The organism is Bradyrhizobium hereditatis, from assembly GCF_020329435.1.
GTDB classification, from domain to species: Bacteria; Pseudomonadota; Alphaproteobacteria; order Rhizobiales; family Xanthobacteraceae; genus Bradyrhizobium; species Bradyrhizobium hereditatis.
On the sequence record NZ_JAGKJK010000005.1, the window covers coordinates 1 to 56,578 of the forward strand.

The following is a 56,578-nucleotide window of genomic DNA, read 5'->3' on the forward strand; positions in this document are numbered from 1 at the left end:
TAAGATAGCCGTAGATGTAGAGCTTGAGCATAGTGCGGGGGTGATAGCTGGGGCGGCCAGTGTCGAGTGGCTGAACACCGATGAACCCCAGCTTGTCGAGATCAAGACTGTCGACGAACACGTCGACCGCTCGCACCGGATTATCCTTGGTCACATAGTCATCGAGCGACGCCGGAAACAGGGTGCTCTGCCCGCGATCTAACCCTTCAACAAAGCGTTTCATCGGATGCCCCGCAAATCGCAGGGAATCTTATCGCGCGAATCACAGCAAACAGAGCGTTTTCACACAGCCTGGGCCACAAGCGGACTCAGGCACTGCAGCAAGACGCTCTTGTTTCGGCTTCGCTTTAGAGGCGATGGCCGCAGGCAGCGTGCAATGATCGGTACTTCAAGCCCTGCCAAGCGAAGGACGAGCGGGAGGAACTGTTGCCAATCTGCTCACCAATCTGGCGCTCGATCCATTTGGAAAGATCCCCGAATTCGAGTTCTGCGCCGTGCGCGCGAAGCCAGTGGGAATTAGGACGGCGGCGGAGCAGGCGACGGCCGGGATCAATTTCCTCGGACCGCTGTCAGTTGGCGGAAGGCGTCTGCGGCGCGATCTTGTTCTGCGCGATGATGGCTTCGGCCCGCGCGAGATTTTCCAGCAGGCGCTGGCTGGTCAAGACAAGGAAGTAATAGCCGAACTGCGGGTTTTGGAAGTAGATCTCGAGCAGCTTTTCATAGCTGATAGTCAGGACGCGGCCATCCTCGATACATTCGATCGTCGCGGTCCGGCGGTTGCCGAGCGTGAGGAAACCAAGCTCGCCCATCAAACGCCCCGGCGGAAGTTCGACGTTGATTTCGATGACCCGGAATTTGCCGGTAACGGTCAGCAGCATTTCGTTGGCTGCGTCACCCTTCTTCATCAAGATATCGCCCTTGCGATACTTGCGGTCGGTCATGAACGGCTTGAGCCACTCCATCGATATGTCGCCCTGTGTTGCGGTGCGCGCCTTCTTCACCAGCGCGAGCATTTGACGGAGACGGTAGGCATTGATGGGAATCATCAGGAGATAAAGAAGAAAGATCGTGACGGCTCCGGTGAGCGCACCGAAGATGGCGAAGAATGCGCAACCGATCATGTTCGCGACCCGCAGCGGCACCATCGTATGCGTCAGCAATGTAGCGACAAAGAAGATCGCGCCGACCAGGGCGAACATATTGGCAAGCGTGATGTTGTGCAGAAAGATTTCCAGCAGGCGGTTGAAGAGGGCGTCCCAGGTCACGTTGTTCGGATCGAGACCCATTTGGATCAGAATCTTCGCGAACCTGAGATTGTCGGTTGCTGCATCGAGAATGCGGTCCAGCATGATGGACATATCTCCTTTGGAGCCGGTGAGGCCAGCTTACCGGAAGTGACTTTATCACAGCGCAGCAAACTTGGCCGCCCGACTTCCGAGATGGGTCAAAGCGGCCGCGAGGATGTACGCGGACCGATGTCCGCTCTACTGCTGACGAACGACATGGTGAAGATCTGAGCCGTCTTCGGCTAATGGCCTACAACAGACCTCAGCCAAGAGTGCTTGCCACTGGGCTTGTTGTCCGCAGATGGAGGCTTTGCTGCCAACGTGGTAGAGTTGTCTATGGTTCGCAAAAAGCAGCAAGCTCCGTTGGCATTTAAGAACGCATCCAAACTTGGTGACTGGCTTGAGAAGCACCATGGCACTGCGACCGAACTCTGGGTGCGGATCTTCAAATCAGACACGGGCGTGCCGTCGGTGACGTGGAACGATTGCGTTATTGAGTCCATCCGCGTCGGTTGGATCGATGGCCAGATGAAACCTCTTGACGACATGTCGTACTTGCAACGACTTACCCCGAGGAAGGTGAATTCCAATTGGTCGGCAAAGAACTGCCGTCATGCAACAACCCTGATCGCTGAAGGGCGGATGCTTCCCGCTGGATCGGCTCAGGTCGAAGCGGCCAAGTCGGATGGACGATGGGACACCGCATACGCGGGCTCAGCGGACATGACTGTCCCGCAAGACTTTCTCGACGCCTTGGTGGACATGCCCGCGGCGAAAGCTTTCTTCGCGACGCTCGATCGCAGAAATCTCTATTCAATCTACTATCGCCTTCATACAGCAAAGAAGCCCGAGACGCGCGCTAGACGGATCGAGCAAATTGTTGCGAAACTGGATCGTGGCGAGAAGTTTCACTGACCCATGCGGCCTCTCGGAGTCAGTAAGCCATAGCGGGCAGATGATCGGCTGCACTGTGCCGCTTGTGACGCAAAACCGGCCGTCGCTCCACCATTTCGATCCGGCATCACCCTGGTCCGCAATGGATCATTTGCGCCGATTTAACTCGCCTACGGTGACTTCCGGTCTAACCCGGTGAACGGACATCTTCAGAGCCGGTCGGCAGGTCTCAAAGGGGCCAGAAGCTGACCTCGGCGGCGCTGGCTCTAGACCTCTCTAAGCTCAAAGGGCGATACGCCGATCCCATGCCCCCGCGTGCAATGCGGCGTAACAATCGGCGCGAGGCTAGGGAACCGTGTGCCGCGGGCAACAGTTACCCCCGCGACGAAGCGGAGTGGCGCCGTCGGACGTTGATAGTTCAGGACGGCGCGGTGTATCTTTACTTTCTAGACCGAACGATCGGCAGACTTGAGGGCGAAGGAAAGGTCATGCGCGCCTTGATCCTAGCATTGTGTATCCTAGCGATCGTCGACAGCGCGCACTTTGCTAAGGCTGGTCTGAGCAGCACGCCTCGCGAAACGTTGGCACCCGCCGAAACGACAATAGCTACCGACGAAGCGACTCAGGAGACCGAGGAACAGATCGGCCTCACCAAGGCAAAGCGTCGTGGAGTGCAACGTGGGCTAACCAACCTCGGGTTCAAGACCAAGGTCAATGGGAAGTTCGACGAATCGACTCGCGCCGTCATCGCGCGCTGGCAGGAGGAGCACGGCTACCCTACGACTGGCTTCCTCAACGCCGCTCAGCACAGGGTATTAACGGACGCCGCGGCAGAGGCTAGCAAATCTGGCCGTCAAGACCGTCGTCGCGCTGGGACCCGTACTCGCCATTCGCGTGGTGTCGGCGGTCCAATCGGCGCGATCGGCGGCGCGGTGCACGGCGTTGTGGGGGGTGTGGTGGGCGGACTATTCCGCAGGTGACTCGTCCAGCCTCAAGATAGTTGGAAATACGCCTAAGCAGCCTAGCAGTTTGTTGGACGGCTGTGACGACGAACCGCCTAGGGCGAACTCAGGGCATGCGCGTGGCTAGAGGCCGGAGGGTGATGTCGGAGATCGGTCAAGAAACGACAAAGCTCAGGGTGAGCATAATAGGTCCGCTTTCGGGTGCATAGCGTCCGACCCGCTCCTTGGCGGGCCACATTGAGCTGGACTGCCTTGCCGTGATTCAAGCCCCTTATCGCCTCCGTCCAGCTCGCATCCATCCGGCTATGGCTGGCTGCGCGTAGTGGGTCCACGCTCTAGAACATCCCCTCACGATCCGCGCGCTTCTTCTTTTTCGACCGCTGCCAGACCACGCCGGGATATCCCTTCAGCGGCACCAGCGGTTCACCGGTATAAGCCCACTCCTGCAATTCCTCGATCGCGATATGATAGAGCGGCTGCCGCCCGGTGCGGCCGGAAAACAGCGCGCGGGGGATATTGACCATATGCGGCGAGCGCGGGCGCTCATAGGTTACAGGCGTGCCGCAATGCGAGCAGAAGCTGCGCACGGTCTTGGTGGCCTCGTCTTCATACCGCGTGAGGCTATCCTTGCCTCTGATGATACGAAAGCGCTTGCGCCAGCTTCCGACATAGGTCGCGTAGGCCGCGCCATGCGCGCGGCGACTGGCCGGCGAATGATCGTGCCAGGCCCAGCGCGCCGGCACGTCGATCTCGAAGGCGACCTTGCCGCACAGGCATTGGCCGGCGGCGGGCTTGCCGAGAGATACGGCCTTGGTCTTCTTTTTCTCTTCCAGCTCCGGTTCAGGAAACATTTTCGGGTCCTGCTCTCACACTCCGTCATTGCCTGCAACAAACGCGAAGCGTTTGTGCAAGGGAGCAAAGCGACGAAGCAATCCATAGCGCCGCAAGTTGCGATGTGGATTGCTTCCGCCTTCGCCAAGGCTACGGCGGACAAGTCGCTGCGCTCGCAATGACGGAAGCCTTGTAGCCCGGATAAGCGTAGCGACATCCGGGGACGCTGGCGAGACCGGCCCCGGATGTCGCTTCGCTCATCCGGGCTACGATCGCCTCACGCCTGCTCCAGCTCGCCATGCTCCGGATAGTCCGTATATCCCGCCGCATCGCCACCATAGAACGTCGCGCGGTTATATGGCGTCAGCGGGAAGCCGCGCTGCAACCGGCGCGGCAGGTCGGGATTCGAGATGAAGATGCGGCCGAACGCGACCGCGTCCGCATGCCCGTCCCGGATCGCGGCGTCCGCGGTCTCGCCCGTGAATCCGCCGGCTGCGATCAAGACACCCTTCCAGATCGGGCGGAACAGCACCATCGCCGACGGCACGTTCTGATGGTTGACCTCGGCGCGGCCGGCGCCGGAGGAGCGCGGCTCGATGAAATGAAGGTAAGCAAGGCCGAGCGGGTTGAGCTGCTCAACGGCGTAGGTGTAGAGCGGCATCGGGTCGGGCTCGCCGCTGCCATTGGCGACGCCATAGGGCGACAGCCGCACGCCGACGCGATCGGCGCCCCAGACCTCGACGACGGCCTTCGTCACTTCCAACAGGAAACGCACGCGGTTCGGAATTGAGCCGCCGTATTGATCGGTGCGCAAATTGGTGTGCGACTGCAGGAACTGCTCGATCAGATAGCCGTTGGCGCCGTGCACCTCGACCCCGTCGAACCCGGCGGCAAGCGCGTTCTTCGCGGCCTGCCTGTAAGCATCAATAACACCAGGAATTTCCGACGTCTCGAGCGCACGCGGCGTCTCGTAAGGCACCGCCTTTCCGTCTGCCGTCCCCGTCTTCAAATCCGCGATCGGCACCGCCGATGGCGCAACCGGCAATACGCCGCCCGGCTGAAACGACGAATGCGAGACGCGCCCGACATGCCAGAGCTGCAGGAAGATGACGCCGCCCTTGGCATGGACCGCATCCACCACCTTGCGCCAGCCCTCGATCTGCTCATCAGTATAGATGCCGGGCACACCAGGGCTGCCGAATGCCGTTTCCGTCACCGGCGATGCCTCGGCGATCAGCAATCCGCCCGGCGTTGCCCGCTGCGCATAATATTCCGCGTTGAGCGGCCGCGGCGCCAGCGAGGGTTTTGCCGCCCGCATCCGCGTCAACGGCGCCAGCGCGAGACGATGCGTGAGCTGGTATGGACCGATCTTGAGCGGCGAAAACAACGATGGATACTTCATGCCTATTTCGAAACCCCGTGTTGATACGGATATGTAACCGCTTCAGCTTGTTCGTAAAAGATGCGGGACGCAACGTGTAGCCTCGACGCGAGGGAGCACATCTTCCATGCAAAAACCGAACGGCAAGACGCTTCCTTCGCTCAGCGTTCGCATCGACATCGACGCCGCGGGGCGGATCGGACCGGGCAAAATCCAGTTGCTCGAGACGATCCATCGAAGCGGCTCGATCTCGGCCGCCGGCCGCGCCATGGACATGTCCTACAAGCGGGCATGGGATCTGGTCGACGACATCAACCGCGTCTGCCGCCAAGCCGCCGTGGAGCGGCAGACTGGCGGCAAGAATGGCGGCGGCGCGGTGCTGACGCCGTTCGGCCTCTCGCTGGTTGCGCGCTATCGCAAGATCGAACGCGATGCTGCCAGCGCCGCGCGCAAGGAGCTCGAGGCGCTGCACAAAGAGATCGGGCGGCCGAAGAAAGCCGCCAGCCGTTAGGCCCGCAAGCACAAGACAACGGCGGCCGAAGCCGCCGCCATCGCATCGATCGATCTGACGGTTCTCAGGCCGTCTTGATCCAGACCGCCTTGACGTTGAGATATTCCTCGACGTGCTGCTTGCCGGACTCGCGGCCATAGCCGCTCATCTTGTAGCCGCCGAACGGCACGGCAGGGTCCATCGCCTGGTAGCAGTTGACCCAGACCGAGCCGGCGCGCAGCGCCTTTGCGACCTGGTGCGCCTTGCTGACGTTGGTGGTCCAGACGCCGCTGCCAAGGCCGAACGTGGTGGCGTTGGCGCGCTTGACCAGCTCGTCGGTATCTTCAAAGGAGATCGCCGAGATCACCGGACCGAAGATTTCCTCCTGCGCGATGCGCATATTGTCCTGCACATTGGCGAACACCGTCGGCTGCACGAAATAACCCTTCGCCAGCGCGCCCTCGGTCAGGCGGCCGCCGCCGACCACCGCCCTGGCGCCTTCCTTCTGGCCGATGTCGAGATAGCCGGTGACGCGCTCAAGCTGGTCCTTCGACACCAGCGGCCCGATCTGCGTATTCGGATCAATCCCGTTACCGACTTGCAGCTTCTTGCCGAATTCGGCGACGCGGCCGACGAACTCGTCATAGACCTTCTGCTCGACGAACAGCCGCGTGCCGGCGCTGCAGATCTGCCCGGAATTGGCGAACACCGCCATCGCAGCGCCTGGTACCGCCGCATCGAGATCGGCATCGGCGAACACGATGTCGGGCGACTTGCCGCCAAGCTCGAGCGACACGCGCTTGAGGTTGCCGGCGGAGGCGCGGATGATCGATTGTCCCGTAATGTGCGAGCCGGTGAAGGCGACCTTGTCGACATCAGGATGCGACGCCAGCGCCGCGCCGGCGGTCTCACCATAACCGGGCACGACGTTGACGACGCCGGGCGGAACACCGGCCTCCATGCAGAGTTCGGCGAGCCGCAGCGAGGTCAGCGGCGCTTCCTCGGCAGGCTTCAGCACCACGGTACAGCCGGTGGCAATCGCCGGCCCGATCTTCCAGACTGTCGCAGCGAGTGGCCCGTTCCAGGGGATGATCGCCCCGACCACGCCGACCGGCTCCTTGAGCGTATAGGAGAAAATTTCGCCAGGCAGCGAATTCTCGATGGTTTCGCCGTGCAGCGCCGTCGCCTGCCCGGCGTAATAGCGGAGCATGCCGAGCACGCGCAGCCTGTTGCCGCGGGTACGGCTGATCGGCGCGCCCATATCAAGCGTGTCGAGTTGCGACAGCTCCTCGAAATTCTTCTCGACGAGATCGGCAAGCTTCAAGAGCAGGCCTTGCCGCTCATATGGCTTGACCTTGCTCCATGGCCCTTCGAATGCACGGCGGGCCGCGGCCACGGCGCGGTTGATGTCCTCCGCATCGCCCTCGGCAACGGTTGCCAACAGCTCGCCGGTCGCCGGGTTATGCGTCTCGAACCGCTTGCCGGAGGCGGCGTCGATCCACTGGCCGTCGATCAGCATTTTCTTGTAGGAGCCATCCGCATAGGGATGGCGTGTGATCGGAATCGCCTGGGTGACAGCCATGTTTGCACTCCCTTGAAGTTAGTTGGAATTCCGGAACGTTATATTTTGTTATCTATAACGTTGACATGAAATCGTAGCGCGGCCGAACGACGGGAGAAAGCGGCCGGGGCGAAGACCTCCCATGCCCGTTCGATCATGGTAGTCTAGGAGGTATAGCCTTGCGAATACACGCCTCATATCTGTCCGGAGAATGACGATGCCCCATCCCGCGATGTCGCCTAATCATGTTGCCGTGATCACTGGAGGCGCTTCCGGCATCGGGCTCGCTGCCGCGATGCGTTTCGCGGGTCTCGGCATGAGAGTCTGCATCGCCGATTTGGGCGCCGAGCGGCTCGCCGAGGCTGCCGCCAAACTGGCATCGGTCGCGAAGGGCGGCGCGGCCGATATCATGACCGCATCCGTTGACGTCAGCCGCTTCGATGACGTCGCGGGCCTCGAAACCGCGGTGCAAAAGCGGTTCGGTGGCACCGACATTCTGATGAACAATGCCGGTATCGGCCCCGATAGCAACAGCTTTGGCCCGCTGGAAAACTGGCAGCGCATTCTCGCAGTGAACCTGTGGGGCGTAATTCACGGCACGCAGGCCTTTGTGCCTCACATGGTCGAGCGCGGACGCCCCGGCCTCGTGATCAACACCGGCTCCAAACAGGGCATCACGACGCCACCAGGCAATCCCGCCTATAACGTCTCAAAGGCCGGCGTGAAAGCGCAGACCGAGGCGCTGCAACACGAATTGCGGAACTTGCCGGGATGCCAGATCAATGCGCATCTGATGATCCCCGGCCATGTCTTCACCGCACTGACCGCGCGCGGCCGCACCGAAAAGCCGCCGGGCGCCTGGACGCCGGAGCAAACCGTCGACTTCATGATCGCGCGGATCGAGGCCGGTGATTTCTACATTCTCTGCCCTGATAACGACGTGCCGCGGCAGCTCGACGAGCGGCGCATGCTGTGGGCGATCGGCGACATCGTCGAGAACCGTCCCGCGCTGTCGCGCTGGCATCCGGATTATGCGGAGGCGTTCGGGAGGTTTGTGAAGGGAGAATAGCTAGGGCGTGGACACAAATCGAGGTTTGTGAGCTCGGATCGACCCATGTCCGCTGTTCGGCGAACTGCAGACTCAAATCGGACGCTGCCTCAAGTCCGAAAAGGGGCCCAGAAGCGGACGTCGCTATGAGTTGGCGCCCGTGGCTTCATGCGTTCACACTCGACCAGAGGCGCCGGGCGCGCCCCATGAGGACGAGGAAATGCTGGACCGACAAGAACGCCATGGCGGTAAGAGGCCGTTGTTTTTCCGCACTTTCGACCCATGGTGGTTGGCACTTACCCCAAAGGGGAGTAGCTTTGCCGAACGGTCGTCAGGACGAGATCTTGATCTCCTCATCGTGCCGCCGGGCGCCCAAGGCGTTGCCGATCGTCGTCCCGACCAGGGTCACGATTCTGCTGAGGGAGGAGCGAATGATGCAATCCGGACAATTCTGGATCATCACTGCGGCCGCGACATTGCTGCTCAGCGCAACCGCAGCGCATGCGGATACGACGTCCGTTAAGGCGTGGCAGGTTGTGCGCGTCGCGAAGACCGGCGCGCACTGCGTCGACGACAAGAACTGCATGAACCGCATGCACCCGGCCATCAAGCCGGTGAGTCGCGCCAACCCGGGTCAGCATATCGTCTTTGAGACGCGTGACGCCTTCGACTCCGACTTCAACCTCGGCTCCAAGCCCGAGGATGTGTTGGCGGCCGATCTCAATCTCGTCCATCCGCTGACCGGCCCGGTCTTCATCGAGGGTGCCCAGCGCGGCGACGTACTGGCGGTGACACTCCTCGACGTACAGCCGGACGACTACGGTTACACCGTGATCGTCCCGGGCTTCGGTTTCCTGCGCGATCGCTTCACCAAGCCGTTCATCGCCAATTGGAAACTCAACCGCAAGGAGGCGGTCTCCGACCAGATCCCAGGCGTCGTCATCCCCTTTAACGGATTTATGGGCACGGTCGGGGTGCTGCCGGGCCAGCCCGAGGTGGCCACGATCCTCACGCGCGAGGCGGCGCTGCAGAGCGCGGGCGGCGTCGTCCTGACTCCGCAGCCGCTCGGTGCGCTGCCGAGCGATGTCTGCGGTCAGAACGGAAGCAGCAAGAATGAGTGCCTGCGCACCATTCCGCCGCGCGAGAACGGTGGCAACATGGACATCAAGCAGATGGTGGTGGGCACGACGCTGCTGCTGCCCTGCTTCGTGGACGGGTGCGGGTTGTTCGTCGGCGACGTCCATTTCGCGCAAGGCGATGGCGAGGTCTCCGGCACGGCAATCGAGATGGGGGCGACGGTCACGCTGGTCACCGAGATCCGCAAGGCGCAAGCCGCGAAGGTCAAAGTCCCGCACTTCGAAGGCGGCGATCAGCTCATCCGGTTGGCGCCGACCGAGTTCTACGCCACCACCGGCTTCCCGCTGAAAGCCAAGGGACAGATCCCGCCTTACCATACCTACCTCGACAGCCAGAAAATCGGCCCGCTCGAGAACCTCTCGGAGGATCTGATGCTGGCGGCGCGCAACGCCCTGATCGAGCTGATCGACTGGATGGTTGGCGAGAAGGGCCTCACGCCGGAGCAGGCATATGTCGTGGCGAGCGTGGCCGCCGACCTGCGTATCGGCAACGTCGTCGACGTGCCGAACTACGCAGTCTCGGCCATCCTGCCGACCACCATATTCCGCGAGAAGTAGCGTGTGGCATGAGACCGAAGATTCTGAGGTTGGCGGGAGGCCGAGCCGCCGGGAATTCCTCCGAACCGCGGGAGCCGGCGCCGCAGCCATGTTCCTTTGTGGCCACGCACCCTATGGCCAGTGGGGTGTCTACCGCCGGCGCCACCTGCTCATCCTGACTTCCCGCGCCGATCCTCCCTCGTTCGAGCTCGGCAAGCGGGTAGCTGAGGTCCTCGCGGATCGCTTGCCGAGCAGCAAGGCTCAGGTGAGCAGGGCGCCGCACAAGGAGCGCATCGCCAGCCTGATCAGCTCGCAGCAGTTGGACGTCGCGCTGATGCGGCGCGACGATGCGGCAGCCCTTCGACAAGGGAGGCCCCCCTTCGCCGAGCACGGACCAGTCAAGCTGTTCACTGTCGTCGGCATCGGAGAGTATTTGTTCGTCTGCCGCGACGACTTTGCAGCACGCCATGCCTGGTTGATCGCCGAAGCGTTGGATAAGAGCCGCAGCGCCCTTCCCGAATTGCTGCTGCCGAGCGGTTCGTCCTCCGAGCCGCCCGACTCGCGCATCCCGCTGCATCCTGGCGCTCTAGGTTATTTCATGGGCGCGCCCATGCCGGGCCTCGAGCCACATGCCCATGAAGATCACACCCACGAGGTTGATGTCCCGCAATGAGCCACGGCCCTAAGCTGGAGGCCGCCACAGACCTCTGCTTCTTCATCAATTGCGAGCCGCGTCGCGCCCTCGCAGCACTTCAGAAAAGGGTCAAATCGCGTGGTTTCATATATCTGCAGCATGTTCTCTATTCGGTCCATCTCGGACCTGCAATTCGGCCTGGCGAACACCGAGCCCCAGGGCGACAGGGTGCAAAGATGTCTAAATTCGTAGGCTAGGCAAAGCGAAGCGTGCCCCACCATCGCTAACGCAGCGTCAGTGTACCTGGCAATAGATGGTGGGCACGTCGCTACGCTCCTTTGCCCACCCTACACGCAACAATACAGTCACCCCTACAGCGTCACCTGCTTGTCGCCGCATTGCTTGCAGACGTATTTGACACGCGTAGCGCCCTTCTCGGCCTGGACGCGGTTCGGCGCGCCGCATTTGCCGCAGACCGCTTCGATTCTAGTCTGTCCTTGTTTTATGACGATCGCTTTCTTTTCCATCGTCTCGCGGATCAGCCGCTCGGCCTCCTCGCGCATTGCTTGCTTTGACATCGGCCTGCCCTGCAATAACCCGCTGCGGCGGGGTGTTATCACAGCCACAGCACATTTCGTAGGTCGGTCGTGAAAATCGCACGACTAAGTGTCACGTCGTCTCCGGCGTGAGCGCGAGCAGCCGGCGCACCAGGGCAAGCGCGGTTTCCGTGGCCGGATCGGCCGAAATCACGGGAACCGCGAGCGCGATGACGTCGATCGGGTCATGTGAGAGGACAACGAGATGGGTCGCGCTGTTGGCCTTCATCAACGATACGACGCGCTCGACGGCGGGATCGGATGCGGCGAGGGCCCACGGCGCGTCGGGGCGGCGCAGCACCCGCCGGGTCGACAGGAAGTCGCGCAGCAGCGCGGGATCGTAAGCCAAAAGCTCGCTTTCGCGATAGCGCCGGGCGCTCTCGAAGATTGGATGACGCGCCAGTTCCGCGATCAGCGCATCGCGCGTTTGGGCCGGCGATGCCGCGACGGAATTGAGAATGCCGGGCACCTGCGATTCGAAGTGGGCGCGCAGCGCGTCCACCATCAGTCCGATGGTGAGAACGCCTGCGATTGCAATGGCGCAGAATCGCACGACCTGCGCTGCGTCGACATCTGGCGCAACGAACGCCGCGGCGGCACCGAGCAACGCCGAACTTGCGACGCGCAACACGGTCAGCAGCAGCGCCTGACGCTGCGTCTCTGCGCCGCGTTCCGCGATTAGGATCGCGGTAACCACGAGCAGTGCCCCCAATGCCCCGAGCCTGACCGGGATATTCGGTATCAGCACCCTGAAATCGGTGAGGACGAAAGGAATGACGAGAATGGCGCCGACGGCGAGGCGGCCGATGCTGCGATTCTCCGATGCCATCAGCGTGGCCGGGTCGCGCGTTGCCAATAGCCAGGCGCAGATGGCAAAGCCGGCGAGCTGGAACAAAGCAAGCAGGACGGCAGTGGGCGTCACCAGCGGCTCAAACCCAAGCGCCCCTGCGAGGCCGATCACGATGCCGCCGGCCAGAATGGCGATCTTCGCGGCGCGCGGGGCATGGCGCCGCAGGATGCCCTCGGTGACGATCAAGGCGCCGAGCGGGACCAGCGCCGCTGGAATCGCCGACAGATTGTTGAGCAGCACGCTACCGCTCCACCACGCCGTGCCGCGCACCAGAAACAGCGATGCGATGATGCCAAGCGCGATCAGGAGGCGCCGGGTCAGCGGCCCCTTGGGATCACGCCGGTGCAGCGTGAGCATAGTGACGGCGAGCCCGATCGCGCCGCAAAGATTGACGATGGAATCGGCGATCATGCCCGGCGTCATTTGCCACTTCCGTTTCCGGGTATCCGCGGCCGCAAGCTGTCGAACGGCCGCGTATCGTCCAACCAATAAATCACGGGCAGGATCAGCCGCTGCAACGCCAGCACGGCGGAGGCAGCGAACAGTGCCGGCAGAGATCCTGCCGGCACATCGCGTTGGATGTAGCGCCGGGCGCCGGCAAGATCGATGCGGCCAAGCTGGAGAACGTCGTCGCCCCTTAAGTAATCGAGCTCACGCGCGCACCAGGCGTTATATTGCTCGTCACGATGTTTTGGCGCGATGTCGAAGGATTTCTTCAAAGCGTCCGACCCGCCGGTATAGGCATTGGTGATGACGAAGCGGTCCTCGTCGAACCCGGCCTCGTCGCCGACGCCGAACACCGCGCGATGTTCGCGCATGATCCCCCGCGCCAGTTGCAGATGCGCAAAGCTGCGGCGCGCCGCGACGTCCGGCGATGGAAACACGTCCGAGAAGGTGTCGCAGACCATGCCGAACACTGCTGGCACCTGCGTTACATTCGAAATCCATTTTGGGCGCAGGCCATCGCGCGCGAACAGCACCAGCGTGGTCAGGCCGTACAGAACCCAGGACAGCCCCTGTCCCTGCACATCAGGGTCGACCATCACGAGACCGAGATGGGTGACCTGCTCCGGCTCACCATCAAGCTCGACCGACATCACCGATAGCGCATTAAAGGCGATCGGCCGCCCCGTCGCCTCCTCCGAGATCAGCGTGACGATGGCGCGCGACAGCCGCTCGCGCTCGCCGGAGAAGATGCCATAGGTGAGATCACCGGCCGGCAGCGTCTTGCCGGCGATGGTGCGCAATTGAGAGACCAGTTCGTCGAGTTCGGCTTGCGAAAGCGATAGCCCCGGACTTTCGACGATCCGCGTCGTCAGACCGGTGTGCGTGCGCAAGGTGAGATCGATGGCAGGCTGTTGAAATGCCTTCAGCCAGAAGGCGGCATAGCTGCCGAGGCGGCCGGCCGCAGAGCGGACCTGCTGCAGGCCATGATGGATTGCTGAATTGCCGCTCCAGAAAGACGCCATGCCACCTGCCCGCACCTGGACGGGATTGGTGCGCCCGGCCCTCTTAACGAGCGATGAGCGCGACATGTTGGGATTGACCGCAGGGTAAACGATATGTTGGTGAGGTCAAACCTGCTGCAGGACAGGCAAACGGCGAATGCCGAAGCATCCGCCGCCCGCCTTCGCCAGCACCGCGTCACAGGTTACGCGGCATTGGAAATCAATCAGCCTTGAAACTAAGCGGCCTTGGTAACTTCCATCAGCAGCCGCTCGGCCTTCGCATCCTCGATACGGTTCACCAGCCGGCTGCTCTCATGCATGTCACGCACGGTCTTGGTCAGCGTGACGCAGGACTGAATCAGCATCACGATGCCCATCGCCAGATAGCCCTTGATCCAGAGATCAACCGGCAGAAAGTAGACGCCGACGGCGACCAGGAAGGCCGAGGCGCCGAACGAAGCGTAGGTGAAGGTAACCCAGGCGTTGCTGTGATGCTGGACATTCTGATTCATGGCGCCATCCTGCTGATATGAATTTCGATGAAAGGCCGTTCGGACGGGGTTGGCGTTTTGCTCCGGGATTCCGCTATCGCGTCCGTCCCAGCTTTCTGCGCCCGCCCCAGTTAATGAGCGATGACTCAAGCATCCTAAGGTTGTCGCACGGTAAACGATACATTGAACGGCAGTATCAAATGATCCATGACAGGAACGATGGCGCCGGGCCGTCGGATACTGGGCTGATCAAGCCTTCCTGCGGCGCCGCTGGCAAGGTGGGCCGTCTTCACGCCCTGGCCGGCTCAAGGCAACGTCGTTGCCCGCCGCTATAGTCATGTGACAACAACGAACATGCCGCCATGACAATGGCGCCGCCGGTGGCCAACGCCATCACGATTGATGGCGGAAACAGACTGCTGAACACAGCGAGGATCTCTGCCGTGGCAGCCGTCGCTCCGACCATCGCGATCAGGTACACGCGCAGAGAGATCGGAAAGGCGCGAACCAGAAATTCATCTGATATCCAGCTGATCGCCGACATCGGCAAGGTGAGGATAGATAGCACCACGGCCACGACGCATGCGAAGTCAAGGTCTCGCGGGCCAGCGGTAGCGACCCATATCATCAACGCCGCGAAGAACACCGTTACCGGAGCCAGCACCAAAAATACGAACGCTCTTTTCATCGAAGTCATCCCTTGCCTGCCGACGTGAAACTGATCCCGGCGACGGACGGCGGGTGCTGAGACACCCGCCGCCCCCTCGCCAGCACCGCGCCACAGGCTACGCGGCCCTTGCAATCAACTGCTTTGAAACTACGCAGCCTTGGAAACTTCCATCAGCAGCCGCTCGGCCTTGGCGTCCTCGATGCGGTTCACCAGCTTGCCGCTCTCGTGCATGTCGCGCACGGTCTTGGTCAGGGTGACGCAGGACTGCACCAGCATCACGATGCCCATTGCGAGATAGCCCTTGATCCAGAGATCTAGCGGCAGGAAGAACACGCCGACGGCGACCATGAAGGCGGAGGAGGCAAAAGAAATATAGGTGAAGGTAACCCAGGCACCGCTGTGAGGTTGGACGTTCTGGTTCATGATAATCTCCTGTTGATATGGGTTGATCGATTGAGTTCAGTTTCAGGCAGCTTGCGTGCGTTTGGCGTTCAGCCGCGCGAGCACGTCGTCAGCGGTTGATTTCAGCCGGGGACCGAAGCCCTGCTCGGCGAGCTTTTCGGCGGTCGCCAGCGGACCGCTGGCGGCATCGAGCTCGACCAAGGCGTCGGCCGCGGCCTGGGCCTCGATCTGCCGCTCACGCAGCCTCTTCAGCGTGTTCTCCGCTTCCGGCAGCGTGGATTCGTACGGACGCGCCGCTTCGATGCCGCCCCGGCGCAGGGCACGAACCGCTTCGGAGGCGCGGGCGATGCGACGGCCGCGATCGAGCTCGGTGATCCGCGCCTCGGCACTGGCGACCTGGCGCTTCATGCGGGCGATCTCGGTTGCAAACAGCGTGCGCGCGGTCATCGCCGCGTCGCGGTCGGCCTCGAGATTGGCGATCGCCTGCGCCGCCTCGCGGGCGAGATCTTCCCGGCCGCCATCGAGCGCCGCGGTGGCGCGGACCTCGAGATCGGCGATGCGGGCATTGGTGGCTTCGAGGCGGCGGCCCTCCTGCTGGTCGCCGGCGATCGCCAACGCCAGCGAGCGCTTTGAACGCTCCACGGCCGCGGCGGCATCGCGCATCTGCTGGTCGAGAATGAGCAGCGCCGCGCGGTCTTCCAGTTCCTCCCCCGCGACGGCCACGCTGCCCCGGAAAAGCGTTAAAACAGTTTTGAACATTTGCAGCTCCCTGTGTTATGAGCTTCGCTCATGGATTGTTTGTAGCAGCAGCGTGAGCATTGCTCAAGAATTATTTTGAGCGTCGCTCAAGATTGGGGATTGATGTCTAAGGTATTGGAAAGACGAGCTAAACTTCGGGAATCGTTAGTCGAAGCGGCGGAGCGACGGATTGCCGCAGGGGGACTCGCCGGCCTGAAAACCCGCGATCTGGCGCGGGACATCAGCATCGCCAACGGCGCGGTCTACAACCTCGTCGACGACGTCGACGAACTGATCCTGCGGGTGGGATCGCGCACGCTGGCGCGGCTCGATGCCGCGCTGACATCAGCCGAAGCCGACGGACCCGCCTCTCCTCGCGAGACGCTGGTGCGCATCGCCGTCGCCTATTGCGATTTCGCTGCCGAGAATCTCGAACTGTGGCGCGCGCTGTTCGAGCACAGGATGGCGCCGGGCAAACCGGTGCCGGAATGGGCGATCAGCGAGCAGATGGATCTGTTCCGCCACATCTACCGGCCGCTTGCCGAACTCTTTCCAAAGCGCACACCGGACGAACTCGGCGTGACGGCGCGCAGTCTATTCTCAGCGGTGCACGGCATGGTGCTGCTCGGGCTCGAGCAGAAACTGATTGCGGTGCCGGTCGAGGCATTGCGCGAGGAGATCGCGGCGATCGTGCGCGCAATGGTGGACGGGCTGACGGCGAAAGCGGACTAGGTCTCAATGATGACGTAGCTGTCCTCGACGTGCACCGGAAACGTCTCGGCGACGTACGGCCCCTTCTGCAACTCCTCGCCGCTTTCTACCGCGACCGGATAGGAGCGGACCTTCACTCGCTTTGGATCGAACCAGGACTGGCCGTTGCGCATGTCGAACTCCCAGCCGTGCCACGGGCAGCGCAGGAGCTCGCCGACGCGCGAGCGCTGGTAGACGCCGGGCTCTGGCGAAGTCAGCCGCGCGACGCAGGCAGCCTTTTCCAGCGGTGCGCCCTCGTGCGGGCAGCGATTGAGCAGCGCGAAGAACTCGCCGTTGACGTGGAACACGACGATGTCGCGGCCTTCAATGCCGAAGACCTTGTTGCCGCCGGGCGGGATGTCTGAGGTGCGGGCGACGATATGACGGGCCATGTTGTCCTTGTCGCCGCTCAGAGTTTGTAGAGTGCACGCGCATTGCTGTTGAAGATCTTCCGGCGCTCGGTCTCCGTCAGCGGCGTCTTAAAGGCGTAGCGCGGATCGCCGAAATCCCAGTGCGGGTAATCCGACGAGAACAAGAGCCGGTCGGCGCCGACCCATTCGATCAGCGAGCGCAGATGTTTGCCCTCATCGGGCTCGTCGATCGGCTGCGTCGTGAACCAGAAGTGCTCCTTCACATATTCGGACGGGCGGCGCTTCAGATGCGGCACCTCGCTGCGGAACGCCTCGAAGTGGCGGTCCATCCGCCAGGTGGCCGAGGGAATCCAGCCAAAACCGCCTTCGATGAACACGATCTTGAGGTTCGGGAAGCGTTCGGGCACGCCTTCGAGCACGAGGCTGGTGAGTTGCGCGGCCATGGTGTGCGCGTTCGACTGGTGCTCCTCGACATAGTAAGACGGCCAGCCGCTGCCGGTCGGCGCATGCCCGCCATAACCGCCGACATGGATGCCGAGCGGCAGACCGAGCTCCTGTGCGCGGGCATAGATCGGCCAATAGCGGCGGCGGCCGAGCGGCTCGTTGGCACGCGGGCAGACATTGATCTGCACATAACGGCCGATCTTGGCGCAACGCTCGATCTCGGCAATGGCAAACTGCGTATCGTCCTGGCCGGCAAGGATCGACGCCTTCAGCCGCGGATCGCGGTCGGACCAGAAGGCGAGCTGCCAGTCGTTGATGGCGCGCTGGATCGCAGCGCCAAATTCAAGGTTCTGCTGCGAGAAGATGAAGAGGTCGAGCACCTGCAAAATGCCGTACTCGATGTCGAGCGGATCGAGGTGCTGCTTGCGCATGAAATCGAGATCGGAGCCCGGCGGTCCGCCGGTCGGCGGCCAGGCATCGCGACGCGCGATCAGCGGCGAGGAGCGGGGATAGGGCGTGGTGCCGATATAGGGCGTGCGCAGATGGCTGCCATAGGTGCGCAAATGCTCCTGCCAGCGCTTCGGCATGAACTGTTCGATATCGGCATGGGCATGAATGCTCGGATGCACGTCGCAATCGATGATGCGCAGCCGGCTCTTCGCGGCTTCTTCCTCGGCGAGGATGGGGCGGTCGATGACGTCACTCATGCGATCCTCCTTCAAACTCATGCGGCGAGCTTCAGCCGCGGAAAGGTCTCGAGCGGATTATCGACGCACATCCGCGAGACGATGCTATCAGGCAGATATGGCGGCATCGGATCGTCGCCATCGAACTGCCAATGCGGATAATCCGACGCGAACAGGAACATCTTGTCGGAGCCGATCTGCTCGATGACATCTGCGACGCCTGTGGCATCCGGCGGGCCGTCGAACGGCTGCATGGTGACACGGACATGATCGCGGATAATCGAGGCCGGCTCGCGTTCGACCCAGGGCACCTCGACGCGTACGCCGCGCCAGGTCTTGTTGGCGCGCCACATGAACGCGGGCAGCCAGCTTACGCCTGACTCCATGAGCACGACTTTGAGATCGGGGAATTTGCCGAACACGCCCTCATAGATCAGGCTCAGGAGCTGGGCCTGAAACGCCTGTGCTTCCGCGAGATAATATTCGTAGCGATAGGACGGCCAGCCGATCGAACTCGGCGCGGTGCGATAAGCGCTGCCGGCATGGATCGCGACCGGCAGCTTGTGCTTCGCGGCCGCCTGCCACACCGGCCAGTAATGCCGCCGTCCGAGCAGCGTCTCGCCTTGCGCCAGCACGAGCACGGAAACGAAACGGTTGTCCGCTGCGCGCCGCTCGATTTCCTCCACCGCCAGATCCGGCGCCTGCATCGGCACCACGATGGAAGCGCTCAGCCGCGGATCCCTGGACAGCCATTCGGCCGCGATCCAGTCGTTGATCGCTTTGCAGAAGTCGGCCGCCATATAGGAATCAAACACCGCCTGCGCGCCATAGATCACGTTGCAGATCGCGTGGCTCGAGCCGAGCTGATCGAACGCGCCGCGCTGCACCATATTGAGATCGCTACCGGGCTTACCGTTGGCCGGCCGCCAGTCGGCACGGCCGGCAAACGGCATGTTCGGCGGATAGGAATTGAGGTCGAGACCGTCGATCGCGCGGCTGACGACCTGCTCTTTCCAATGATCGCTGAGATAGGGCAGCAGCGTGGTGCGGGTGCCGCCCACGGCGGGATGAATATCGCAGTCGATCCGCGTGGCCGCCATGGAGGTTCCTCGGACTGCTGTTTCGTGGCGGTCTTGGTGCCGCGCTCGCAACTGTGCCGCTGATGCCGTGACGGCGCAAGCGCTTCTCTAGCGGGACCGCCCTGCCCTGGATGCACGGCGCGTTGAGCAACCGCACATAGCGCGGTTGACACGAATGAGGGTCTGTCTCCGCGGAGAGAACCCCTCATCCGGCGCTTCGCGCCACCTTCTCCCGCAAGGGGAGAAGGGAGCTCCAGCGCGATTGACAGGCCAGTCGATCCCAACCCAAATGTCCGCCCCGAGAACAAGGAAGCGAGGCGGAGCGCGTGGCGGGCAACGAACAAGAAACCTACGAATGCGACGTGCTGGTGGTTGGCTCGGGTTGCGGCGGACTGTCGGCGGCGGTCACCGCCGGGCATCACGGCCTCAATGTCCTGATCGCCGAGAAGGAGCCGCGCTTCGGCGGCACCACGGCCCGCTCCGGCGGTTGGCTATGGATTCCCGGCACGTCGCTGGCAAAAGCGTGGGGCATAGAGGAAAGCGAGGGACAGGCCAAGACCTATCTCCGGCACGAAGCCGGCAACAATTTTGATGCGGCGCGCGTCGATGCATTCCTGCGCGAAGGGCCGAAGGCGGTCGATTTCTTCACCACCAAGACGGCGGTGCAGTTCGACATGCCGCTGACGTTCCCGGATTATCATGCCGAAGCTCCGGGCGGCGCGCAGGGCGGCCGCTCGATGGTGACACGGCCGTTCGATGGCCGTGAACTCGGCGCGCACATCAAGGATCTCGGCAGTCCCCTGCCCGAGCTCACCGTGTTCGGCATGATGCTGGGCTCGGGCAAGGACATCGTCCATTTCATGCGCGCGACCAAGTCGCTCACGTCGGCGGTTTATGTTGCAAAACGCCTGTCGAAGCATGCGATGGATGTCTTGCGCCACGGCCGCGGCATGACGCTGACCAACGGCAATGCGCTCGCGGGGCGTCTGGCAAAATCGGCCTTCGACCTGAAGATACCGCTGTGGCTGTCCTCACCTGTGCTTGAGCTGATCGTCGAGGATGGCGCGGTTCGAGGCGCGAACGTCGAACGCCATGGCAAGCTGATCCGCGTCAATGCCAAGCGCGGCGTCGTGCTCGCCTGCGGCGGCTTCCCGCATGATATCGTAAGGCGCAAGGCGATGTTCCCGCACGCGCCCAGCGGCGCCGAGCATTTTTCGCCGGGTCCTGTCGGCAACACCGGCGACGGCCTGCGCCTGGCGGAAACCGCGGGCGGCCGCATCGAGGACACGCTGCCGCATGCGGCGGCCTGGGTGCCGGTCTCGATCACCGAGCGCAAGGACGGCTCCAAGGGTGTGATGCCGCATTTCATCGACCGCGCGAAGCCCGGCGTCATTGCCGTAATGCGTGACGGCAAGCGCTTTGCCAACGAAGGCAATTCCTACCACGATTTCGTGCAGGCGATGGTGAAGGCGGCAAAGCCCGGCGAAGAGATCACGGCGTTCCTTGTCTGCGATCACCGCGCGCTCCGAAAGTACGGCCTTGGATGCGTGCCGCCCTTCCCGATGCCGCTGCGCCACCATCTCGCGACCGGCTATCTCAAGCGCGGCAGCACGCTTGCCGAGCTCGCCGACCGCACCGGCATCGATCCGCAAGGGCTCACGGCGACGATCGAGGAGTTCAACGCGTCAGCCGCGGAAGGACGCGACCCCGCCTTCGGCAAGGGATCGCGTGCCTACAACCGCTACCAGGGCGATGCGCTGCACGGCCCAAACCCCTGCGTCGCACCGATCAAGGACGGACCGTTTTATGCGATCAAGCTGGTGGTCGGCGATCTCGGCACCTACGCCGGCATCAAGACCGATGCGCACGCCCGCGCGCTGGATGAACACGGTCAGCCGATCCCGGGCCTCTATGCCGCCGGCAACGACATGGCGAGCATTATGGGCGGCAACTACCCCGGCGCCGGCATCACGCTGGGACCGGCGCTGACATTCGGCTACATCGCGGGGAAACATCTCGCCGGCGAAAATTCGCCGTAACAGGCGCGCACGATGGAACGAACGTCAGTCGACCCGATTGTGTTTCGGTCGAATCCGGAGACCGATTCATGTGCGCGCCGCGGCTGTTCACAGGCTTTATTCTTGCCCTGATTCCAACGCTGGCAGTTGCCGCAAATACCGAATGGCGCCGATATGTAGTCCCGAGCACCGGGACCAGCGTCGATATGCCGGTCTCGATCTTCACTAGCGATGGCGGAGCGCCCGAAGGCGGAACCGGGCGGCGGTTTTTCACGGAAGACCGCCGCGCTGACATGACGGTGCAGTCCATTCCCAATCCCGGAAACGATTCTCCTGCCATCTTCCTGACCAAGATGCGGCCGCCCGACGGCATCATCTACAAGCGCGTCACGTCCGATTTCTTTGTGGTGTCCAGCATTCGCGACGACCGGATCTGGTACAATCGCTGCAACCGCGGCAACGGCGCCATGAACTGCGTGCTGATCAATTATCCCGCCGCGGAAAAACGTCATTGGGACGGCGTGGTCACACGGATAAGTCGCACGCTGCGAAGCTAACGCGCCTCCGACCAAAAACTAGGCAGATCGGGAAAAACTAGCATTTCAGTTTCGAAATCAGGAACTGTCCGATGTGCACTGCGTTGCCGAGGATCGTTGTTAGTAGCTGCGGGGTTGTTTCGTGAATCGCAGGGATTTCCTTGCTGCTTCTGCGTTGCCGTTGGTGACCGGCGTAGCGCCCGGACTTCTGTCTGCAGCCCATGCCCAGCCCGCGCCATTCGACCGGTCGATCGTCCGACAACTGGCGCGCGATCTCGCAAGCAAGCCCTACAAGGCGCCGAGCGAGAAGCTGCCCGACAATCTCGCCAACCTCAACTACGATCGTTATCGGGCGATCCGCTTCTTGCCGGAGCGCGCGCTCTGGCGCGGCGAAAAACTACCGTTCGAGGTGCAGTTCTTTCATCGCGGGTTCTTCTACAAGAACCGGGTCGACATCTTCGAAGTGAAGAACGGCCAGGCGTCGGTCATCCCATACCAGCCCGACCTGTTTTCGTTTGGCGAGTTGACGCCACCCGGCGCGGCCGTGGATCTCGGCTTTGCGGGCTTCCGCCTTCATGCGCCGATCAACAAGCCCGATTATTACGACGAGGTCTGCGTCTTCCTTGGCGCGAGCTATTTCCGGGCGGTGGCCAAAGGCCAGCTATATGGCCTTTCGGCACGCGGGCTCTCGATCAACACCGGCGAAGCCAAGGGCGAGGAATTTCCGTTCTTCAAGACATTCTGGATCGAGAAACCGGCAGCCGACGCCAATTCTATCGTCGTGCATGCGCTGCTCGACAGCGAGAGCGCATCCGCTGCGTATCGCTTCACCATCCGCCCCGGCGACACCACCGTGTTCGATGTGGAATTGGCGATCTATCCGCGTGTGGATCTCACTCATGCCGGCCTCGCGCCGATGACCAGCATGTTCTTCTTCGGACCGAACGACCGCAAGGACGTCGAAGACTTCCGCCCCTCCGTTCACGATTCCGACGGGCTTGCGATCTTCAACGGCCGGGGCGAAGAGCTTTGGCGGCCGCTACATAATCCACGCGATCTGCAAGTCTCCTCCTTCGGTGACCTCAACCCGCGCGGATTCGGCCTGATGCAGCGTCAGAAAGATTTTGCTGCTTACCAGGATCTCGAATCGAATTTCGAGCGCCGGCCGAGCCTGTGGGCGGAACCGATCGGCGATTGGGGCGAAGGCGTGGTGAAGCTCCTCGAAATTCCGACCAAGGAAGAGATTCACGACAACATCGCCGCGTTCTGGCTCCCCAAGACCTCCCTCGCCGCCAAGGGCGAGCACACCTACACCTATCGTCTGCACTGGGGGCCGGATGCGCCGAAATCGACCTCGCTCGCACGATTCTCCCGGACCGGCATCGGCGCGCGCGGCGATAACGCCACGATCTTCGTGCTCGAGGCAACCGGCGAGCGGCTGAAATCGGTCGATCCGAAAGTCCTGCGCGGCGTCGTGACGGCTGAGAAAGCGAAAATCCAGAATATCGTCACCCTGCCAAACCCGGCGACCGGCGGCTGGCGCTTGAGTTTCGAGCTGTTGAAGGAAAAAACCCCCGTCGAACTCCGCGCATCGCTCATGCAGGGCAATGAGCCGGTATCGGAGGTCTGGGTCTATCGATGGACACCGTAGCGAAACCCCGCGGAGCCAACGGGGCCGGCCATATCCCGCTGAACGATTTCCTCCCTCCGGAATCGCCAACTGATATGGCGGTGCAGGCGTTGCGACGGTTCGAGCCGGCACCCGCGCCCGACTTTGCGCCGATGTGGTTCCGGCGCGGCTTCGTCCTGACCGGCACCGCGATCCTGACCGCGGCGGGCTGCTACGAGATGTACCGGGTGCTTCAGGTCGGCGGCATCACGGTGCTGGAGTCGATCATCCTCGCGCTGTTCGTTCTGCTGTTTGCATGGATCGCCTTCTCCTTCATGTCGTCGCTTGCCGGTTTCTTCGTGCTGCTCACCGGGAAGAAGGACGAACTCGGCATCGACGCCAGCACGCCCCTACCCGCGATCCACAGCCGCACCGCGATGCTGCTGCCGACCTATAATGAGGATCCGCATCACCTGCTGGCGCGATTGCGCGCGATCTATGAATCAGTCGAGGCGACCGGACATAGCGCGCAGTTCGACTGGTTCGTACTGAGCGACACCACCGATCCGGCGATCTGGATTGCCGAGGAGAAATGCTTCCTGAAGCTTCGACAGGATATCGGCAGCAAGGCCGCACTGTTCTATCGCCATCGTCCCGAGAACACCGCGCGCAAGTCCGGCAATATCGAGGAATGGGTCCGGCGGTTCGGCGCCAATTACGAGTGCATGCTGATTCTCGACGCCGACAGCCTGATGACCGGCGACTGCATCGTGCGCCTCGTGGCCGCCATGGAGGCGCACCCGAAGGCGGCGCTGATTCAGACGCTGCCGATCATCGTCAATGCGCGATCCCTGTTCGCACGCTGGCAGCAATTCGCCGGGCGATTGTACGGACCGATGCTGGCGGCGGGCATCGCGTGGTGGCACGGCTCCGAAGGCAATTACTGGGGACACAACGCCATCATCCGTATCAGAGCCTTTGCGCAGTATGCGGGGCTGCCCGAACTCAGGGGACGTAAACCGTTCGGCGGGCATATCATGAGCCACGATTTCATCGAGGCGGCATTGATGCGGCGCGGCGGCTGGGCCATTCACATGGTGCCGACGCTTCGCGGCTCTTACGAGGAATCCCCGCCGACGCTTGCGGATTTCGTCGCTCGTGACCGGCGCTGGTGCCAGGGCAATCTGCAGCACCTGGCGCTGCTGCCGACCCGCGGATTTCACTGGGTCTCGCGGCTTCATCTGCTGACCGGAATTGGATCGTATCTCACGGCGCCGCTCTGGCTGATCTTTCTCGTGTCCGGGATCCTGGTCTCGTTGCAGGCGCAGTTCGTCAGGCCCGAATATTTTCCGAAGGGAGCTTCCCTGTTCCCTCAATGGCCAGCACAGGATCCGGTACTCGCCGCATGGGTGTTCGCGGGCACGCTGGGAATGCTGATCGTGCCGAAGCTGTGGGCTTTCGTCGCGCTCGCCTTCGATCGCGACACCCGGAAGAAATTCGGCGGCGGCCCGCTGGTATTGGCGGGCATTTTTGCCGAGACGATCCTCTCCGGCCTGACCGCGCCTGTGATGATGATTTTCCAGTCGTCCGCCGTCGGCGAAATCCTGTTCGGACGCGATGCCGGATGGCAAGTGCAGCGCCGCGACGATGGCGCGGTCTCGCACCGAGACATGTTAAGCACCTATTCGGTTCCGACATTGGTCGGAATCGCCATGGCGGTGGCGGCCTATGCCGTCTCGGTGCCTTTGCTGCTCTGGATGACGCCGGTGATTCTCGGCCTGCTGCTTTCGATTCCGATGGCGATGCTATCGTCATCGGTGGACCCGAACCGCAGGTCCCGACTATTCCAAACCCCGGAGCAGGCTGCGCCGCCGCCGGTGCTGGTTAGGGCCAATGAACTGGCGAGCACGCCGCATTCACCGCTCGCCTGCCCGCTCCACGAATTGCGCCACGACGCCGGCTTGCGCGAAGCGCATCTTAACAATCTTTCCGGACAACGGCCGCGAAAGCGCGGCGAGGTCGATCCGCATCTCGCGATCGCGCGCGCAAAGATCGAGGATGCTGAAAGGTTCGAGGAGGCAGCAGGCTTTCTCACTCCGCGAGAAAAATTCGCAGTGCTCAATTCGCCGGCCGTGCTGACCAATCTGATCGCTCTGCCGCATCAGACATTTTGCAACAGCGAGCATCCCACCGCTTCAGATTGAGCCGCCGCATTCCGTCATCCGGCACGCAACCTTGGCCAATTCGCTAATTCTGCTAGACTGGTCGCAGGAGAGGCGGAAATGCAAGCGCCTGGACCGGAGCGAAGACTCGCTGCAGTCCTTGCGGCCGACATGGTCGGTTACAGCCGGCTGATGGAGGTCGACGAGGCGGGAACACTTGCACGCCTCAAGACCCACCGGCTCGAACTGATCGACCCCTCCATCGCCAAGAACCGCGGTCGCATCATCAAGACCACCGGCGACGGCCTGCTGGTCGAGTTCCAGAGTGTTACCGATGCGGTGCTGTGCGCGGCCGAGGTGCAGCGCCGGATGGCGCGGCGCAATGCTGACGTTTCGCCAGCGCGATGGATCCAGTTCCGCATTGGCGTCAATCTCGGCGACGTCATCATCGATGAGAACGATATTTTTGGCGACGGAGTCAATGTCGCGGCGCGCCTCCAGGTGCTTGCCGAACCCGGTGGCATTTGCATCTCCGGCGCGGTGCGCGATCAACTCGGCGATCGGCTCGACGAGATCGCTTTCGAGGATCTCGGTGAGCAGAGCGTCAAGAATATCACCCGCCCGATCCATGTGTTTCGGGTGCGGCTTGACGCAACTACCATGGTAGCGCTCGAAAGTGGCAGGGAAGCTTCTGCGACACCCATTGCCAGAAAGCCCTCCATCGCGGTGCTGCCGCTGGTCAATATGAGCGGCGATCCGGAGCAGGAGTTCTTTGCCGATGGCCTCACCGAGGACATCATCACCGAGCTGTCGCGCTTCCGTGACCTTCTCGTCATCTCACGCAATTCGACCTTCGTGCACAAGGGTAAGGCGGTAAAGGTGCAGGAGGTCGCGCGTGAGCTGGACGTCGAATATGTGCTCGAGGGCAGCGTGCGCAAGGTCGGCGATCGCGTGCGTGTCACCGTGCAATTGATCGACGCGCAAACCGATCGGCACGTCTGGGCCGAGCGCTATGACCGCAAGCTCGAAGACATTTTCGCCATCCAGGACGAAGTGACTGGCGCGATCGTTGCAACGCTTCCCGGCCGCGTCGAGGCGGCCACGCAGGAACGCGTCAAGCGCAAGCCGACCGACAATATGGCCGCCTATGAGTGCGTCCTCGCCGCCAAGGTGCTGCACCACCGCTCGCGCCGGGAAGACAATGCGCAGGCGCAGCTTCTGCTTGATCGTGCCATCGCGCTCGATCCCAACTATGCGCACGCTCATGCGTGGAAAGCCTGCGTACTGGGTCAGACCTGGGTGTATGGCTGGTGTGCGGATCGCGACGCCACCTTCCGGCAGGTTGCTGACGAGCTGGAGATTGCGCTAGCGCTGGATGACAATGACAGCGACGTTCATCGCATCCTGGCTGCGGTCAATCTGACGCGCGACGATCATGACAAGGCGGCCTATCATCAGGAACGGGCGATCGCGCTAAATCCGAACTACGATATTGTCGTGGTGCAGCAGGGCGAGCTTCTGACCTGGCTGGGACGGCCCGAAGAAGGCATCGAGTGGATCAGGAAGGCGATGCGCCTCAATCCCTATCACCCCGAGCGCTTCTGGAACCATCTTGGCCGCGCCCTCTACTGCGCCGAGAAATATGCGGAAGCCGCCGAAGCCTTCGCCCGGATCACGCGGCCTGACCATACCCATCACGCCTTTCTCGCAGCCACCTTCGCGCAGATGGGCGACAGTGTCGCCGCAGCCGCCCATGCGGCCGAGGTCGTGAAGCTCGAACCGGCTTTTTCAGTCGCGGGCTATCTCGCCACCCAGCACTACAAGCAGGCGGTTGACCGCGCGCGTCATGAGGCTGGTCTGCTCAAGGCTGGATTGCCGGCCTGAACGTCGATCCTGCGATCGGGAGAATGTAGCCTGCCTGGACCGCAGCTCGTTGGCCGACGGCCCGCCTTCGCCAAGGCTTCGGCGCGGCAGCCTTCGCTGCTATCGCTACGATAGTGGGGAGTGTGGCTTGCCTAGCCGTAGCTTGCGAAGCCGGATCATTCTTTTGGGCACAGTCCGTCTACCTTCCGCTACGCTCCAGCTACGCCGGACACGCCTCGCCCTGATGGTCTTCGCATGGCTGCGCCACGCATAGCCCGTCAGGGCGAAGCGTGGTGGGCACGACAGGGATCGAACCTGTGACCCCTACCATGTCAAGGTAGTGCTCTCCCGCTGAGCTACGTGCCCTAAAAGTCCATATCGGGTGGGGTCCGTATATCGGCTCCAAAGCGCCCGGGCAAGGATGCTCAGGAAGTAATTTCTGGAGCGATTTTGACGGAAATGGAGGCCGAATCAGGCCGCCAGCATCTTATTCACTTCGCTGACCAGTTCGCGCAGGTGAACCGGCTTGGCCAGCACCTTGGCGTTCTTGGGCGCCTCCGAATCGGAATTCAGGGCGACCGCGGCAAAGCCGGTGATGAACATGATCTTGATGTCGGGGTCGAGTTCCGAGGCGCGGCGCGCCAGCTCGATGCCGTCCATTTCCGGCATCACGATATCGGTCAGCAGCATCTCGAACGGCTCCTCGCGCAGCCGCTGATAGGCCGACATGCCGTTGTCGTGGGGCGAGACCTGAAAGCCGGCGTTTTCCAGCGCCTTGACCAGGAAGCGGCGCATGTCGTTGTCGTCTTCGGCGAGGAGGATCTTGTGCATGGCGGTTGGTGGTCGAGCCCGGCTTGGAGGATCATTCCGCCCACTAAGCCCGATAGAGGGTAAATTTCGGGTGAAAGGTAATTATGTCTCGGCAACAGGGGGCAGCGCTATTTTCAGTAGCGCCCATATCAGGAGCAAACAAGGCGGCGCTTTTCGGGCGTTTGCGACAGCTTCCAGGCGAATAGCGGCTTTTTTCGCTTGGCAGAATGATTACGATTACGGACAATGCATCCTTACAAAATCCTGTCCCTCGCAGGCAGAATCGGTCGCATGATCGATCACCGCGAAGGGAATGCGGACATTCAAGGGACGGCGCCCGACGATGACTCAGTTTGATGGCGAGCTGTCGCCCCCGTTCGAGATCGTGGAGCCGGAGCGCTGGCGGGCGCCGATCATCTTTAACTCGCCCCATTCCGGCTCGGTCTACCCGCTCGAATTTCTCAACGCCTCCCGGATCGATCTCCCTGCGCTGCGCCGCTCCGAGGATTCGTTCATGGACGAACTGATTGGGGACCTGAGCGCGCAAGGATTTCCGACTGTCCGGGTCAATTTTCCCCGGTCCTATGTCGATGTGAACCGCGAGCCATATGAGCTCGATCCGCGCATGTTCACCGGACGCCTGCCGAGCTTTGCTAATACCCGCTCGATGCGGGTGGCCGGCGGCCTCGGCACCATCCCGCGGGTGGTCGGTGACGGACAGGAAATCTACCGCGAGCGACTTTCGGTTGATGAGGCGTTGGGACGAATCGAGGCACTTTATAAGCCCTATCACCGCGCGCTGCGGCGGCTGATCAACAAGGCCCATCAGGCGTTCGGCACGGTGATCCTGGTCGATTGCCACTCGATGCCATCGGTCGGCGTGTCCAGAGATGAGCCCCGGCGGCCTGATATCGTGATCGGCGACCGCTACGGCACGAGCTGCGCGAGCGTGTTGCCCGATGTCGTCGAGGAAGTCATGAGCAAGCTCGGCTATTCGACCGGGCGCAACAAGCCCTATGCCGGCGGCTTCATCACCGAGCATTACGGCAACCCCGCCAGCGGGCTGCATACCGTGCAGCTCGAGCTCAACCGCGCGATCTATATGGATGAGCGGCGGCGCGAGCGCAGCCCGCGCTTTGCGCAGGTGATGGCCGACTTCACCACGCTGGCGGAGGGGCTGGCGCGGGTGCCGCTCGGAGATCTCGGCCCATTCCAGGCGGCGGCGGAGTAGTTGCTCACTGGTCATTCCGGACGTCGCGCTGCGAAGATCCGGAATCTCGAGAGTCCGGGTCTGCGCTTCGCGCATCCTGGAAGAGAAAAGCCGAAAAGAAAAAAGGGCCGCTTGAATGACAAGCGGCCCAAGTCTAGGGAGGAAACGCCCAAGGAGGGCAGCGGTAACGCGAAGCGCTACCGCACCGCAACAATATGCGACCGCGCTGCACAAAACGCAAGGGTTTTTGAGCTGGTTCCGGTGCAAAGTGGAACAGGCTGGCGGATCGGCAACATATCAGGGCGACACGGAATAGCTATTTAATATCAGACACTTACAGCTAAAACGGCACCAGCCCCCGCTTCCTTGCAGTGCTGGTATGCCAAAAATTCGCGACTTCGTAATATCAGCTCTAACCAAAAATCCACGCCTAAACGAAAGCCGTTTCGAAACCAGATTCGAAAGCTGGTGCGCAATCCGGATGGGAATAACGTGCTGTTAGCGATGCGCGGCCGCCCGGATTGGGCTAGGCAAGAGACGGCATTGTTATTGCGGTTAAGGGACAGCCGTGACGGTCATCGATTTCACAGCGTTTATCGGGCGGCTTGCGACGGCTTCGGGTGAAACCATCCTGCCGTTCTTTAGAACCTCGCTCTCCATCGACAACAAGAGCGCCAGCGATTTCGACCCGGTCACCGAGGCCGACCGCGCCGCGGAAGCGGTGATGCGGCGCCTGATCAAGGCCAATTTTCCCCAGCACGGCATTGTCGGCGAGGAATTCGGCAACGAGCGCGAGGATGCCGAATATGTCTGGGTGCTCGATCCGATCGACGGCACAAAATCCTTCATCGCGGGATTCCCGATCTGGGGCACGCTGATCGCGCTCCTGCACAAGGGAACGCCGGTGTTCGGCATGATGCACCAGCCCTATATCGGCGAACGCTTCTCCGGCGATTCCGGCTCGGCGCATTATTCCGGTCCGTCCGGCGAGCGGCGGCTAACAGTGCGCCGCTGCGCGACGCTGAAGGAAGCAACTTCCTTCACCACCAGTCCGCTGCTGATGAGCGCCGCCGACCGCGAGATCTTCGGTCGGGTCGAGAGCGCGGTGAAGCTGTCGCGCTATGGCGGCGATTGCTATTCCTACTGCATGCTGGCGGCCGGCCATCTCGACCTCGTGGTCGAGACCGAGCTCAAGCCCTATGACATCGCGGCATTGATCCCGATCGTCACAGGTGCCGGCGGCATCGTCACCAACTGGGAGGGCAAGCCCGCCCAGAGCGGCGGCCGCATCATCGCCGCCGGCGACCCCCGCGTGCACGAAGCAGCAATGAAACTGCTGAACAGCTAGCGACGAAGCGATACGGCGATCAATCAAACTCGTGCGCACGACGAACTCCTGCGTTGACGAGGCTTGGCTGCGACCGCAACCGGCAGGACCTTGCATCGCGCGGCTCGTCGCGTACGATGCCCCTCAACGCGCACGATAGATGCGCCCTCGGGGAGTATCCATGAGATTGCTGAGCAAGCTGCTTGCCGGACTAACGCTATTGTTGTTACCGGCTCTCGCCTCCGCGCAGGACTTCCCCACCAAACCCATCAAGCTGATCGTGCCCTTCCCGGCCGGCGGACCCAACGACATCATTGCGCGGGTGATCGGTCAGCGCATGTCCGAGATAACAAAGCAGCCGGTTTTGATCGACAACCGCGGCGGCCAGGGCGGCGTGCTCGGCACCGATGCAGTCGCGAAAGCTGCGCCCGACGGCCACACCATCGCGATATCGAGCGCAGGCGCGCTCGCCATCAGCCCGAGCATGGAGAAAGTCGCCTACGACACGCTGAAGGATTTCGCGCCGATCACGCTGGTAGCGACTGTGCCCGAGATGCTGGTCGTTGCGACCAACGTGCCCGCCAAGGACATGAAAGAACTGATTGCGCTCGCCAAGGCGCAGCCCGGGAAGCTGAACTTCGCCTCGTCCGGTCCGGGCAGCCTGCCGCATCTGGCCGGCGAACTGTTCAAGCTGACGGCCGGCATCGACATCGTGCACGTCCCCTACCGTGGTGCGGCGCCGGCGGTGAACGATTTGCTGGGACAACAGGTGCAGATGACGTTCCTCGACCTGCCGGTGCTGTTGCCGCAGATCAAGGCAGGTGCCCTGCGGCCGATCGCCATCGGTGCAGCCGAGCGGGCGCCGACCGCGATGGAGGTGCCGACGACAACCGAGGCCGGAATGCCCGGCATGATCATCGAGAACTGGTACGGCATGGTCGCGCCCGCCGCCACGCCGCCCGCGATCGTGGCGGCCTTGCACAAGATCACGACCGAGGCGATGGCCGATCCAACCGTGAAGGAAAAGCTCGCTGCGCAAGGCGCGACGCTGGTCGGCGACACGCCGCAACATTTCCGTGCCTTTATCGATAGCGAAATCAAAAAGTGGGCGAAGGTGATCAAGGACGCAGGGGTCGCGACGACGAAGTAAATCCCCCACATCTCAACGCGGGGCGCTCTTGCGCAGGTGCTCCGCGAATTGCTGCGCGGGTTTTGGCAATGACCGGAAGCTGCGGGCGCAAATCGCCAGCCGCCGGTTGGCCCAGGAATCCTTGATCCTGATGACATTGATCTTCATCGATTGCGCGCATCTTTTTGCTGCGACCTCCGGCATCACGGCAATTCCGATGCCGGCGGCCACCATCTGGCCGATTGAATCGAAATTGTTCAGCCGGGCGCGGAAACGTAGCCGCGCGCCGAGCCGTGCCGCATGTCCGCTGACATGGGCATGCAGCGCGCTCGAAGTGATCAGGCCGATGAAGTCTCGCCCTACCACTTCTGCGAATTCCACCTGTCGCCGGTTCGAAAGCTCGCCCTCACGGGGAGCGACCAAGACCAGGCGATCCTCGCTGAAGGGAAGCCGCTCGATATTGTCAGGCAGCGCATGTTCGGCCGCGAGCCCCAGATCGGCGGCGCCGGTGACGATGGCGCGGGCGATGTCGCCGCTTTCGTGCTCCTCCACGTCGATCGAGATGTGCGGATGTTCCTTCAGAAATGAAGCCAATGTCTTCGGCAGATATTCCGACAGCGCAGAGGTATTGGCGAGAAAGCGGACCGTCGCCTTCACGCCGCGGGCAAAGCTCAGGAGATCGCCGCGCATGGCCTCGACGTTGTGGATCACGATCCTGGCATGATCGAGCAGGGTTTCCCCCGCTGGCGTCAGCTCGACGCCGCGGCGGCCGCGCGCCAGCAGCAAAACGCCGAGCGCCTCTTCGAGTCCCTTGATCCGCTCGCTCGCGGAAGCCAGCGCGAGATGGACGCGCTGCGCCCCATTGGTGATGCTGCGGGTCTCCGCCACTGCGATGAAGAGCTGAAGATCGACCAGGTCAAAACGCATTGGGGAATTCCTAGCGGCTCATTGCGAGCGAAGCAACTTGTCCGCCGTAGCTCGGAAAGCGAAGGCGGAAGCAATCCATCGCGCCGCAAGTGGAGAGGTGGATTTCTTCGTCGCTTCGCTCCTCGCAATGACGAGACGGCCATCAGCCTTCGTTTATCCCGAAGGCTGTCTCCGTAACCTCCAGATTGTGCCTGATCCGCGGATAGGTCAACGTCCGGCGCATGATTGAACCCATGCTCGTTCTCATCGCCTCGGCATTCCTGCTCGCCGGCTTCATCAAGGGTGTCCTCGGACTTGGCCTGCCGACGGTATCGATGGGCCTGCTCGCCGTGATGATGCCGCCCGGACAGGCGATCGCGATCGTAATCGTACCCGCGATCGTCACCAACATCTGGCAGACCTTCGGCGGCCCTTACTTGCGCGACATCATGCGGCGGCTGTGGCCGCTGATGCTCGGCACCGTCGCCGGCATCTGGCTGAACGCGGGACTATTGACCGGCCCCTATGCGCCCTACGGCACTGTCGTCCTCGGCGCGCTGCTGGTGATTTACGCGATCCTCGGCCTCGGCAAGCTCAACTTCAAGGTCGCGCGGCGCGACGAGAAATGGATTGGCGGCATCGTCGGCCTGATCACCGGCGTGGTGTCGGCCGCGACCGGTGTTCAGGTGATCCCGTCAGTGCCTTATCTGCAGGCAATCGGCATGGAGAAAGACGAGCTGGTGCAGGCGCTCGGCGTGTTCTTTACTGTGGCAACGATGGCGCTGGCCTTCACGCTCACCGTCACAGGGCTGCTGACGGCGGCGACCGCGCTGCCGGGCGCGGTAGCTATGGCGGCGTCCTTTGCCGGCATGTTCATCGGCCAAGCGGTGCGGAGCCGGATGCAGCCCGAAGTATTCCGCCGCTGGTTCCTGATTGCGATGATCCTGTTCGGGCTTTATCTCGCCGGCAGCGCTTTCTTGAAAATCCACGGCTGACGCATCAGCGCGCTTCCAGCATCGCAACGCGGATACCGAGATACACGAACAGCCCGCCGAGCATCCGGTTGATCCAGGCCATTACATTGGCCGATTGCCTGATGCGCCGCGCCGCCCCTGCCGCAAACGCCGCGACGCCGAGGCACCACAGCGTGCCGTTGAAGATGAAGATCAGGCCCAGGACGAGGAAGGCCAGCGTCTTGTGGGCAGAATCCGCCGCCACGAACTGCGGCAGGAACGCCAGAAAGAACAGCGCCACCTTCGGATTGAGCACGTTGGTCAGGGCGCCCTGCCAGAACACGCGTGCAAGCGACGTTTCGCCGCCCGCCAAGCCATTACCTGCCGCGGCCGCTTCCGCCAGGGGCCGCGAACGCGACAGCAGCATCTGGAGGCCAGTAAAGAGCAGATAGGCTGCGCCGACCCATTTCAGGACAGTAAAGGCGGCAGATGACGCCATCAGCAGCGCCGACAGGCCGATCGCGGCGCCGAACACGTGAACAAGGCAGCCGGCGCTGATTCCGGTCGCCGCCGCCGCCCCGCCCCGCCATCCGAACTGAATGCTGCGGCCGATGATGTAGGCGGTGTCCGGCCCCGGGGTGATGTTGAGCAGCAGCCCGGAAAGGATAAACAGCCATAGTTGGTGGATGCCGAGCGCCTCTGCCATTGTTAAGTGGTTCCCTGTGCCTGAGATTTATGACGCACGTGTCAAATCTGGATGGATTGCAGTACTATCATGAGCAAATCGGCCTTCCATCAGATTGCGCATATTTTATAAACATTGGATTTAGTCGGCCGACCGCGTAGTGGTTAGCCTGCCCATTCCGGCGCCGTTGGGGATATAGTGGGGGATATGGAAAGACGCCTGGCAGCCATCGTCTGCGCTGACGTCGCCGGCTATTCCCGCATGATGGGGGCCGACGAGGCGGGAACGCATGCCACGTTCAAGGCGCATCGCACCGCGATCTACCCGATCATTCTCAATCACGGCGGCCGGCTGGTGAAGAACACCGGCGACGGCTTTCTCGTGGAATTTCCCTCTATCGTCGGCGCCATCGAGGCCGCTGTCGCGATGCAGTTGGTGATGGCGGAGCGAAACGAACACCTGCCCGCCGACCGCATCATGCAGTTCCGCATGGGTATCCACATGGGCGACGTGATGGCCGACGAGGACGAGGTGTTCGGCGACGACGTCAACATCGCCGTCCGTCTCGAATCGGTCGCCGCCCCCGGCGGCGTGGCGGTATCGGGCAAGGCCTGTCACGAGGCCGGCAAGCGCCTCAGCATCACGCTGGTCGATGCCGGGCCGCACCGCTTCAAGAATATCGACGAGCCGATTCATGTCTGGACCTGGCGGCCCGAAGGCGCGGATGCCGGCGCCCCGGCGCGTAAAGAGACGTCGGCTGCCGGCCTGCCGGCCCAGTATCGCACGGCGATCGTGGGCGTGCTGCCGTTTGCGAATTTGAGCGAAAGCGCCGACGAGTATTTCTCCGACGGGCTGACCGAGGACTTGATCCACGCGCTTTCACTGCAGTCGTTCTATCGGGTGCTGAGCCGGAACGCGACCTTCTCATTCAAAGGCAAGAATGTGAGCACGCGCCTGATCGCGCGCGAGATCGACGCCACATACCTGATCCAGGGCTCCGTGCGCCGCTCAGCGAACAAGATTCGCGTCACCGCCGACTTGATCGTGCCCGAAACCGGCGAGCAGCTATGGACCGGCCGGTTCGACCGTGACATGGGCGACCTGTTCGCCATGCAGGACGAACTCACCACCAGCCTTTCGGCGGCGATCGCGGCGGAGATCTATCGCGCGGAAGCCTCCGCCCCGCCCCGCTCGCCGTCGAACGACCTCACCGCATGGGACCGCTTTCTCAAGGGGCTGTCCCATTATTACCTGCAGACCAAGGAAGATTTCGAAACCGCGATCGACCTGTTCAAGGAGGCGATCGCGCTCGATCCGACGCTATCGATCGCGCGCGCTTATCTCGCCACCATCCAGACCCAGGCCATCCATTTCGGCTGGATCAAGGGCACGCGCGAAGTTTGGGATGGCGCAATGAGCCTCGCCGAGAGCAGTGTCCGGCTCGACCCCCGTTCGTCCTTTGCGTTTCAGATTCTCGCCTATCTGCATGCACTGGAAGGGCATTACGAGGCGGCCATGGATGCCGCCAATCGCGCCGTCAACCTCAACCCCTACGACATGGGCGCTCGCGGCGTGCTTGGCGCCTGTCATCTCTACAACGGCGACCATCGGACCGCCGTCGAATTATTTACGATGGCAGCGCAGCGCGGCAACAGCGATCCCCGATACCAATTTGCGGCGTTCAACGCCTTCAGCCATTATCTGCTCGGCCAATATGACGCTTCGCTGTCATGGGCGCGTGAGGCCCTGTACGCCAATCCCAATCATCTGCAAGCGCTCACGATACGGACGGCGGCGTTCGCCCAACTGCGACGATCCGACGAGGCGGCAAATGCAGCCGCGGTTGTGCTGAGCAACTATCCAACGCTGACCGTCGAACGTTACTTGCGGAATTTTCACTGGAGGCTTCCAGCCGACATCGCACACTTCCGCGACGGTCTCGTGAAGGCGGGGCTCCCCTTCAGCAGATTGACCCTCGTCGAAACCTCGCCAAAACTCGCCGCAGATTCCTGAGCGTGTGTAAGCCGGTCGGTTGACACGGCGCCTAATCCCGCCAACACTTGGCCTACAGCCTGAAGTAGCGCCTCGCCGAATTTCCTTTTGCAAAACCGTCATCTGCTCCACGGCGAGACGGGTCATTTTTCATATTCGGCGCCTTTGAGGATTTGAACGATGTCGGATCATGCGATTGCTGCCGCCCCGGGCACCGCGCTCGCTGGGCAGCTTCCCGTTTCGCCCAACAACCCTTGCCCCTTTTTGCGCGCGCTTGTCGCCAACGGCTATGTCGACGGCCACGTCGTGCCGCTCTCGCAACTCACCGAAATAATCGGATGTGCGAGCGGCGAAACCGGCTCCGCGCAAAAGAAGGTGCGTATCGCAACCTGGATAGTTGCTGTCATCGCAAACGGCCTCGGGCCGGCCCGCGTGTTTGAGAGCGCGACCTCAGGCGCCGTGCTCGACGAATTGCGCAACGGGCCGCTCGACAAGCATGGCGGCGGTTCGCGCATTCTCGATGCCCACGCGAAAGTTCATGAAGATCAGATCGAACGGCTCGCGAGATTCGGAAAGGATTGCAAGGATCCCGCCGGCGGCATCGAGACCGGGCTGACGGCCAAGGAGATCAAGACCTTCATGGCGGCCAATATCGAGCGCGACGGCGACGCGGCGCGCTGGTACTTCCCGATCCTGATGAAGGGCGAATGGCCGGTCCTATTGAAAATCCTCGGCAAGGGCGAAGGCGAGGCGCGCTATCTCAGCGTTGCCGAGGTCAGGACGCTGTTCGTCGAGCGCCGATTACCTGAGCGCATCACAGCGCGTCTGCCGAAGCCTGCTTAGGCCACAGTCGCCATGCCCGGACTTGATCCGGGCATCCATCATTCTTCGGACAAAGCCTCTTCATTAGAGATGGATTGCCGGGTCAGGGCAATGACAGCGTGTGATCATCACTTGAACAACGGCGTGCCCGGCACGAAAGCATCGAACGCTGCCCAGAATTGCGAGCGGTAACGGTCCTGCTCCTGCAGGATCTCGTGCTTGGAGCCGGCGATGACCAGATGCGACCCGGCGCGCAGATGATAGGCGAATTCCTCGATCGCGGCAGTGGACACGATGGTGTCGTTGCTGGCGGCCAGCATCAGGATCGGCTGGCGGATTTCCGACGGATAGTTCATGCCACGAAAGGTATTCATCGCCCGAAACGCGGTGTCGGCCCAGGCCACCGTCGGCGAGCCGATGCCGAGCGTCGGGTCTTCCTCGAAAATTGCGGCGTTGCGGGCGTAGCGCACGGGATCGCTGGTGAAGGGGTTGTTGATGAAGGATTCCGTTCCGGTCAGTTTGTCGCCGCCGCCGGGCACGTAGCGGCCGCCCTGCCCCATCAACCGCATGAGGCGAAGCAGCGCGCGGGTCGGGAACGAGGTGGTGCGCCCCGGCAGGTCGATCATCGGCGCCGACAGCACCATGCGGTCGAACCAGCGCTTTCCGGCATGCGCGATTCTTAGCATGACCGCGCCGCCCATCGAATGCGCCAGCGCGAAATAGGGCGGTGGGCAATCCGGCAGCACCACCTGCTGCACGAAGGTTTCGACGTCGACCTCGTAATCGGAGAAGTCGCGGACATAGCCCTTTCGCGGGTCGCGCAGCCGACGCGAGGAATGCCCCTGGCCGCGCCAGTCGATCATCGCCACCGCAAAACCGCGGTCGCGCAAGTCGCGCACCGTCTCGAAGTATTTCTCGATCGGCTCGCTGCGGCCGGTGAAGACGCAGACCGTGCCCTTGCGCCCCGCCGGCGGCGCCCAGCGCGCAAACCGCAGTTCCGCGCCATCGGGCGTCTTGATGGTGCCCGAGACGACGTCCTCCGGAACCGGATTGGCGGGGATTGAGACGAGCGTCATGAGGGCAACCGGCTAGGCCAAAAGGGCTGGAAATCAAGGGCGGGGCGCAAAAAAGGGGCCTGTTTCGCCCCTCTTGAACGCAGTTTCACCCCTCCCATATCACTTCTGTGCAGGCCGCTACCAGTGGTTCGGAACCGAAACCCAGGTCGTCAAAACCTACGGCTCCCAAACCCAAGGCTGCACGGACTACAGCCCGGCCCGATGGCGGGCGGGTAATTGAAACAGTCGCTCAATGGAGGACTATCTATGCGTACTTATGATCTCACCCCGTTCTATCGTTCCACCGTCGGCTTCGACCGCTTCTTCAACCTGCTTGACCAGGTGACCTCAGACGGCAGCCCCGGTTATCCGCCCTACAACATCGAACGTACCGGTGAGAACGCCTACCGCATCAGCGTTGCGGTATCCGGCTTCTCGCAGGGCGAGCTTTCGATCGTCGCGAAGGAAAACACGCTGACGATCAAGGGCGAGAAAACCGCCAACGAGAACGGCAAGGAAAAATCCGAAGTGCTTTACCGCGGCATCGCCGCGCGTGCCTTCGAGCGCGTCTTCCAGCTTGCCGATTTCGTGCAGGTGAAGAACGCCTCGCTCGAGAACGGCCTGCTCCACGTTGATCTCGTCCGCGAGATCCCCGAGGCCAAGAAGCCGCGCAGCATCCCGATCAACTCGGGCGCGCCGGCTCCGCAGGTGGTCGACGCTTCCGTCGCCGCGTAAGGCGACCAGGTTTCAGCCGGTATTGGCTGAATGCGAAACGCCCCGGGAAACCGGGGCGTTTTTTGTCATTGGCACACTGCGCCTTCAGAATGCAGTGCGGGCCTCAACTGGCCCTCCTGACCGGCTGCCTCAGGATCGTCTTGAGTTTTTCGGGCGCCACTTTGCGCGGATCGCTCAGATAGATTTCGTGATGCGGACCTGCGAAGGTCAGCCCCTGCGCGGGCATGATTTCGTTGTGCAGCCTGGCGAGCACCGGGCCCTCATCGTCGTAGCTGCCGATATGCAGGGTCTGCAGGCAGCGTCCCTCATCCAATGATTCCAGACGTAGCGATTCCGGCGGCTCGCCGAGCTTGTCACGCGATTTTGCCACGGCGGCGTCATAGAGAGTTCGATCGACAAAGTCGGGCACCATGATCATCATCGTCCATTGCCAACGATGCTTCCACCGCCTGACAAAGTCGTCGGGGTCGTCGGCCCACCAGAGGCCTTCGAGGGGAGGAACGACATAGTCCTTGCCCAGCTTGGCCTTGGCGCCAAACTTGATCGCATAACTCACGGCATAGAGCCGTTCGATGGCACGCTTGTAAGATGGCTCGCTGTTGGGATCGCCTTTGCCGTCGATCTTGACGAACTGCATGACCGGTACGTCCACGATGGCAAAGCTGTCGGCCGGCGCGCTGTAGAGCTTCGAGAGTTTCTTCTTGAAATCGATTTTGTCCACGTCCGTCTCTCGTTTGCCGACATTCGCTGAATGCGAAAGTGCGCCAGGAAACCAGCATTTTTTAGCGCGCATGACAAAGACGGCTTGCTCCGCCTCCGCACATTAACAGCGAATTTAGATCCGGCTTCACGCATTAACAGCGAATTTAAATGATGTCCGCTGCTGCGACGGCTATTTGACCGCGCGCACCGGCACCGGTGGTGCCGAGACGCGTAACATTTGCAATTCGGCGACGTACTCACGTTTGCTCCCGGCCCTTCAATCAACTTATCAAAATCAGGAGAGATCGATGGCGAAGTTACAGATCGTTGCGGCGCTCGCCGCCAGTTTATTTGCAGGTTCGCTCGGCGCACTCGCCACGCCTGCGCAGGCTGCCGCACCGGCAAAAGCAAAAAATGTCGTGCTGGTGCACGGCGCCTGGGCCGACGGATCGAGCTGGTCGAAAGTCATTCCGCGGCTGCAGGCGGCGGGCCTTCACGTCACCGCTGTCCAGAATCCGCTGACCTCGCTGGAGGATTCCATCGCCGCCACACGCCGCGCACTGGCGCAGCAGGATGGTCCGACCGTGCTGGTGGCGCATTCCTGGGGCGGCACCGTCATCAGCGAAGTCGGCAACGACCCGAAGGTCACGGGGCTGGTCTATATCGCGGCGCGAGCGCCCGATGCGGGTGAGGATTTCGTCGCGCTCTCACAGAAGTTTCCAACAGGTCCGGCGCGCGCCGGCATTCAGGAGCACGACGGCTTCACCAAGCTGTCCGAGGACGCCTTTCTGAGATACTTCGCCAATGGCGTTGATCGAAAGACGGCGGAAGTCCTCTACGCCGTGCAGGAGCCGGCCGCGGCTTCGCTGTTCGCCGGCCGCACCACCGCTGCCGGATGGCATAGCAAGCCGAGCTGGTATGCAGTGTCGAAGCAGGACTACACGATCAATCCCGATCTCGAACGGTTTCTCGCCAAGCGCATGAATGCGACGACGGTCGAACTGGATGCTGGCCACCTGTCGCTGGTTTCACAGCCGGACAAGGTAGCCGATCTGATCCTGGCTGCGGCAGGCCAGCGCAAATAGCTGACGGCGACGAAAAACGCCCCGGCGACACCGGGGCGTTTTTGTTGCTATCGCCGTCAGGAATGCAGGCCGAGGCCAGGAGTTACTCCAGCCCCTGCACGTTCGGCATGTCTTGGGTCGGCGCAATCTGCGGTGCCGGCTTGTCCGGGATCGATCCCGTAGCCGCCGGCGCAGCCGCGGCCTGCGCCGCGGTCGGCTTCGGCGCAGGCGCGGCCGCCTGTTGGACCGGGGCCGGCGCGGGCTTTGCAGCAACCGGACTGGCCTTCGGCATCGGCACCGTTCGGCTTGCCACCTGGGAGGCCAGCTTTGATGGCCGCGGCGTGGCCTGACCATGGGTGGATGCTTGGCTAGGTGCTTGGGTCGCCGCATGCGGCAGCGGAGCCGCCGAGGGACCGCGGAAGGCGCTCTGCTCTTCGTAGAAGTTGTCGCCCATCCGATCGGACGGCACGAAACGGATGATCCGGCCGTTGCGCGCATCGATCACCAACCGGCCGTCCTCACCGCCCCTGTCGACCACCGCAATCGTATAGACGAAGCCGCGCAGCCTCGGGATGCCGAGCGGCAAGAATCCATTGTCGCGCAGCACGGAATAGACTTCTGTCGACGGCAACAGGCCGGGACCGGGGGCGTATCCGTATTGCGGCCCGGGCGGGTAGTCCGGGCCGGGTACGTAGCGCGGCCCTGGAACAGGTGGCGGCGCCACCGCGTATGGAACGTCGAAATCCGATGCTGCCCTGTATGGCGAGCGCCCGGCCTCATAAGGCCCCTGCGCCTGCGCGCCACTTGCCAGAAGGACCAATCCCGCCGCCAAAGATCCCGTGAACAACTTCATTATCGAAAGCTCCTGTAAGCCCCATTAGCCGCCGGACCCGGACGGGAGCATTCGGCTCTCTCTTCCGGCCCCACGGCGAATTTCATTACGAAATCCGGCAGTCCTTGGGCCGGATCGGGGCGCGCTACCGCCGCAAAGCCCGATCGGTGGTTTTTCCCGGCCCGCGAGGCCCCTTATCCGCATGCGGGCGAGGACTTTCACGCGCTTGTGTGATAAAGAAAAATTTGGCATGGTCGAAGTTAGGACAGTATCACTGTCTCAATTGCGGGGTGGTCCCGGCACAGGGATTGCAACGAAACCGTGGCGCCACGAGCGTCAGGGCAGTGCAGGCAAGGCCGTTCCTCAGGGACGTTGAACGGGAAGCCTGAATTTAAGAAATAGCGGCTCGCGGCGGACGAGCGGTGGCCCGGTGGGTGCCGCAAGCGTCCAAGGTGCGCCGACGATGCGGTGAGGCCCTTAGCCTTTTTGAGAGGAATGAAATGAGCGGGTCGGAATTCGAGCGCGAAAACATCGTGGCAGAAACACTGTCGGCGACCGCGGCTTCGAAACCGGCCGACACTACGCGCGAGCATGACTGGCGCCCGCCGGCCGAGGGCATGTATGACCTCAGCCTGGAGAAGGATTCCTGCGGCGTCGGCTTCATCGCCAACATCAAGGGCAAGAAGTCGCATCAGATCATCTCCGACGCGCTCAGCATCCTCTGCAATCTCGAGCATCGCGGCGCGGTCGGCGCCGATCCGCGCGCCGGCGACGGCGCCGGCATTCTGGTGCAGATCCCGCACGCCTTCTTCGCCCGCAAGGCTGCCGAGCTCGGCTTCAAACTGCCAGCACCCGGGCAATATGCGATCGGCGCGCTGTTCATGCCGAAGGAGACGGCGTGGCGAAAGGTGATCCAGAGCATCATCGCCGAACAGATCAAGGAAGAAGGCCTCGTGCTGCTCGGCTGGCGCGACGTGCCGTCCGACAACGCTTCGCTCGGCGCTACCGTGAAGCCGACGGAGCCCTACCACATGCAGGTGTTCATCGGCCGCAACGGCACGGCGAAGACCGACGAAGAGTTCGAGCGCAGGCTCTACATCCTGCGCAAGTCGATCTCGCAGGCGATCTACCAGCGCCGCGACCGCGGCATGGCCGGCTATTATCCGGTCTCGCTGTCGTGCCGCACCTTGATCTACAAGGGCATGTTCCTCGCCGACCAGCTCGGCAAGTATTATCCCGACCTTCATGAAGAAGACTTCGAGAGCGCGCTGGCGCTGGTGCATCAGCGCTTCTCGACCAACACCTTCCCGACCTGGTCGCTGGCGCACCCCTACCGGATGATCGCGCACAACGGCGAAATCAACACGCTGCGCGGTAACGTCAACTGGATGGCGGCACGCCAGGCTTCCGTGCATTCGGAGCTCTACGGCAAGGACATCAACCGCCTGTGGCCGATCTCCTACGAAGGCCAGAGCGACACCGCCTGCTTCGACAACGCGCTCGAATTCCTGGTGCAGGGCGGCTACTCGCTGCCGCACGCGATGATGATGATGATTCCGGAAGCGTGGGCCGGTAATCCCCTGATGGATGAAGAGCGCCGCGCCTTCTACGAATATCATGCCGCGCTGATGGAGCCGTGGGACGGCCCCGCCGCGATCGCCTTCACCGACGGCCGCCAGATCGGCGCGACGCTGGACCGCAACGGGCTGCGTCCGGCGCGCTATCTCGTCACCAAAGACGACCGCATCGTGATGGCGTCCGAAATGGGCGTACTCAAGATTCCGGAGGACCAGATCGTCACCAAGTGGCGGCTGCAGCCTGGCAAGATGCTGCTGGTCGACCTCGAACAAGGACGCCTGATTCCGGACGACGAGATCAAGGCCACGCTGGCCAAGAGCCATCCCTATAGCGAGTGGCTGCATCGCACTCAGCTCGTGCTGGAGGAATTGCCTGATGCGCCGGTCAAGGGCATGCGCTCGAACCTGCCGCTGCTCGACCGGCAGCAGGCGTTCGGCTACAGCCAGGAAGACATCAACATCCTGATGACGCCGATGGCGGCCACCGGCGAGGAGGCCGCGGGCTCAATGGGTAACGACACGCCGATCTCGGCGCTGTCTGATCGGCCGAAGGCGCTCTTCACCTACTTCAAGCAGAACTTCGCGCAGGTCACCAATCCGCCGATCGATCCGATCCGCGAAGAGCTCGTGATGAGCCTTGTCTCGATCATCGGGCCGCGGCCGAACCTGTTCGACCTGCAGGGCATGGCTTCGACCAAGCGGCTCGAAGTGCGCCAGCCGATCCTGACCGATGCGGACCTGGAAAAGATCCGCTCGATCTCGGATGTTGCCGATACCCATTTCAAGTCGCGCACGCTCGACACCACCTTCCACGCCGGCTTCGGCGCAGCGGGGATGGAACAGGTGCTCGACGAACTCTGCGCGCGTGCCGAGGGCGCGGTGCGCGAGGGCGTCAACATCATCATCCTGTCCGACCGGATGGCGGGCACCGACCGGATTCCAATCCCCTCGCTGCTCGCCTGCGCCGCCGTGCATCATCACCTGATCCGCACCGGCCTGCGCACCTCGGTCGGCATCGTCGTCGAGTCCGGCGAGCCGCGCGAAGTGCATCATTTCGCGTGTCTGGCCGGCTACGGCGCCGAAGCGATCAATCCGTACCTCGCGTTCGAAACCATCATCGCGATGAAGGATCGCCTGCCGGGCGCACTCGACGATCATGAGATCGTCAAGCGCTACATCAAGTCGATCGGCAAGGGCCTCTTGAAGGTGATGTCCAAGATGGGCATCTCGACCTACCAGTCCTATTGCGGCGCGCAGATCTTCGACGCGGTCGGGCTGAAGGCCGATTTCGTCGCCAAGTATTTTGCCGGCACCCACACCCGTATCGAGGGCGTGGGCCTTGCTGAAATCGCCGAGGAGACCGCGCGCCGTCATGCGGACGCGTTCGGAGATGCGCAGGTCTACAAGACCGCGCTCGATGTCGGCGGCGAATATGCCTACCGCACCCGCGGCGAGGATCATGCCTGGACGGCCGAATCCGTTTCCTCGCTGCAGCATGCCGTACGCGGCAACTCGCAGGAGCGCTACCGCGCGTTCGCCAAGATCCTCAACGAGCAGTCCGAGCGGCTACTCACGCTGCGCGGCCTGTTCCGGATCAAGACCGCCGAGGACGAAAAGCGTAAGCCGGTGAAGCTCGACCAGGTCGAGCCGGCCTCTGAAATCGTCAAGCGCTTCTCCACGGGTGCGATGAGCTTCGGCTCGATCTCGCGCGAGGCGCACACCACGCTTGCGATCGCCATGAACCGGATCGGCGGCAAGTCCAACACCGGCGAAGGTGGCGAGGAAGCCGATCGCTTCAAGCCGATGCCGAACGGCGATTCGATGCGCTCGGCGATCAAGCAGGTCGCCTCGGGCCGCTTCGGCGTGACGACGGAATACCTCGTCAACTCCGACATGATGCAGATCAAGATGGCGCAGGGCGCCAAGCCCGGCGAAGGCGGCCAGTTGCCGGGCCACAAGGTCGACGCGACGATTGCGCGCGTGCGGCATTCGACGCCCGGCGTCGGCCTGATCTCGCCGCCGCCGCATCACGACATCTACTCGATCGAGGATCTGGCGCAGCTCATCTACGACCTCAAGAACGTCAACCCGGAAGGCGCGGTCTCGGTCAAGCTGGTCTCCGAAATCGGCGTCGGCACCGTGGCTGCGGGCGTCGCCAAAGCGCGCGCCGACCACGTCACCATCGCGGGCTTCGAGGGCGGCACCGGTGCGTCCCCCCTCACCTCGATCAAGCATGCCGGCAGCCCGTGGGAAATCGGCCTTGCCGAAACCCACCAGACGCTGGTGCGCGAGCGGCTGCGCAGCCGCATCGCAGTGCAGGTCGACGGCGGCTTCCGCACCGGGCGCGACGTCGTGATCGGGGCACTGCTCGGGGCCGACGAATTCGGCTTCGCCACCGCGCCTCTGATCGCGGCGGGCTGCATCATGATGCGCAAGTGCCATCTCAACACCTGCCCGGTTGGCGTCGCGACCCAGGATCCGGTGCTCCGCAAACGCTTCACCGGCCAGCCCGAGCACGTCATCAACTACTTCTTCTTCGTCGCCGAGGAAGTCCGCGAGATCATGGCCTCGCTCGGCTACAAGACGTTCGATGAGATGGTCGGCCAGACCCAGATGCTGGACCAGTCGAAGCTGGTCGCGCACTGGAAGGCCAAGGGTCTCGATTTCTCAAAACTGTTCGTGCGGCAGAAGGAAGACAAGGGCCAGAAGATCTACCATGCCGAGCCCCAGAACCATCATCTGGAGAAGGTGCTTGATCGCCGCCTGATCGAGAAGGCGCAGGCCGCGCTCGACCGCGGCGCGCCGGTTAGAATCGAGGAAGAGATCAACAACACCGATCGCTCGGCCGGCGCGATGCTCTCTGGCGCGGTTGCCAAGATCTACGGCCATGCCGGATTGCCGCTCGACACCATTCACGTCAGCCTGAAGGGCACGGCGGGCCAGGCGTTCGGCGCGTGGCTTGCCAAGGGCGTCACCTTCGATCTCGAAGGCGAAGGCAACGACTATGTTGGCAAGGGCCTGTCCGGCGGCCGCATCATCGTCAGGCCGCCGAAAAACTCCGGCATCGTGCCGGAAGAGTCGATTATCGTCGGAAATACCGTGATGTACGGCGCGATCGACGGCGAATGCTATTTCCGCGGCATCGCCGGCGAGCGTTTTGCGGTGCGTAACTCCGGTGCGGTCGCCGTCGTCGAAGGCGCCGGCGATCACTGCTGCGAATACATGACCGGCGGCATCGTCGTCGTGCTCGGCAAGACCGGGCGCAACTTCGCGGCCGGCATGTCGGGCGGCATCGCCTATGTGCTGGACGAGGCCGGCGACTTCGAAAAGCTCTGCAACCTCGCGATGGTCGAACTCGAGCCGGTGCTGTCGGAAGAGATGATCAACGCCGGCACCTACAATCACTCCGGCGATCTCGAGGCGCATGGCCGGGTTGATGTATTCGCCAATCTGCTGGAGACCGATATCGAGCGGCTACACGTGCTGATCACCCGTCACGCCAAGCTGACCGGCTCGAAAAAGGCCACCGAGATCCTCGCGAACTGGAAGGCCTGGCTGCCGAAATTCCGCAAGGTGATGCCGGTGGAATACCGCCGCGCGCTGAAGGAATTGAAGGCGAACGCCGACGCCGAGCCGAAAATCGCGATCGGGGCTTAGGTACACAAGCCCGTCATTGCGAGCGCAGCGAAGCAATCCATCGCTCCACCAGCCGAACCATGGATTGCTTCGTCGCCAGCGCTCCTCGCAATGACGGAGGCGAGACACACACGAACGTAAGATGCAGGGGCATCAGGTTTAATGGGCAAGATCACAGGTTTTCTCGAGATCGACCGTAACGAACGCAAGTATGCGCCGGTCGCCGATCGTTTGAAGCATTACCGCGAATTCGTCATTCCGCTGAGCGAGAAGGACACCCGCGACCAGGCCGCGCGCTGCATGAATTGCGGCATCCCCTATTGCCACGGCACCGGCTCGGTGGCCCCGGGCACGCCGGGCTGCCCGGTCAACAACCAGATCCCCGATTTCAACGATCTGGTCTATCAGGGCAACTGGGAAGAGGCATCGCGCAATCTGCACTCGACCAACAATTTCCCGGAGTTCACCGGCCGCATCTGCCCTGCGCCGTGCGAGGCGTCCTGCACGCTCAACATTGACGACAACCCGGTCACCATCAAGACCATCGAATGCGCGATCGTCGACCGCGCCTGGGACAATGGCTGGCTGAAGCCCGAGATCCCTGCGGCCAAGACCGGCAAGAAGGTCGCGATCGTCGGCTCCGGTCCCGCGGGCCTTGCGGCTGCGCAGCAGCTCGCGCGCGCCGGCCATGACGTCCATGTCTACGAGAAGCACGCCAAGGCCGGCGGATTGCTTCGCTATGGCATTCCCGACTTCAAAATGGAAAAGCACATCATCGACCGCCGCGTGGCCCAGATGGAAGCCGAGGGCGTGACCTTCCATTACGGCGTCCATGTCGGCGGCACCTCGCAAGGTGCGATCGATCCGCGCGAGTTGCTTGCCCAGTATGACGCGGTGGCATTGACGGGTGGCGCTGAAGCCGGCCGCGACCTGCCGATTCCCGGCCGCGATCTTGACGGCATCCATTTTGCGATGGACTTCCTGCCGCAGCAGAATCGCCGCGTCTCCTCGGAGCCGCTCGGCGGTGCCAAGGATATCCTGGCCGGCGGCAAGCATGTCGTCGTGATTGGCGGCGGAGACACCGGTTCGGACTGCATCGGCACCTCGTTCCGGCAGGGCGCGAAATCCGTCACGCAACTTGAAATCATGCCGGCGCCGCCCGAGCGTGAGAACAAGGGCGTGACCTGGCCGAACTGGCCCTTGAAGATGCGGACCTCGTCGAGCCAGGCCGAGGGCGCGAAACGCGAGTTCGCCGTGCTGACGCAGAAGTTTTCCGGCGTCGACGGCAAGGTGCAGAAGCTGCATTGCGTCAAGGTCGACGACAAGTTCAAGCCGCTGCCCGGCACCGAGTTCGAGCTTGAGGCGCAGCTCGTGCTGCTCGCGATGGGCTTCGTGCATCCCGTGCACGAGGGCATGCTGAAGACGCTCGGCGTCGACCTCGACCAGCGCGGCAACGTCCGCGCCAACACGTCGGACTACCAGACCTCGCTGCCCAACGTGTTCTCCGCCGGCGACATGCGCCGCGGCCAGTCGCTGGTGGTCTGGGCAATCCGCGAGGGCCGACTCTGTGCGCGAGCGATCGACCAGTATCTGATGGGGACGACGACGCTGCCGCGGTAGGCGGCGCGCTACTCGACGTAACGTCGGCCATCACGCGAGCTGTCGTCACCCGCGAAGCGGGTGATTCGGAGAGGCCGCGGCGTATTGGATGCCCCGCCTGCGCGGGGCATGACGAGGCAGCGCGAGCGCGATCCTAATTCTGCACCCTCACGCCCAGCATCACCACCGTCGACGCCGTACTATTCCCCGGCAAGTTCGAATCCAGCCAGTCGCGCCGCAGCGTGCCGCGGAGCCAGAGCGCGCGGCTCATCTTGTAGATCAGGTCGCCGGAGAGCGAATAGAAGCGGTCGAAGCGGTCGTTGCCCTGGTATTGCTGGGTGCCCCAGGTGAATTTGCCGATGACGGTCAACCAGCGGCGGAAATCGTGATCGACTTCGGCTGTGTAGGTGTGCGTGAGCACGCCGGAGACGCCGGGCACCGTCGTCTCGTCAATCGACGTCGTGGCGAAGAATCTTGCGGTGGTCAGCGGCGTTGCAACCCATACCAGCGAGGCCGATGTCAGCAGGCCCTGCAACGGTAGCAACCGCGGATCTTCATAGGTGCGCGCCGCCCAGCCGACCGCGACTTCGCCGGTCAGCATCCGCGAGAACTCGAAACTGGTGCCGGCCCTGACATTGCCGCCGCTGGAATTGCGCTGATAGCCGTTACGATCGACCAGAAGATCGTGCGAGCGGATGTTGCCCACAATTTCGCCGAACGGTTTCAAGCCCGGCATCAGATCGTAGCTGACGCGGCCGAGGCCGCCGTACTGATTGTAGTTGCGGTCGTCGTTGCTGGTCGAGGTGCCGTCAGTCAACTCCGAGTACTGATAGACGGTGCGGTCGAGCGCAGCGCCCGCGGAAAGCTGCAAGCGGTTGAAGTTCTGATCGACGCCAAGCGTGCCACCGAACGTCGCATAGACCGGATATCTGGACAGGCCGGCCTGCACGTTTGGGCTGCCGGGATTATCGGTGGCGACGTTCAGTCGCGCCTGGCCGAGCAAGCGGGTGTCGTGGGTGACATCGAGACGACCATCGACATGGCCGATGAAATCCGGACGGTCGAGATTCGTCGGCGCCGACGACGCCACGCCGGCCACCGGCGGAAAGGTGTTGGTGTAGCCGGTGAAGGAACCCCTGAGGTCGGCGACAACAGCGTGGCGCTCCCAGTCGGAGAACGCGACAAATTCCGGTGCGATTACATAGAAGGGCGATCCCCTCGGCACCGACGTTCGCCCGGGATTGGTGTCGTAACCGCCTCTGAGTTCGACGGCGGATTTGATCAGGAAGCTGCCGGCGTAGTCGCCGACCGCGCCGAACGGATCGTCGTCGATCTTGAGCCGCTTGCGCGGCGGCTGTCCGACGATCGTACCCGCCATGGCCGGCGGGATCGGCGTCTTGTGCGCCGACTGCGACGGCGGAATCGAAAGCCGCAGCGGCGTGTTCGATGCGATCGCTGGCCGGGGTGGACTGCCGGGACCGATCGGCGGCTTCGGCCTCGCCTGTCCGGGATAGTATTTCGGCTGCTTGCGCTTGCGGTTTAGCGAGTCATAGCCCGTCTCGGCGGCACCATTCGCAGCCGGCAGACCGTATTTCGGGATCGGTCCGGTCCGCGGCGGCGCGGGTTGCTCATTCTCCGGAAGCTTGGGACTGGCGAGCGGATCGTTTAACTCGGCCGCGGTTCGTCGTAGCGGCGAATCCGGTGGCGTCATCTGGCTGGCGCGACGCGAACTGAACAGCTCCGACGTGACGGTTTGCGCCTGCGCCGCGGTTCCCGATAGCGCCATCAGCGCAACGCACGGCAAGGCCGCGCGAAGGACGCGCGCGCGGCTGTTCCGGCCGGTTGCTGGCCCCACCCCCACGATGAAATATACCCCAGCCCAAACAACTACTTAGGTGACATGCATCCGGGCGTCCGCGGAACATGTCGTTAATGGAGTTAAAACAATTATGGTTAATGGGTCGTTGAGAGGGCGTTCGCGCGTCGCATCGCCGGACGTGCCATGCTATGGACGGCTTCGGCGCGAAGCGCCCGCTTCCCTGGGACAGACATGGCTAATCCGCATCAGCTGATGACAGAATCATCCGGCACCAACCCCGCTGACTCCGCCGTTCAATCGGCATTGCGCACGCTCGATGCCGAGGGCAGCGGGATCGCCGCGCTGTCGGCGGCGCTGCAATCCGATCTCCGCGCGCCCTTCATCGCCGCCGCCGACCTGATCCGGAACGCCAAGGGACGGCTGATCGTCACGGGGCTCGGCAAGTCCGGCCATATCGGACGCAAGGTCGCCGCGACGTTTGCCTCCACCGGCACGCCGGCGTTCTTCGTCCATGCCGCCGAGGCGAGCCATGGCGACCTCGGCATGATCACGGCCGACGACGTCATCCTGGCGTTGTCCTGGTCCGGCGAGCAGCCGGAGATGAAGAATCTGATCACCTATGCCAAGCGCTTCCGCATCTCCGTGATCGCGATGACGGCGCAGCAGGAATCCTCGCTCGCCAAGGCAGCCAGCATCGCCCTGACGCTGCCCAAGGCGCGCGAGGCATGTCCGCACAACCTCGCGCCGACCACCTCCTCGCTGATGATGCTGGCGCTCGGCGATGCGCTGGCGATCGCGCTGCTCGAAGGCCGCGGCTTCACCTCGACCGACTTCAGCGTGCTGCATCCCGGCGGCAAGCTCGGCGCGCTCCTGAAATACGCCCGCGATCTCATGCATTCCGGCGACTCGATACCGCTGAAGCCGCTCGGCACCAAAATGTCCGAGGCGCTGGTCGAGATGACGTCGAAGGGCTTTGGCTGCGTCGGTATCGTAGATAGCCGCGGCCATCTCGCCGGCATCGTCACCGACGGCGATCTGCGCCGCCACATGGGCCCCGACCTGATGACCGCGACGGTCGACGAGGTGATGACGCGGAATCCCAAGACGATCGGCCGCGACGTGCTGGCCGGCGAGGCGCTGGAGATTCTCAACTCCTCGAAGATCACGACGCTGATCGTCACCGACGCCAACAAGCCGGTCGGCATCGTGCATTTGCACGATTTCCTGCGCGCCGGCGTGGCGTAGGCTTCGCATGTCGCTTTCGTAGGTGGGTTAGCGTAGCGTAACCCACCGATACGCGGGGATAGATGGTGGGTTACGCCTTCGGCTAACCCACCCTACGGTGCCTTCATCGCGGAAATCTCGCCGCCTTCTCCTCCAGCGGCAACGCAAGTCCGTTCGCGAGATAGGACACCGTGCGATAGAATCCGCACAGCAGCATGATCTCGAATATCTGCGCATCGTCGTAATGCGCCGAGAGGCCAGCAAATTCGGCGTCGCTGAGCGTGGCGCGTTCGTGCAGCGCATCGACGGCGGCGATCAGGGCCTGCTCCGCGGGTGACCAGCATCCCGCGTCGGCAGGGCCGAGCACGGTGGCGCGAACCTGTTCTTCCGTCAGCTGCGCCGCGTCAGCGAACGTCGCAACATGCACGCCCCATTCATACTCGCATCCCGTTCGCGCGCAGGTGCGGTCGATGACGATCTCGCGCTCTCGCAATGACAGCGGTCCGCGGTCCAGCAGGCTGCCGGCGCGGAATTTCTCCCAGGCGCGGGCGTTGCCGGCGGTGACGCGAAACAGCATCAGCGGCGGCGCGCCGCGCATGATGCGGTCGAACTGTGCGGCAATATCAGGTGCATAGGGCGGCTCGAGCGGCGCGATGCGCGGCGCGGTCTGGGACATGGCCGACTCCTGTGCTACAAATAACGTAGCACGATGCTACACTATTTGTAGCGCTAAGCAAGAGGATCCATGCCGAAACCGGCCGCCACGACCAAGCAACGCGCCGTTCGCGGCTCCAGGACCGGCCGCCCGATCATGGCCCTGCTCGATCTGCTCGGCCGCCGCTGGACCTTGCGGATCGTCTGGGAACTGCGCGACGGCCCCCTGACCTCGCGCGCGCTCCGTACCGCTTGCGACGACGCTTCGCCGACCGTGATGCAGGCCCGGCTGTCGGAGCTGCGCGAGGCCGGCCTCGTCGAACTCGTTTCCGGCGACGGCTATCGCCTCACGCCGCTCGGCAGGGAGCTCCTGGAAAGCTTCCTGCCGCTGCATCGCTTCGCCGAACGCTGGAGCAGGCGAAGCTGACCTCTTCAGCCTCGCCCCCGCTCGATCCGCTCGCACCGACTTCGCGGTAAGAGCCCCTCACCCCTACCCTCTCCCCGTGAAGGACGGGGAGAGGGAGTCTATTAGGCCATCGCCACCGTCAAGCTGGCGCCGTCGGCCTGCACCACCCTGACCCGGCTGCCGGCGGGCGCGTCGGGGCCGGCGACGCGCCAGATCGTGTCGTCGATCCGCACCGTGCCGGTGCCGCCGACGATAGGCTTTTCGAGCGTGAATTCGCGGCCGATCAGCGCCTCGGTCCGCTTGTTGAGGAACGGGCTGCCCCGGTTGCTGCTACCCGCGCTGCGCGCGAAATATCGCCACGCCGGCACGGCTGATATTGCGAATATCGCGAACATCAGGAGTTGCGTCTGCCAGGACGGATTGACGGCAAACGAGACAAGCCCTGTCAGCAGCGCCGCGAGCCCGAGCCAGAACATGAAGACACCTGGCGCGAGTAGCTCCAGCGCCATCAGGAGGAAGCCGAAGATCAGCCAGTTCCAGGTGCCGAGAGATGAAAATATTTCGGCCATGACACGAACCTCTCATCAAGCATTGTGACCTTCGAACCAAACCTCACCGCTGCGGCGCGACCGGCGGCGGCGTCGGGCCGGTGGTCGGCACCGATCCCGTCCGCCGCGCGGCAGCCGTCGCGGAGGCTGCGCTCTCGCCGAACGCCGCCTTGGCGATCTCGCCGATGCCGGCGAGCGAGGACAGCACGCTGGTCGCTTCCACCGGGATCATCAGGATCTTCTGGTTCGGCGATTCCGCGAACTGCCCAAACGCCTTGATGTATTTGTCGGCGATGAAATAGTTCAGCGCGGCAATGTCGCCCTTGGCGATCGATTCCGAGACCATCTGGGTCGCCTTGGCTTCGGCTTCCGCGAGCCGCTCGCGCGCCTCGGCGTCGCGGAAGGCGGCTTCGCGGCGGCCTTCCGCCTGCAAAATCTGTCCCTGCTTGGCGCCTTCCGCGCGCAGGATTTCCGACTGGCGCTGGCCCTCGGCCTGCAGAATGTCGGCGCGCTTGACGCGCTCGGCCTTCATCTGCCGTCCCATTGCCTCGACCAGATCAGCCGGCGGTACGATGTCCTTGATCTCGATGCGGTTGACCTTCAGCCCCCACGGCGACACCGCGGCATCGACCACGCGGAGCAGCCGCTCATTGATCTCGTCACGATGCGACAGCACCTGGTCGAGATCCATCGAGCCCATCACCGAACGGATGTTGGTCATGGTCAGGACGATGATCGCCTGCTCGAGATTGGCGACCTCGTAGCTTGCTTTCGCCGCATCGAACACCTGGAAAAAGGCGACGCCGTCCACCGTCACGGTGGCGTTGTCCTTGGTGATCACCTCCTGCTCGGGGATGTTGATCACCTGCTCCATCATGTTCATCTTGCGGCCGACGCGATCGAAATAGGGTACGATCAGGTTCAACCCTGGCGATAGCGTTCTGGTGTACTTGCCGAACCGCTCGATAGTCCAGTCATAGCCCTGCGGCACCGTCTTGACCCCTGCAAACAGCGTGACGATGACGAGCAGTACAAACGCGATCGCGAAAATATCGAAACCAGTCATAAAGTCCTCCAGGAGACGGCAAGGTGATGCGTTGCCGGACGCCGCCTCATACCTCAGTCAGCGTCACTGCGGCGCCGGTTCAGGCCGGCTGTTCTCAAGTTATGGTATATAGCTAGGGAACGATTGGGCGGCCACCAGATGTTCTCTGGTCCGAACGGCGGCAACATGTCGACAAGTTCTTTAGCCAGCTATATCCAGCCCTGAAGTTCACGCAAAACGAGCTGGCGGATGACGTCCATGCCGGGCTCGCTGTCGTTGAGGCAGGGGATGGCGGAAAACTGCTCGCCGCCATTGTGCCGGAAGATCTCGGCATTCTCCTGCGCGATCTCCTCCAGTGTCTCAAGGCAATCGGCGGCGAAGCCCGGGGTCACGACGGCAATGCGCCTCACACCATCCTTCGCAAGCTTCTCGATGGTCTTGTCTGTATAGGGCTGCAGCCACTCGTCACTGCCGAAGCGTGACTGAAACGTAAGGATCAGTTTGGAGGCATCAAGCCCCATGCGCTTGCGCAGGCTTTCCGTTGTCGCAATGCACTGGGTGTAATAGGGATCGCCCTGGTCGACATATTTCTGCGGCATGCCGTGGAACGATGCCACGATCAGTTCGGGCTCGAAGGGCAAGGTCGCCAGATGCGCCGACATGGAGACCGCGAGCGCCTCGATGTAATCGGGATCATCGTAATAAGGCGGCGTCACCCGCAATGTCGGCTGCGCCCGCATGTCGGCCAGCACCCGAAACACCTCGTCGCAGACGGTCGCTGACGTCGCCGCGGAATATTGCGGATAGAGCGGCACTACCAGCAGGCGGTCGCAGCCCTGCGCGGCCAGCGCGTCGATGCGCGAGCGGATCGACGGATTGCCGTAGCGCATCGCCCAGTCGATCACGACGTGGTCATGATCTGAGATCGCTTCAGTGAGCTTTTCGGCCTGCGAGCGGGTGATCGTCTTGAGCGGAGATTCGCCTCTCTCGGCATTCCAGATCTTCTGGTAGTCGCGCGCCTTGCGGGCGGGGCGCACGCGCAGGATGATGCCGTTGAGGATCAGCTTCCAGAGCAGGCCCTGATCCTCGATGACACGTGGATCGGAGAGGAATTGCTTCAGGTAGACCCGCACCCCGGGGGCGTCGGCGGTGTCAGGCGTGCCGAGATTGACCAGCAGCACGCCGATGCGTTGCGGCTGGGCCGCCCGTGCCGGCTTCGCATTTCCAAAGGGGACGACCACGGTCATGATTTCGACGGCTTCGCGCGTTGCGCCATCCTTGTCAAGATAACCGCCGGTTCGCTACGCTTGCAACATTGCCGCGGGGCGCGCGTGCGAGTTCGCCCGGGGAGGAACCATGACGATCGCCGAATGGTGTGTTTTCGGGACGCTGCTGCTCTATTTGCTGACGATCGCATCGGTCAAATGGGCCGCCTTCGGCCAGTTCGACAATTCCAAGCCGCGTGATCCTGCCTTCTACGCCGACCCGATCCGCGCCCGCGCACTCGGCGCGCATCAGAACGGTATCGAGGCCTTTCCGTTTTTTGCGGTCGCCGTGCTGCTGGCGGAATTTCGGCTGGGCCCGCAGCGCCTGATCGATGAACTCGCGGTTCTCTTCCTGATCGTGCGGATCGCCTATGTCTTCACCTATCTCGGCAACCGTCCAACGCTGCGCTCGATCCTCTGGAGCCTCGGCTTTGCGATCAACATCGCGATCTTCTTCATGCCGGCACTGAAGGCGTATCTGCCGGCGTAGGGTGGGCGTCATGCTGTGCTCCCTCCCCGTCATTGCGAGCCACCCGGTCGGCGCGTAGCTCCGCCGGATGACAGGCTCCGCGAAGCAATCCATGGCTCGGCTCGGGGACAGATGGATTGCTTCCGCCTTCGCCAAGGCTTCGGCGGACAAGTCGCTGCGCTCGCAAGGACGTGGAGATAGCGCCATACACACGACCGTCATCCCCCGCGCATGCGGGGGATCCAGTACGCCGCGGCTTCTCGGCTCAGTCACTACGGTCTCTGGATCGCCCGCCTACGCGGGCGACGACAACTGGGTGTGCGTTCGCGATCTCGCGACATGTTTTGCCCGAGGTTTGCTTGAAAACTTCCCGCCCTCTCGATCAGAGGGCGCAGGGAAGACCGGGTGCGCGCCGCACCCGCGGTCTCGTGTGCAATTATGCGCAAAAAGCGCGCACACGAGCATACAGGTTCGGCGGGAGCATCCCGGCCTTCCCTGCGCAATGGCTTTACGGCTTATACGCGCTCTCTCTGGTGAACGGCTCTTTTGCCACCATCGCCCGTAAGCAGCTTTCGCTCCTTTCGGACTTAACGCCAGCACCGCGGCGTCCAGACCACACGACTTCGCCGTACGCCTCCGGC

The 56,578-nt window shown here is 62.8% G+C and carries 51 protein-coding genes and 1 tRNA gene; 25 read left to right on the plus strand and 27 right to left on the minus strand.

Annotation, left to right across the window (positions count from 1 at the left end):
• Together J6524_RS12715 and J6524_RS12720 are read right to left on the minus strand one after the other, a co-directional pair.
• The coding region (locus J6524_RS12715; RefSeq protein WP_512699565.1) for a transposase at positions 1-223 on the minus strand (223 nt) is incomplete at its 3' end.
• Between the two features lie 346 nt (positions 224-569).
• Positions 570-1,358 carry a Crp/Fnr family transcriptional regulator gene (locus J6524_RS12720; protein ID WP_376712016.1) on the minus strand — a complete coding sequence of 263 codons (789 nt, stop codon included), beginning with the start codon at positions 1,356-1,358 and terminating at the stop codon, positions 570-572.
• Positions 1,359-1,622: 264 nt separating this feature from the next.
• On the opposite strand from J6524_RS12720, the gene J6524_RS12725 reads away from it, so the two are divergent.
• Both J6524_RS12725 and J6524_RS12730 read left to right on the plus strand, forming a co-directional pair.
• Entirely contained in the window at positions 1,623-2,201 is a 579-nt protein-coding gene (locus tag J6524_RS12725; RefSeq protein WP_225670949.1) for a YdeI/OmpD-associated family protein, read from the plus strand.
• A gap of 467 nt (positions 2,202-2,668) precedes the next feature.
• Positions 2,669-3,160 carry a peptidoglycan-binding domain-containing protein gene (locus J6524_RS12730; RefSeq protein WP_225670951.1) on the plus strand — a complete coding sequence of 164 codons (492 nt, stop codon included), beginning with the start codon at positions 2,669-2,671 and terminating at the stop codon, positions 3,158-3,160.
• A gap of 317 nt (positions 3,161-3,477) precedes the next feature.
• On the opposite strand, the gene J6524_RS12735 is transcribed toward J6524_RS12730, so the two are convergent.
• Together J6524_RS12735 and J6524_RS12740 are read right to left on the minus strand one after the other, a co-directional pair.
• Entirely contained in the window at positions 3,478-3,993 is a 516-nt protein-coding gene (locus tag J6524_RS12735; protein ID WP_225670953.1) for a GFA family protein, read from the minus strand.
• 257 nt (positions 3,994-4,250) lie between these two features.
• Positions 4,251-5,375: an alkene reductase gene (locus J6524_RS12740; protein ID WP_225670955.1), complete on the minus strand. Its 1,125-nt coding sequence runs from the start codon at positions 5,373-5,375 to the stop codon at positions 4,251-4,253.
• Positions 5,376-5,481: 106 nt separating this feature from the next.
• On the opposite strand from J6524_RS12740, the gene J6524_RS12745 reads away from it, so the two are divergent.
• Positions 5,482-5,865 carry a winged helix-turn-helix domain-containing protein gene (locus tag J6524_RS12745; protein ID WP_225670956.1) on the plus strand — a complete coding sequence of 128 codons (384 nt, stop codon included), beginning with the start codon at positions 5,482-5,484 and terminating at the stop codon, positions 5,863-5,865.
• A gap of 64 nt (positions 5,866-5,929) precedes the next feature.
• Here the strand turns inward: J6524_RS12745 and J6524_RS12750 are convergent, their stop codons facing one another.
• Positions 5,930-7,426, minus strand: a complete 1,497-nt coding sequence (locus J6524_RS12750) for an aldehyde dehydrogenase family protein (RefSeq protein WP_225670958.1) — start codon at positions 7,424-7,426, stop codon at positions 5,930-5,932.
• 196 nt (positions 7,427-7,622) lie between these two features.
• Between J6524_RS12750 and J6524_RS12755 the strand changes: the two genes are divergently transcribed.
• The 3 genes from J6524_RS12755 (at position 7,623) to J6524_RS12765 (ending at position 10,799) form a co-directional block, all read left to right on the plus strand.
• Complete coding sequence (locus J6524_RS12755) at positions 7,623-8,474, plus strand: SDR family NAD(P)-dependent oxidoreductase (protein ID WP_225670960.1); 852 nt, start codon at positions 7,623-7,625, stop codon at positions 8,472-8,474.
• A 359-nt stretch (positions 8,475-8,833) separates the two neighbouring features.
• Positions 8,834-10,147: an acetamidase/formamidase family protein gene (locus tag J6524_RS12760; protein ID WP_225670962.1), complete on the plus strand. Its 1,314-nt coding sequence runs from the start codon at positions 8,834-8,836 to the stop codon at positions 10,145-10,147.
• Complete coding sequence (locus J6524_RS12765; protein ID WP_225670964.1) at positions 10,041-10,799, plus strand: twin-arginine translocation signal domain-containing protein; 759 nt, start codon at positions 10,041-10,043, stop codon at positions 10,797-10,799. The genes J6524_RS12760 and J6524_RS12765 overlap by 107 nt, the downstream gene beginning before the upstream one ends.
• A gap of 332 nt (positions 10,800-11,131) precedes the next feature.
• On the opposite strand, the gene J6524_RS12770 is transcribed toward J6524_RS12765, so the two are convergent.
• The 7 genes from J6524_RS12770 to J6524_RS12800 form a co-directional block, all read right to left on the minus strand.
• Positions 11,132-11,338, minus strand: coding sequence for a hypothetical protein (locus J6524_RS12770; RefSeq protein ID WP_225670966.1), 207 nt, complete (start codon positions 11,336-11,338; stop codon positions 11,132-11,134).
• Between the two features lie 91 nt (positions 11,339-11,429).
• Positions 11,430-12,629, minus strand: a complete 1,200-nt coding sequence (locus J6524_RS12775; protein WP_225670968.1) for a hypothetical protein — start codon at positions 12,627-12,629, stop codon at positions 11,430-11,432.
• Positions 12,626-13,675, minus strand: a complete 1,050-nt coding sequence (locus tag J6524_RS12780) for a hypothetical protein (protein WP_225670970.1) — start codon at positions 13,673-13,675, stop codon at positions 12,626-12,628. Before J6524_RS12780 ends, J6524_RS12775 begins: the two co-directional genes overlap by 4 nt.
• A gap of 215 nt (positions 13,676-13,890) precedes the next feature.
• On the minus strand, positions 13,891-14,166 hold the full coding sequence (locus tag J6524_RS12785) for a YiaA/YiaB family inner membrane protein (protein WP_225670972.1): 276 nt from the start codon (positions 14,164-14,166) through the stop codon (positions 13,891-13,893).
• 268 nt (positions 14,167-14,434) lie between these two features.
• On the minus strand, positions 14,435-14,833 hold the full coding sequence (locus J6524_RS12790) for a hypothetical protein (protein ID WP_225670974.1): 399 nt from the start codon (positions 14,831-14,833) through the stop codon (positions 14,435-14,437).
• A gap of 129 nt (positions 14,834-14,962) precedes the next feature.
• On the minus strand, positions 14,963-15,238 hold the full coding sequence (locus tag J6524_RS12795; protein ID WP_225670975.1) for a YiaA/YiaB family inner membrane protein: 276 nt from the start codon (positions 15,236-15,238) through the stop codon (positions 14,963-14,965).
• Between the two features lie 42 nt (positions 15,239-15,280).
• Positions 15,281-15,976 carry a PspA/IM30 family protein gene (locus J6524_RS12800; RefSeq protein WP_225670977.1) on the minus strand — a complete coding sequence of 232 codons (696 nt, stop codon included), beginning with the start codon at positions 15,974-15,976 and terminating at the stop codon, positions 15,281-15,283.
• 102 nt (positions 15,977-16,078) lie between these two features.
• On the opposite strand from J6524_RS12800, the gene J6524_RS12805 reads away from it, so the two are divergent.
• Positions 16,079-16,687: a TetR/AcrR family transcriptional regulator gene (locus J6524_RS12805; RefSeq protein WP_225670979.1), complete on the plus strand. Its 609-nt coding sequence runs from the start codon at positions 16,079-16,081 to the stop codon at positions 16,685-16,687.
• Here the strand turns inward: J6524_RS12805 and J6524_RS12810 are convergent.
• From J6524_RS12810 to J6524_RS12820, 3 genes are read right to left on the minus strand one after another with little or no spacing between them, the layout of a single operon-like run.
• Complete coding sequence (locus tag J6524_RS12810) at positions 16,684-17,097, minus strand: Rieske (2Fe-2S) protein (protein WP_225670981.1); 414 nt, start codon at positions 17,095-17,097, stop codon at positions 16,684-16,686. The genes J6524_RS12805 and J6524_RS12810 overlap by 4 nt on opposite strands.
• A gap of 17 nt (positions 17,098-17,114) precedes the next feature.
• Complete coding sequence (locus J6524_RS12815) at positions 17,115-18,227, minus strand: amidohydrolase family protein (RefSeq protein ID WP_225670983.1); 1,113 nt, start codon at positions 18,225-18,227, stop codon at positions 17,115-17,117.
• A 17-nt stretch (positions 18,228-18,244) separates the two neighbouring features.
• Positions 18,245-19,306 carry an amidohydrolase family protein gene (locus J6524_RS12820; protein ID WP_225670985.1) on the minus strand — a complete coding sequence of 354 codons (1,062 nt, stop codon included), beginning with the start codon at positions 19,304-19,306 and terminating at the stop codon, positions 18,245-18,247.
• Positions 19,307-19,611: 305 nt separating this feature from the next.
• On the opposite strand from J6524_RS12820, the gene J6524_RS12825 reads away from it, so the two are divergent.
• The 5 genes from J6524_RS12825 (at position 19,612) to J6524_RS12845 (ending at position 27,494) form a co-directional block, all read left to right on the plus strand.
• Positions 19,612-21,324, plus strand: a complete 1,713-nt coding sequence (locus J6524_RS12825) for an FAD-dependent oxidoreductase (RefSeq protein WP_225670987.1) — start codon at positions 19,612-19,614, stop codon at positions 21,322-21,324.
• A 68-nt stretch (positions 21,325-21,392) separates the two neighbouring features.
• Entirely contained in the window at positions 21,393-21,860 is a 468-nt protein-coding gene (locus J6524_RS12830; protein ID WP_225670989.1) for a hypothetical protein, read from the plus strand.
• A 121-nt stretch (positions 21,861-21,981) separates the two neighbouring features.
• On the plus strand, positions 21,982-23,490 hold the full coding sequence (locus tag J6524_RS12835) for a glucan biosynthesis protein G (RefSeq protein ID WP_225670991.1): 1,509 nt from the start codon (positions 21,982-21,984) through the stop codon (positions 23,488-23,490).
• Positions 23,478-25,652: a glucans biosynthesis glucosyltransferase MdoH gene (gene mdoH, locus J6524_RS12840; RefSeq protein WP_225670993.1), complete on the plus strand. Its 2,175-nt coding sequence runs from the start codon at positions 23,478-23,480 to the stop codon at positions 25,650-25,652. Before J6524_RS12835 ends, mdoH begins: the two co-directional genes overlap by 13 nt.
• A 78-nt stretch (positions 25,653-25,730) precedes the next feature.
• Positions 25,731-27,494, plus strand: a complete 1,764-nt coding sequence (locus tag J6524_RS12845) for an adenylate/guanylate cyclase domain-containing protein (RefSeq protein ID WP_225670995.1) — start codon at positions 25,731-25,733, stop codon at positions 27,492-27,494.
• A gap of 270 nt (positions 27,495-27,764) precedes the next feature.
• On the opposite strand, the gene J6524_RS12850 is transcribed toward J6524_RS12845, so the two are convergent.
• Positions 27,765-27,839 (minus strand) — tRNA-Val (locus tag J6524_RS12850).
• Positions 27,840-27,944: 105 nt separating this feature from the next.
• Positions 27,945-28,304 carry a cell cycle two-component system response regulator CpdR gene (gene cpdR, locus J6524_RS12855; RefSeq protein WP_027539837.1) on the minus strand — a complete coding sequence of 120 codons (360 nt, stop codon included), beginning with the start codon at positions 28,302-28,304 and terminating at the stop codon, positions 27,945-27,947.
• A 322-nt stretch (positions 28,305-28,626) separates the two neighbouring features.
• Between cpdR and J6524_RS12860 the strand changes: the two genes are divergently transcribed.
• The 3 genes from J6524_RS12860 (at position 28,627) to J6524_RS12870 (ending at position 31,970) form a co-directional block, all read left to right on the plus strand.
• Complete coding sequence (locus J6524_RS12860; RefSeq protein ID WP_225670997.1) at positions 28,627-29,514, plus strand: N-formylglutamate amidohydrolase; 888 nt, start codon at positions 28,627-28,629, stop codon at positions 29,512-29,514.
• A gap of 547 nt (positions 29,515-30,061) precedes the next feature.
• Positions 30,062-30,841 carry a histidinol-phosphatase gene (gene hisN, locus J6524_RS12865; RefSeq protein WP_225670999.1) on the plus strand — a complete coding sequence of 260 codons (780 nt, stop codon included), beginning with the start codon at positions 30,062-30,064 and terminating at the stop codon, positions 30,839-30,841.
• A gap of 160 nt (positions 30,842-31,001) precedes the next feature.
• Positions 31,002-31,970: a tripartite tricarboxylate transporter substrate binding protein gene (locus tag J6524_RS12870; RefSeq protein ID WP_225671000.1), complete on the plus strand. Its 969-nt coding sequence runs from the start codon at positions 31,002-31,004 to the stop codon at positions 31,968-31,970.
• Positions 31,971-31,982: 12 nt separating this feature from the next.
• Here J6524_RS12870 and J6524_RS12875 read toward each other — a convergent pair whose 3' ends face one another.
• Positions 31,983-32,876, minus strand: coding sequence for a LysR family transcriptional regulator (locus J6524_RS12875; RefSeq protein WP_225671002.1), 894 nt, complete (start codon positions 32,874-32,876; stop codon positions 31,983-31,985).
• 221 nt (positions 32,877-33,097) lie between these two features.
• Between J6524_RS12875 and J6524_RS12880 the strand changes: the two genes are divergently transcribed.
• Positions 33,098-33,850: a sulfite exporter TauE/SafE family protein gene (locus tag J6524_RS12880; protein WP_225671003.1), complete on the plus strand. Its 753-nt coding sequence runs from the start codon at positions 33,098-33,100 to the stop codon at positions 33,848-33,850.
• A gap of 4 nt (positions 33,851-33,854) precedes the next feature.
• Here the strand turns inward: J6524_RS12880 and J6524_RS12885 are convergent, their stop codons facing one another.
• A complete protein-coding gene (locus J6524_RS12885) occupies positions 33,855-34,514 on the minus strand; it encodes a LysE family translocator (RefSeq protein WP_225671004.1) in 660 nt (219 codons plus the stop codon).
• Between the two features lie 186 nt (positions 34,515-34,700).
• Here J6524_RS12885 and J6524_RS12890 point away from each other — a divergent pair, with 186 nt between their 5' ends.
• Entirely contained in the window at positions 34,701-36,506 is a 1,806-nt protein-coding gene (locus J6524_RS12890; RefSeq protein WP_225671005.1) for an adenylate/guanylate cyclase domain-containing protein, read from the plus strand.
• Between the two features lie 159 nt (positions 36,507-36,665).
• Positions 36,666-37,328, plus strand: coding sequence for a hypothetical protein (locus tag J6524_RS12895; RefSeq protein ID WP_225671006.1), 663 nt, complete (start codon positions 36,666-36,668; stop codon positions 37,326-37,328).
• Between the two features lie 107 nt (positions 37,329-37,435).
• Here the strand turns inward: J6524_RS12895 and J6524_RS12900 are convergent, their stop codons facing one another.
• Positions 37,436-38,383 carry an alpha/beta fold hydrolase gene (locus J6524_RS12900; RefSeq protein ID WP_225671007.1) on the minus strand — a complete coding sequence of 316 codons (948 nt, stop codon included), beginning with the start codon at positions 38,381-38,383 and terminating at the stop codon, positions 37,436-37,438.
• Positions 38,384-38,629: 246 nt separating this feature from the next.
• Here J6524_RS12900 and J6524_RS12905 point away from each other — a divergent pair, with 246 nt between their 5' ends.
• Positions 38,630-39,097, plus strand: a complete 468-nt coding sequence (locus tag J6524_RS12905) for an Hsp20 family protein (RefSeq protein ID WP_225671008.1) — start codon at positions 38,630-38,632, stop codon at positions 39,095-39,097.
• Positions 39,098-39,200: 103 nt separating this feature from the next.
• On the opposite strand, the gene J6524_RS12910 is transcribed toward J6524_RS12905, so the two are convergent.
• A complete protein-coding gene (locus J6524_RS12910) occupies positions 39,201-39,818 on the minus strand; it encodes a GyrI-like domain-containing protein (RefSeq protein ID WP_225671009.1) in 618 nt (205 codons plus the stop codon).
• 289 nt (positions 39,819-40,107) lie between these two features.
• Here J6524_RS12910 and J6524_RS12915 point away from each other — a divergent pair, with 289 nt between their 5' ends.
• Positions 40,108-40,884, plus strand: a complete 777-nt coding sequence (locus J6524_RS12915; protein WP_225671011.1) for an alpha/beta fold hydrolase — start codon at positions 40,108-40,110, stop codon at positions 40,882-40,884.
• Between the two features lie 82 nt (positions 40,885-40,966).
• Here J6524_RS12915 and J6524_RS12920 read toward each other — a convergent pair whose 3' ends face one another.
• On the minus strand, positions 40,967-41,716 hold the full coding sequence (locus tag J6524_RS12920; RefSeq protein WP_225671013.1) for a hypothetical protein: 750 nt from the start codon (positions 41,714-41,716) through the stop codon (positions 40,967-40,969).
• Between the two features lie 479 nt (positions 41,717-42,195).
• Here J6524_RS12920 and gltB point away from each other — a divergent pair, with 479 nt between their 5' ends.
• Both gltB and J6524_RS12930 read left to right on the plus strand, forming a co-directional pair.
• Positions 42,196-46,929: a glutamate synthase large subunit gene (gltB, locus tag J6524_RS12925; RefSeq protein ID WP_225671015.1), complete on the plus strand. Its 4,734-nt coding sequence runs from the start codon at positions 42,196-42,198 to the stop codon at positions 46,927-46,929.
• A gap of 141 nt (positions 46,930-47,070) precedes the next feature.
• Positions 47,071-48,528 carry a glutamate synthase subunit beta gene (locus J6524_RS12930; protein ID WP_225671017.1) on the plus strand — a complete coding sequence of 486 codons (1,458 nt, stop codon included), beginning with the start codon at positions 47,071-47,073 and terminating at the stop codon, positions 48,526-48,528.
• A gap of 133 nt (positions 48,529-48,661) precedes the next feature.
• Here the strand turns inward: J6524_RS12930 and J6524_RS12935 are convergent, their stop codons facing one another.
• The gene (locus tag J6524_RS12935) at positions 48,662-50,368 is read right to left on the minus strand and encodes an outer membrane beta-barrel protein (protein ID WP_225671019.1); all 1,707 of its coding nucleotides are present in this window, start codon (positions 50,366-50,368) and stop codon (positions 48,662-48,664) included.
• Between the two features lie 189 nt (positions 50,369-50,557).
• Here J6524_RS12935 and J6524_RS12940 point away from each other — a divergent pair, with 189 nt between their 5' ends.
• Positions 50,558-51,571, plus strand: a complete 1,014-nt coding sequence (locus J6524_RS12940) for a KpsF/GutQ family sugar-phosphate isomerase (protein ID WP_225671020.1) — start codon at positions 50,558-50,560, stop codon at positions 51,569-51,571.
• Between the two features lie 103 nt (positions 51,572-51,674).
• Here the strand turns inward: J6524_RS12940 and J6524_RS12945 are convergent, their stop codons facing one another.
• Positions 51,675-52,226, minus strand: a complete 552-nt coding sequence (locus J6524_RS12945; protein WP_225671022.1) for a carboxymuconolactone decarboxylase family protein — start codon at positions 52,224-52,226, stop codon at positions 51,675-51,677.
• A gap of 69 nt (positions 52,227-52,295) precedes the next feature.
• On the opposite strand from J6524_RS12945, the gene J6524_RS12950 reads away from it, so the two are divergent.
• A complete protein-coding gene (locus J6524_RS12950; RefSeq protein ID WP_225671024.1) occupies positions 52,296-52,631 on the plus strand; it encodes a winged helix-turn-helix transcriptional regulator in 336 nt (111 codons plus the stop codon).
• Positions 52,632-52,732: 101 nt separating this feature from the next.
• On the opposite strand, the gene J6524_RS12955 is transcribed toward J6524_RS12950, so the two are convergent.
• The 3 genes from J6524_RS12955 to hemH all read right to left on the minus strand — a co-directional run bounded on the left by J6524_RS12955 (position 52,733) and on the right by hemH (position 55,450).
• Positions 52,733-53,179, minus strand: a complete 447-nt coding sequence (locus J6524_RS12955; RefSeq protein ID WP_225671025.1) for an NfeD family protein — start codon at positions 53,177-53,179, stop codon at positions 52,733-52,735.
• 43 nt (positions 53,180-53,222) lie between these two features.
• Positions 53,223-54,224, minus strand: a complete 1,002-nt coding sequence (locus J6524_RS12960) for an SPFH domain-containing protein (protein WP_225671026.1) — start codon at positions 54,222-54,224, stop codon at positions 53,223-53,225.
• 188 nt (positions 54,225-54,412) lie between these two features.
• A complete protein-coding gene (gene hemH / locus J6524_RS12965; protein WP_225671027.1) occupies positions 54,413-55,450 on the minus strand; it encodes a ferrochelatase in 1,038 nt (345 codons plus the stop codon).
• Positions 55,451-55,559: 109 nt separating this feature from the next.
• Here hemH and J6524_RS12970 point away from each other — a divergent pair, with 109 nt between their 5' ends.
• On the plus strand, positions 55,560-55,958 hold the full coding sequence (locus J6524_RS12970; protein WP_225671028.1) for an MAPEG family protein: 399 nt from the start codon (positions 55,560-55,562) through the stop codon (positions 55,956-55,958).
• Positions 55,959-56,578: the final 620 nt, after the last annotated feature.

Bases quoted from the DNA above. Each gene is read 5' to 3' on its own strand.
- J6524_RS12720 (WP_376712016.1), bottom strand. From the start codon at position 1,358: ATGTCCATCATGCTGGACCGCATTCTCGATGCAGCAACCGACAATCTC.
- J6524_RS12725 (WP_225670949.1), top strand. From the start codon at position 1,623: ATGGTTCGCAAAAAGCAGCAAGCTCCGTTGGCATTTAAGAACGCATCC.
- J6524_RS12730 (WP_225670951.1), top strand. From the start codon at position 2,669: ATGCGCGCCTTGATCCTAGCATTGTGTATCCTAGCGATCGTCGACAGC.
- J6524_RS12735 (WP_225670953.1), bottom strand. From the start codon at position 3,993: ATGTTTCCTGAACCGGAGCTGGAAGAGAAAAAGAAGACCAAGGCCGTA.
- J6524_RS12740 (WP_225670955.1), bottom strand. From the start codon at position 5,375: ATGAAGTATCCATCGTTGTTTTCGCCGCTCAAGATCGGTCCATACCAG.
- J6524_RS12745 (WP_225670956.1), top strand. From the start codon at position 5,482: ATGCAAAAACCGAACGGCAAGACGCTTCCTTCGCTCAGCGTTCGCATC.
- J6524_RS12750 (WP_225670958.1), bottom strand. From the start codon at position 7,426: ATGGCTGTCACCCAGGCGATTCCGATCACACGCCATCCCTATGCGGAT.
- J6524_RS12755 (WP_225670960.1), top strand. From the start codon at position 7,623: ATGCCCCATCCCGCGATGTCGCCTAATCATGTTGCCGTGATCACTGGA.
- J6524_RS12765 (WP_225670964.1), top strand. From the start codon at position 10,041: ATGTCGTGGCGAGCGTGGCCGCCGACCTGCGTATCGGCAACGTCGTCG.
- J6524_RS12770 (WP_225670966.1), bottom strand. From the start codon at position 11,338: ATGTCAAAGCAAGCAATGCGCGAGGAGGCCGAGCGGCTGATCCGCGAG.
- J6524_RS12775 (WP_225670968.1), bottom strand. From the start codon at position 12,629: ATGACGCCGGGCATGATCGCCGATTCCATCGTCAATCTTTGCGGCGCG.
- J6524_RS12780 (WP_225670970.1), bottom strand. From the start codon at position 13,675: ATGGCGTCTTTCTGGAGCGGCAATTCAGCAATCCATCATGGCCTGCAG.
- J6524_RS12785 (WP_225670972.1), bottom strand. From the start codon at position 14,166: ATGAATCAGAATGTCCAGCATCACAGCAACGCCTGGGTTACCTTCACC.
- J6524_RS12790 (WP_225670974.1), bottom strand. From the start codon at position 14,833: ATGAAAAGAGCGTTCGTATTTTTGGTGCTGGCTCCGGTAACGGTGTTC.
- J6524_RS12795 (WP_225670975.1), bottom strand. From the start codon at position 15,238: ATGAACCAGAACGTCCAACCTCACAGCGGTGCCTGGGTTACCTTCACC.
- J6524_RS12800 (WP_225670977.1), bottom strand. From the start codon at position 15,976: ATGTTCAAAACTGTTTTAACGCTTTTCCGGGGCAGCGTGGCCGTCGCG.
- J6524_RS12805 (WP_225670979.1), top strand. From the start codon at position 16,079: ATGTCTAAGGTATTGGAAAGACGAGCTAAACTTCGGGAATCGTTAGTC.
- J6524_RS12810 (WP_225670981.1), bottom strand. From the start codon at position 17,097: ATGGCCCGTCATATCGTCGCCCGCACCTCAGACATCCCGCCCGGCGGC.
- J6524_RS12815 (WP_225670983.1), bottom strand. From the start codon at position 18,227: ATGAGTGACGTCATCGACCGCCCCATCCTCGCCGAGGAAGAAGCCGCG.
- J6524_RS12820 (WP_225670985.1), bottom strand. From the start codon at position 19,306: ATGGCGGCCACGCGGATCGACTGCGATATTCATCCCGCCGTGGGCGGC.
- J6524_RS12830 (WP_225670989.1), top strand. From the start codon at position 21,393: ATGTGCGCGCCGCGGCTGTTCACAGGCTTTATTCTTGCCCTGATTCCA.
- mdoH (WP_225670993.1), top strand. From the start codon at position 23,478: ATGGACACCGTAGCGAAACCCCGCGGAGCCAACGGGGCCGGCCATATC.
- J6524_RS12845 (WP_225670995.1), top strand. From the start codon at position 25,731: ATGCAAGCGCCTGGACCGGAGCGAAGACTCGCTGCAGTCCTTGCGGCC.
- cpdR (WP_027539837.1), bottom strand. From the start codon at position 28,304: ATGCACAAGATCCTCCTCGCCGAAGACGACAACGACATGCGCCGCTTC.
- J6524_RS12860 (WP_225670997.1), top strand. From the start codon at position 28,627: ATGACTCAGTTTGATGGCGAGCTGTCGCCCCCGTTCGAGATCGTGGAG.
- J6524_RS12870 (WP_225671000.1), top strand. From the start codon at position 31,002: ATGAGATTGCTGAGCAAGCTGCTTGCCGGACTAACGCTATTGTTGTTA.
- J6524_RS12875 (WP_225671002.1), bottom strand. From the start codon at position 32,876: ATGCGTTTTGACCTGGTCGATCTTCAGCTCTTCATCGCAGTGGCGGAG.
- J6524_RS12880 (WP_225671003.1), top strand. From the start codon at position 33,098: ATGATTGAACCCATGCTCGTTCTCATCGCCTCGGCATTCCTGCTCGCC.
- J6524_RS12885 (WP_225671004.1), bottom strand. From the start codon at position 34,514: ATGGCAGAGGCGCTCGGCATCCACCAACTATGGCTGTTTATCCTTTCC.
- J6524_RS12890 (WP_225671005.1), top strand. From the start codon at position 34,701: ATGGAAAGACGCCTGGCAGCCATCGTCTGCGCTGACGTCGCCGGCTAT.
- J6524_RS12895 (WP_225671006.1), top strand. From the start codon at position 36,666: ATGTCGGATCATGCGATTGCTGCCGCCCCGGGCACCGCGCTCGCTGGG.
- J6524_RS12900 (WP_225671007.1), bottom strand. From the start codon at position 38,383: ATGACGCTCGTCTCAATCCCCGCCAATCCGGTTCCGGAGGACGTCGTC.
- J6524_RS12905 (WP_225671008.1), top strand. From the start codon at position 38,630: ATGCGTACTTATGATCTCACCCCGTTCTATCGTTCCACCGTCGGCTTC.
- J6524_RS12915 (WP_225671011.1), top strand. From the start codon at position 40,108: ATGGCGAAGTTACAGATCGTTGCGGCGCTCGCCGCCAGTTTATTTGCA.
- J6524_RS12920 (WP_225671013.1), bottom strand. From the start codon at position 41,716: ATGAAGTTGTTCACGGGATCTTTGGCGGCGGGATTGGTCCTTCTGGCA.
- gltB (WP_225671015.1), top strand. From the start codon at position 42,196: ATGAGCGGGTCGGAATTCGAGCGCGAAAACATCGTGGCAGAAACACTG.
- J6524_RS12930 (WP_225671017.1), top strand. From the start codon at position 47,071: ATGGGCAAGATCACAGGTTTTCTCGAGATCGACCGTAACGAACGCAAG.
- J6524_RS12940 (WP_225671020.1), top strand. From the start codon at position 50,558: ATGGCTAATCCGCATCAGCTGATGACAGAATCATCCGGCACCAACCCC.
- J6524_RS12945 (WP_225671022.1), bottom strand. From the start codon at position 52,226: ATGTCCCAGACCGCGCCGCGCATCGCGCCGCTCGAGCCGCCCTATGCA.
- J6524_RS12950 (WP_225671024.1), top strand. From the start codon at position 52,296: ATGCCGAAACCGGCCGCCACGACCAAGCAACGCGCCGTTCGCGGCTCC.
- J6524_RS12955 (WP_225671025.1), bottom strand. From the start codon at position 53,179: ATGGCCGAAATATTTTCATCTCTCGGCACCTGGAACTGGCTGATCTTC.
- J6524_RS12960 (WP_225671026.1), bottom strand. From the start codon at position 54,224: ATGACTGGTTTCGATATTTTCGCGATCGCGTTTGTACTGCTCGTCATC.
- hemH (WP_225671027.1), bottom strand. From the start codon at position 55,450: ATGACCGTGGTCGTCCCCTTTGGAAATGCGAAGCCGGCACGGGCGGCC.
- J6524_RS12970 (WP_225671028.1), top strand. From the start codon at position 55,560: ATGACGATCGCCGAATGGTGTGTTTTCGGGACGCTGCTGCTCTATTTG.